Source organism: Actinokineospora sp. NPDC004072, from assembly GCF_053604195.1.
Map to the genome: position 1 here is coordinate 115,041 of NZ_JBSGHB010000009.1, position 43,986 is coordinate 159,026.

34 protein-coding genes (1 of these 34 cut by a window edge) are annotated in these 43,986 nt (G+C 73.1%); 16 read left to right on the plus strand and 18 right to left on the minus strand.

The features are described 5' to 3' along the window. From ACWEPX_RS15885 to ACWEPX_RS15900, 4 genes are all read left to right on the plus strand, one after another. Positions 1–272, plus strand: the 3' portion of a protein-coding gene (locus ACWEPX_RS15885) for a hypothetical protein (protein WP_451897897.1). It extends 163 nt beyond the left edge of the window; 272 of the gene's 435 nt are visible here — the last part of the coding sequence; its start codon lies beyond the left edge, outside the window; the stop codon is at positions 270–272. Further along, complete coding sequence (locus tag ACWEPX_RS15890) at positions 269–1,414, plus strand: ATP-binding protein (RefSeq protein ID WP_451897898.1); 1,146 nt, start codon at positions 269–271, stop codon at positions 1,412–1,414. The genes ACWEPX_RS15885 and ACWEPX_RS15890 overlap by 4 nt, the downstream gene beginning before the upstream one ends. After that, on the plus strand, positions 1,411–2,700 hold the full coding sequence (locus ACWEPX_RS15895; protein WP_451897899.1) for a tetratricopeptide repeat protein: 1,290 nt from the start codon (positions 1,411–1,413) through the stop codon (positions 2,698–2,700). Before ACWEPX_RS15890 ends, ACWEPX_RS15895 begins: the two co-directional genes overlap by 4 nt. Positions 2,701–2,933: 233 nt before the next feature. Then, complete coding sequence (locus ACWEPX_RS15900; protein WP_451897900.1) at positions 2,934–3,932, plus strand: GNAT family N-acetyltransferase; 999 nt, start codon at positions 2,934–2,936, stop codon at positions 3,930–3,932. On the opposite strand, the gene ACWEPX_RS15905 is transcribed toward ACWEPX_RS15900, so the two are convergent. Both ACWEPX_RS15905 and ACWEPX_RS15910 read right to left on the minus strand, forming a co-directional pair. Further along, positions 3,929–4,789: a sterol desaturase family protein gene (locus ACWEPX_RS15905; protein ID WP_451897901.1), complete on the minus strand. Its 861-nt coding sequence runs from the start codon at positions 4,787–4,789 to the stop codon at positions 3,929–3,931. The two genes, ACWEPX_RS15900 and ACWEPX_RS15905, sit on opposite strands and share 4 nt — an antisense overlap. 27 nt (positions 4,790–4,816) lie before the next feature. Then, on the minus strand, positions 4,817–5,536 hold the full coding sequence (locus ACWEPX_RS15910) for a helix-turn-helix domain-containing protein (protein ID WP_451897902.1): 720 nt from the start codon (positions 5,534–5,536) through the stop codon (positions 4,817–4,819). Positions 5,537–5,667: 131 nt separating this feature from the next. Here ACWEPX_RS15910 and ACWEPX_RS15915 point away from each other — a divergent pair, with 131 nt between their 5' ends. The 3 genes from ACWEPX_RS15915 (at position 5,668) to ACWEPX_RS15925 (ending at position 7,780) form a co-directional block, all read left to right on the plus strand. Then, positions 5,668–6,228 carry a Chromate resistance protein ChrB gene (locus ACWEPX_RS15915; protein WP_451897903.1) on the plus strand — a complete coding sequence of 187 codons (561 nt, stop codon included), beginning with the start codon at positions 5,668–5,670 and terminating at the stop codon, positions 6,226–6,228. A 5-nt stretch (positions 6,229–6,233) separates the two neighbouring features. Further along, on the plus strand, positions 6,234–7,382 hold the full coding sequence (locus ACWEPX_RS15920) for an MFS transporter (RefSeq protein WP_451898053.1): 1,149 nt from the start codon (positions 6,234–6,236) through the stop codon (positions 7,380–7,382). Between the two features lie 140 nt (positions 7,383–7,522). Continuing rightward, positions 7,523–7,780 carry a hypothetical protein gene (locus ACWEPX_RS15925; protein ID WP_451897904.1) on the plus strand — a complete coding sequence of 86 codons (258 nt, stop codon included), beginning with the start codon at positions 7,523–7,525 and terminating at the stop codon, positions 7,778–7,780. Positions 7,781–7,833: 53 nt separating this feature from the next. Here ACWEPX_RS15925 and ACWEPX_RS15930 read toward each other — a convergent pair whose 3' ends face one another. The 3 genes from ACWEPX_RS15930 to ACWEPX_RS15940 all read right to left on the minus strand — a co-directional run bounded on the left by ACWEPX_RS15930 (position 7,834) and on the right by ACWEPX_RS15940 (position 10,003). Then, entirely contained in the window at positions 7,834–8,361 is a 528-nt protein-coding gene (locus ACWEPX_RS15930; RefSeq protein WP_451897905.1) for a hypothetical protein, read from the minus strand. A gap of 122 nt (positions 8,362–8,483) precedes the next feature. Beyond that, positions 8,484–8,948, minus strand: coding sequence for a RidA family protein (locus tag ACWEPX_RS15935; protein WP_451897906.1), 465 nt, complete (start codon positions 8,946–8,948; stop codon positions 8,484–8,486). Next, entirely contained in the window at positions 8,945–10,003 is a 1,059-nt protein-coding gene (locus ACWEPX_RS15940; RefSeq protein WP_451897907.1) for a pyridoxal phosphate-dependent aminotransferase, read from the minus strand. Before ACWEPX_RS15940 ends, ACWEPX_RS15935 begins: the two co-directional genes overlap by 4 nt. A 172-nt stretch (positions 10,004–10,175) precedes the next feature. On the opposite strand from ACWEPX_RS15940, the gene ACWEPX_RS15945 reads away from it, so the two are divergent. Both ACWEPX_RS15945 and ACWEPX_RS15950 read left to right on the plus strand, forming a co-directional pair. Next, the gene (locus tag ACWEPX_RS15945; protein ID WP_451897908.1) at positions 10,176–11,420 is read left to right on the plus strand and encodes an Nramp family divalent metal transporter; all 1,245 of its coding nucleotides are present in this window, start codon (positions 10,176–10,178) and stop codon (positions 11,418–11,420) included. Further along, complete coding sequence (locus tag ACWEPX_RS15950) at positions 11,417–13,069, plus strand: amidohydrolase (RefSeq protein WP_451897909.1); 1,653 nt, start codon at positions 11,417–11,419, stop codon at positions 13,067–13,069. Before ACWEPX_RS15945 ends, ACWEPX_RS15950 begins: the two co-directional genes overlap by 4 nt. Here ACWEPX_RS15950 and ACWEPX_RS15955 read toward each other — a convergent pair whose 3' ends face one another. Continuing rightward, positions 13,070–13,882 carry an IclR family transcriptional regulator gene (locus ACWEPX_RS15955; RefSeq protein ID WP_451897910.1) on the minus strand — a complete coding sequence of 271 codons (813 nt, stop codon included), beginning with the start codon at positions 13,880–13,882 and terminating at the stop codon, positions 13,070–13,072. It lies immediately after the preceding gene. Positions 13,883–13,989: 107 nt separating this feature from the next. On the opposite strand from ACWEPX_RS15955, the gene ACWEPX_RS15960 reads away from it, so the two are divergent. The 4 genes from ACWEPX_RS15960 (at position 13,990) to ACWEPX_RS15975 (ending at position 22,820) form a co-directional block, all read left to right on the plus strand. Continuing rightward, a complete protein-coding gene (locus ACWEPX_RS15960; protein ID WP_451897911.1) occupies positions 13,990–15,771 on the plus strand; it encodes a gamma-glutamyltransferase family protein in 1,782 nt (593 codons plus the stop codon). 330 nt (positions 15,772–16,101) lie between these two features. After that, positions 16,102–20,598 carry a CshA/CshB family fibrillar adhesin-related protein gene (locus tag ACWEPX_RS15965; protein ID WP_451898054.1) on the plus strand — a complete coding sequence of 1,499 codons (4,497 nt, stop codon included), beginning with the start codon at positions 16,102–16,104 and terminating at the stop codon, positions 20,596–20,598. A 27-nt stretch (positions 20,599–20,625) separates the two neighbouring features. Next, positions 20,626–21,666, plus strand: a complete 1,041-nt coding sequence (locus ACWEPX_RS15970; RefSeq protein ID WP_451897912.1) for a hypothetical protein — start codon at positions 20,626–20,628, stop codon at positions 21,664–21,666. Positions 21,667–21,803: 137 nt separating this feature from the next. Continuing rightward, the gene (locus ACWEPX_RS15975) at positions 21,804–22,820 is read left to right on the plus strand and encodes a hypothetical protein (RefSeq protein ID WP_451897913.1); all 1,017 of its coding nucleotides are present in this window, start codon (positions 21,804–21,806) and stop codon (positions 22,818–22,820) included. Between the two features lie 58 nt (positions 22,821–22,878). Here the strand turns inward: ACWEPX_RS15975 and ACWEPX_RS15980 are convergent, their stop codons facing one another. Then, complete coding sequence (locus ACWEPX_RS15980) at positions 22,879–23,286, minus strand: hypothetical protein (RefSeq protein WP_451897914.1); 408 nt, start codon at positions 23,284–23,286, stop codon at positions 22,879–22,881. Positions 23,287–23,489: 203 nt separating this feature from the next. Here ACWEPX_RS15980 and ACWEPX_RS15985 point away from each other — a divergent pair, with 203 nt between their 5' ends. The 3 genes from ACWEPX_RS15985 to ACWEPX_RS15995 all read left to right on the plus strand — a co-directional run bounded on the left by ACWEPX_RS15985 (position 23,490) and on the right by ACWEPX_RS15995 (position 25,834). Continuing rightward, on the plus strand, positions 23,490–23,930 hold the full coding sequence (locus ACWEPX_RS15985) for a hypothetical protein (RefSeq protein ID WP_451897915.1): 441 nt from the start codon (positions 23,490–23,492) through the stop codon (positions 23,928–23,930). A gap of 181 nt (positions 23,931–24,111) precedes the next feature. Further along, entirely contained in the window at positions 24,112–24,813 is a 702-nt protein-coding gene (locus ACWEPX_RS15990; RefSeq protein ID WP_451897916.1) for an SDR family NAD(P)-dependent oxidoreductase, read from the plus strand. A 160-nt stretch (positions 24,814–24,973) separates the two neighbouring features. After that, the gene (locus ACWEPX_RS15995) at positions 24,974–25,834 is read left to right on the plus strand and encodes a universal stress protein (protein WP_451897917.1); all 861 of its coding nucleotides are present in this window, start codon (positions 24,974–24,976) and stop codon (positions 25,832–25,834) included. 185 nt (positions 25,835–26,019) lie between these two features. On the opposite strand, the gene ACWEPX_RS16000 is transcribed toward ACWEPX_RS15995, so the two are convergent. The 11 genes from ACWEPX_RS16000 to ACWEPX_RS16050 form a co-directional block, all read right to left on the minus strand. Beyond that, the gene (locus tag ACWEPX_RS16000; protein ID WP_451897918.1) at positions 26,020–26,694 is read right to left on the minus strand and encodes a response regulator; all 675 of its coding nucleotides are present in this window, start codon (positions 26,692–26,694) and stop codon (positions 26,020–26,022) included. Further along, the gene (locus ACWEPX_RS16005) at positions 26,691–27,836 is read right to left on the minus strand and encodes a sensor histidine kinase (protein WP_451898055.1); all 1,146 of its coding nucleotides are present in this window, start codon (positions 27,834–27,836) and stop codon (positions 26,691–26,693) included. Before ACWEPX_RS16005 ends, ACWEPX_RS16000 begins: the two co-directional genes overlap by 4 nt. A gap of 14 nt (positions 27,837–27,850) precedes the next feature. Continuing rightward, positions 27,851–28,297, minus strand: a complete 447-nt coding sequence (locus ACWEPX_RS16010; protein ID WP_451897919.1) for a hypothetical protein — start codon at positions 28,295–28,297, stop codon at positions 27,851–27,853. Continuing rightward, positions 28,294–28,806 (minus strand): DUF1772 domain-containing protein, encoded by a 513-nt coding sequence (locus tag ACWEPX_RS16015; protein ID WP_451897920.1) that lies wholly within the window; start codon positions 28,804–28,806, stop codon positions 28,294–28,296. The genes ACWEPX_RS16010 and ACWEPX_RS16015 overlap by 4 nt, the downstream gene beginning before the upstream one ends. 108 nt (positions 28,807–28,914) lie before the next feature. Then, a complete protein-coding gene (locus tag ACWEPX_RS16020; RefSeq protein ID WP_451897921.1) occupies positions 28,915–29,931 on the minus strand; it encodes an acetamidase/formamidase family protein in 1,017 nt (338 codons plus the stop codon). Continuing rightward, entirely contained in the window at positions 29,928–31,328 is a 1,401-nt protein-coding gene (locus ACWEPX_RS16025) for an APC family permease (protein ID WP_451897922.1), read from the minus strand. Before ACWEPX_RS16025 ends, ACWEPX_RS16020 begins: the two co-directional genes overlap by 4 nt. Before the next feature lie 174 nt (positions 31,329–31,502). Beyond that, positions 31,503–33,029 (minus strand): MFS transporter, encoded by a 1,527-nt coding sequence (locus tag ACWEPX_RS16030; RefSeq protein ID WP_451897923.1) that lies wholly within the window; start codon positions 33,027–33,029, stop codon positions 31,503–31,505. Between the two features lie 64 nt (positions 33,030–33,093). Further along, complete coding sequence (locus tag ACWEPX_RS16035) at positions 33,094–34,815, minus strand: ADP-ribosylglycohydrolase family protein (RefSeq protein ID WP_451897924.1); 1,722 nt, start codon at positions 34,813–34,815, stop codon at positions 33,094–33,096. 2 nt (positions 34,816–34,817) lie between these two features. Continuing rightward, positions 34,818–36,986 (minus strand): ADP-ribosylglycohydrolase family protein, encoded by a 2,169-nt coding sequence (locus ACWEPX_RS16040; RefSeq protein WP_451897925.1) that lies wholly within the window; start codon positions 36,984–36,986, stop codon positions 34,818–34,820. Next, a complete protein-coding gene (locus tag ACWEPX_RS16045; protein ID WP_451897926.1) occupies positions 36,973–37,437 on the minus strand; it encodes a hypothetical protein in 465 nt (154 codons plus the stop codon). The genes ACWEPX_RS16040 and ACWEPX_RS16045 overlap by 14 nt, the downstream gene beginning before the upstream one ends. A 61-nt stretch (positions 37,438–37,498) precedes the next feature. Next, positions 37,499–43,708 (minus strand): toxin glutamine deamidase domain-containing protein, encoded by a 6,210-nt coding sequence (locus ACWEPX_RS16050; RefSeq protein ID WP_451897927.1) that lies wholly within the window; start codon positions 43,706–43,708, stop codon positions 37,499–37,501. Positions 43,709–43,986: the final 278 nt, after the last annotated feature.

The following is a 43,986-nucleotide window of genomic DNA, read 5'->3' on the forward strand; positions in this document are numbered from 1 at the left end:
CGCGTCCCTACGGCGTGGCCGCCCCGCAGGGGCCGATGATCTGCCTCTACAGCAGCGCTGAACGCGCGCGGGACGCAGCCCGGGGGCTGGGGCTGGTCGACTCCGAGGACGGCTCGGTGCCGTTGTTGGCCGTGCCGATGCCCGCTGCGATCGACTACCTCGCCTCCTTCGGCCCGTCCGGCGTCGCAGGCGTCGTGCTGGACCACCCGCGGCTCGGGCACTGGATCCCGCTGGCGAACCTCGGCTTGCTCAAGGGGTGGATGGCGCAGTGAGCGACAGCTTCGTCGAGGTGATCGCGCGCGACGTGGCCGCGGACCCGGGCAATCTCGCGTTGCGTGAGGACTTCATCACGCTGCTGCTGGAGCAGGACCCGGACCGCGCCGCCGCCCAGCTGGCCGAGTTGGAAGCCCTCGGCGGCGACGCGGGGCGCATCCGGCTGCTGCGGGCCCGGCTGATGGCGGCGCGGTTGCGCGTGTCGAACCAACCGGTCCCGGCCCCGGCCGACGACGACCCCGAGGACGAGGGCGCGGCGCTGTGGGACGCCGAACGCCCGGCGGTGACGCTGGCCGACGTGGCGGGTCTCGCCGAGGTCAAGCGGCACCTGCACACCGCGTTCCTGGCCCCGCTGCGCAACCCCGAGCTGGCGGCGGCCTTCGGGCAGAAGCCGGGCGGGTCGCTGCTGATGTACGGCCCGCCGGGGTGCGGCAAGACGTTCATCGCCAGGGCGATCGCGGGCGACCTCGGCGCGTCCTTCCTCCACGTGACCCTCGCCGACCTGCTCAGCAAGTGGATCGGCGAGAGCGAGAAGGCCATCCGGAGCGTCTTCCGCAACGCCCGCGCCGCGGCGCCGTGCGTGATCTTCTTCGACGAGTTCGACGCCCTCGGCGGGCGGCGCACCTCCGGCGGCGGCGGGTCGCAGGCGATGCGGATGATGGTCACCCAGCTGCTGGAGGAGCTCGACGGCGTGGCCAGCGCGAACGACGGGGTCTACTTCCTGGCCGCGACGAACCGGCCGTGGGACATCGACTCCGCCCTGCGGCGGCCGGGCCGGATCGACAAGACGGTGCTGGTGCTGCCGCCGGACGCGGTCGCCAGGGCGGCGATCATCCAGCGCGGCCTGGAGGGCAAGCCCGCCGAGGTCGACGTCGCCGCCGTCGCCGCGGCGACCGAGGGGTTCTCCGGCGCCGACCTGGCCCACCTGACGACCAGCGTGCTCCAGCAGGCGATGGTCGAGTCGATGGACCGGGGCGAGCTGGTGCCGGTCACCACCGAGGCGGTGCTGGCCGCGGTCGGCGGCATCATCCCGTCCACGACGTCCTGGTTCGACCAGGTGGCGCCCGTGCTGGAGTACGGCGTCGACGACGGCACCTTCGACCAGCTCCGGGCGTACCGGGTGAAGCGGGGCATGCGATGAGCGGACGCACCACCTCCGGCGTGGAGCGCGATCTGGACCTGGCCTGGGAGCTCTTCGCGGCCCAGCCGACGCACCCGCGGGTCGCCGAGCTGGCCCTGCGGGTGCTCGCCGACCAGCCCGAGCGCAGCAGCGCGGCGCTGCTGCTGGGCAACCACCGGGAGATCTGCGGCGAGACCGACGAGGCGCGGCGCATCTACCTGCAGGTGGCCGGCCGACGCGACAGCCAGTTCATCAACGCGGCGCGCGCCCTGCGGCACCTGGCGGCAGGCGAGCACGACGACGCCGAGGCGCTGCGGTGGGCGCACATCGTCTTGGGCGAGGACCACGAGGACTGGGACGACTGGATGGAGCTGGGCTCCGCCCAGGCGCTCTGCGGGGAGTTCGAGGACGGGTGGCGCCACCTCGACGAGGCGGTGGCGATGTGCGCGCGCACGTCGCCGGACGAGCTGCCGAAGGCGCTCGGGATGCGCGCGGCGTACCTGCTGGGGAGCTTCGCCCCGGTCGACCGGTTCGTCACCGCGGCCGAGGAGGCCATCCAGGCCGACGCGGCGAACTCCTCGATCGCCCTGCTGCTGGGCTGGGCCTACCTGGTGCAGTACCGGTTCGCCGACGCCGAGCAGCTCGGCCTGCGGCTGCTGCGCGCGAACCCGACCGACGACATGCTGCACAACCTGGTCGGCACGGCGCGGACCATGCTCCAGATCGTCGAGAACGCCAGCGCGCAGGACATCACGATGGAGGACATCCGCCGCAGCGGGGTGATCGAGCTGGGCTGGAAGCAGCTCCGCGACCGGATGCTCGGCGTCGACCTGGCCTCGGCGTTGGCCGGGTTGGACGAGGTGATGCCCGCGGACCTGCGCGCCACGCTGCGGCCCGGGGCGTCGCTCGCCGAGGTGCCGGACGCCGACAAGCTCGGCTCCATCGCCGCGGAGGACCTGGTCGCCTGGCACGACGGCCAACCCCCCGGCACCGGCGCGACCTGGGGCCTGCCCGAGCCGTTCCGCCTGATGTCGGCCGCCGAGATCATCAGCATGAGCGCCGAGATCGAAGCCGACCCGGCAGCGCACCCGGCCTGGCCGGAGAACGACGCCTGGGAACAGGTGATGACCGACGACGCAGGCTCCTACCTGGTCATCATCGCCTTCGGCGCCCTGGTCAAGCGCCACCCAGGCTACCCGGACGAACCCGTCGCCCCGTCAATGGCCGACTGGATCTGGGACCGGGTAGCCGCCTTCGGCGGCGTGGACCCGCGGCCAACGTCGCGGAAGTCCGAGCCCGTGGCATGATCGAGTCTGGTGCTACACCGCCGACGCGGTGGTGGGGCTGCGCTCCGACCGTTATGCGGAGGCCGACATCTCCGATCAGGCTGAGCGACCTCACCGTGCCGAATCGGTACCAGCACGCGATGCGGAACTGCGTAGGCGAGCGGTCGTGATGGTTGGTTGGCTCGCGCAGGAGATAGGCGTGGGAAGGCGAAAGCGCCTGGTCTGACTGGGGCGGTTGGTGCCAGCCTAGGGGTATGACGCAGGTGACCACGAGCTTGTTCGATGCCGCGACCGCTGAGGAGGGTGATCTGCGGGCGTGTTATGCGGTGATCGCCGCCAGCGCCGTTGAGGATGGGAGGGAGAGGCCCTCGTATGAGGGGGCGATGCGGCGGTTGGCGGAGCCTGCGCCCGGGGTGGCGCAGTCGGTCACGCTGTTAGGGCGGGTCGATGGGGTCGTGGTCGGGTTGGGCTCGGCGTTGTTGCCCGGGGAGGAGAACGCGCATCTCGCTCCTGCGTGGATCACCGTGCACCCCGAGTACCGCCGCCGCGGGGTGGGCACGGTGTTGCTGAAGGCCCTGCTGCCCGAACTCGTCGCGCAGCAGCGCGTCGATGTGGAGGCGTGGGGGGTTGCGAAGGACGGGGTGGGGGAGGAGTGGGCGCGCGGCCGGGGGTTCGAGCGGATTCTGGAGACCGTGTTCCAGCAACTCGACCTGACGACCGTGGACCGGGCCTTGTGGGACGTCGATACGCCCACGGGGTTCTCGGTGACCAGGTGGGTCGGCAGTGCGCCGGAAGACCTGCTGCCGTCGTACGCCCACGCCCGGACCGCGATGGCTGACGCTTCGTTCGGCGATTCCAGCCACGTGGCCCCCGAATCGACCCCGGAGCGGATCAGGGCGGCTGAGGTGGGCAAGCGGCGCGACGGGGTGGAGCACCGGGTGGTGGTGGCCTTGGACGCGGCGAGCGGGGAGGTCGTCGGGTTCACCGAAGTGGACCTTCGCCCTGGTCAGGAGGTCGTCGCGCACCAGGGCGACACCGCTGTCCTCCGCGGTTTCCGCGGGCATGGGCTGGGCAGGCTGATGAAGTCGCGGATGGCCTCCTGGATCGCGGCGGAGTGCCCGGAGCTCACGACGGTGGAGACGAGCACGGCGTCGACCAACGCGCACATGATCGCGGTCAACGAGGCGATCGGCTATGCGACCACCCGCAGGCGCGTCGTGCTGAGGGCGAAGGTGGAGGCCCTGATCGCCTAGTGGTCCTTGCACGCGCCGCTGGGGCGGAAGGGCTCGGCGAGTTGGGCGAGGTAGGTGGCGGGGTAGTCGGGCTTGGCGGCCATGCCCAGGTCGGCGCTGGTGAAGGCGCGGCGGGGGTCGTAGGAGTAGGTGCCCAGGAGGTGGTCCCAGAGGAGGGTGAACAGGCCGAAGTTGACGTCGCCGATGCCTGCCCACTTGAGGTGGTGGAAGCGGTGGGCCTGGTTGAGGGCGAGCACCGCGCGCAGCGGTCCGACGCGGTAGTCCACATTGGAGTGTTGCAGGAGCAGTTGCACGGCAACGCACAGGGCGAGCGCGTAGGCGACTTCGACGGGCATGCCGAGCACGACCAGGGGTGCGACGCCCGCGGCGGTCTCCAGGGTTTGGTGGACGGGGTGCTTCATCAAGCCGTTGAAGCCGTAGGAGCGCTTGATGCTGTGGTGGACCGCGTGCAGGCGCCACAGCGCGGGCAGCTTGTGGCTGGCCAGGTGGACCAGGGTGATGCCCAGGTCGGCGACGAGCACGGCGGCGAGGACCTGCAGGACGAACGGCCACTCCCGGGGCCAGGCGCCCTCGATCGAGGCGATGGCGGTGATCAGGGGGAGGGCGGCGACGCCTGCCAGGGTGAGGGTCTCGTTGACCAGGGCGTGGGCCACGTCGCGGCGGTCGTCGTCGTGCGGGGTGTTCCAGTCGGCGTGGTAGGGCAGGAGGCGTTCGGCGGTGAAGGAGAGGGCGATGGCGAGCAGCAGGAGGCCGATCAGCCAGAGCTTGGACCCACCGCCCGCGACGACGGCGATCCCGGCGCCGTTGATGCCCAGGAGCATGAGCGGCACGTAGCCGTACCGGATGAGAGAGCGCATGCGGTGACGATGCTGCCTCGGCTGCCGTCAGGGCTTGAACGAACTCGCTGAGATCGTCACCCCGCGCGCGAGGTGGGAGGGGGCGAGGCCGAGCATCTCGTGGCAGGCGCGGGTGAGGTGGGCGCCGTCGGCGAACCCGGCGGCATGGGCGGCGTCGGTGATCGTCCCGCCGCGTCGGAAGTGGTCGATCGCCCGGTGCAGGCGGATCCAGCGGACGTAGGCGCGGAAGGGCAGCCCCAGTTCCTCGGTGAAGAGGTGGCCGAGCCGGGACGCCGAGATCCCGACGGCGGCGGCGAGGTGGTGGAGCCGGACGGGGCCGTCGAGCAGGCTGGGCAGGAGGTCGATCGCGGCGCGGAGCGCGGGGTTCGGCGGGTCGGGCGCGGTTGCCTGGAGCAGCGCTCCTACCGAGGCCGCGTCGCCTGCGGCTTGCGCCCATGCCGCGGCGGAGGTGGTGGGCAGGCCGGTGTCCCGGACGCGGCGGGTCAGGGCGCGGCCGAGGTGGTCGTCGGCGTCGACCCAGGCGAGCACTCCCTCGGCCGCGCCCAGCAGCTCGTGCTCGACGCCGGACGGGATGATCGCGGCCCTGACCTGCACGGCGACGCCTGATCCGTCGCGCACGGCCAGGGGCTCACCGCGGCTGACCACGATCTGGACGGCCGCGTGCCGGTGCGGGCGGGCGGCGCCGACCTGGCCCGTGTAGGTGAAGCGGCCGGGGCGCAGGGCTGCGGTGCCGTGCCAGGCCGTCACCGCGGGGTACGCCTGAAGGTCGCTGCCACGGTTGTCTCCCTTCCAGGTGGTGGGTCGATCCCCGGCGTGCAGTATGCACCGTTGTGGGTGTTGCGGCGGCCACCGCTGAGCGAGTAACGGGTGTTACATTGATGAGCGTGACCGACGTTCGGTGGCTGATTCTGGTGATCAAGGTGCCCGCGGAGCCGTCGCGGCACCGGGTGGCGGTGTGGCGGGAGCTGCGCAAGGTCGGGGCGCTGTCGCTGGGGCAGGGCAGCTGGGCGGTGCCGGAGGTGCCCGTCTTCGCCGAGGGGGTGCGGCGCGCGCTCGAACTCGTCGAGGCCGCGGGTGGCCAGGGCTTGGTGTTCCAGGCCTCCGGGCGGTCGGAGCGGGACGCGGCGGGGGTGCGGGAGCTGTTCACCGCCGCGCGTTCGGCTGACTGGGCCGAGTTCCTCTCCGAGTGCGACAAGTTCGAGCAGGAGATCGCCAAGGAGGTCCGGACGGCCAAGTACACCTTGGCCGAGCTGGAGGAAGAGGAGCAGAGCCTCGAACGGCTCCGCCGCTGGCACCGGGACCTGACCGCCCGCGACGTCTTCGGCGCTCCCGAGGCGGTCGAGGCGGGCGAGCGGCTCAAGCGGTGCGTCGAGGTGTGCGAGGACTATGCCTCCCGGGTCTTCGCCGCGCTGCACTCGACCGAGGTGTGGGGGAAGTGACCGTCATGTGGCCCCTGTACGCGGCGGGGTTCACCACCGCGTTCGGGGCGCACGGCATCGCGGCGAACCTGGGCGGGTTCTCCGCGGACGCGGTCACCTCGCTGCTCGTGCTCGGCGGGCTGCTCGCGCTCTACGACGGCGCCGAGGTCCTGCTCAAGCCGGTCTTCGGCAGCCTCGCCGACCGCATCGGCGCCAAGCCCGTGCTCCTGGGCGGCCTCGTGGCCTTCGCCGCCGCCTCCGCGCTGTACGCCGTCGCCGACACCCCCGGCTGGCTGTGGGCGGCCCGCCTCGGCCAAGGCGCGGCGGCGTCGGCGTTCTCGCCCTCGGCCTCGGCGCTGGTGGCCCGCCTCAACCCGGCCGCCAGACGCGGGCGCGCGTTCGGCGGGTATGGCTTCTACAAGTCCATCGGCTACACGCTCGGGCCGCTGCTCGGGGGCGTCTTGGTGTGGGCGGGCGGGCTGCGCCTGCTGTTCGCGGTGATGGCGTTGTGCGCGGCGGTTGTCGCCGTGTGGTCGGCGGTGGCGGTGCCCCGGGTGCCGCCGCTGCCGCGTCAGCGCCAGACGGTGGTCGACTTGGCGCGCAGGCTGTCCCAGCGGTCCTTCCTCGTCCCGACCGCCGCGCTCGCTGCGGCTACGGCGGCGTTGTCGGTGGGGGTGGGGTTCCTGCCGGTGTCGGGGGCGGCGGCTGGGCTGGGCACGGTCGCCACGGGCGCGGCGGTGTCCGTTCTGGCTGCCGCGGCGGCTGTCGTGCAGCCGATGGCGGGCCGCGCGTTCGACGCGAACCGCCTGACCACGCGCGTTGGGTTGATCACCGGTCTGCTCGTCACCGCCGTCGGGTTCGCCGCTGCGATGCTGCCCGGGCTGGTCGGGGTGCTGGCGGCTGCCGCGTTGATCGGCGTGGGCACGGGCCTGGTCACCCCACTCGGCTTCGCCGCGCTGGCCGCGTCGACTCCGGAGGAGCGCATGGGGCAGACGATGGGCTCAGCCGAGCTGGGACGCGAACTCGGCGACGCGGGCGGCCCCCTGCTCGTCGCCGGAGTCGCCACGGCCACCACCCTCACCGCCGGCTACGCCGTCCTCGCCGTCTTGCTGGCCATCGGCCCATTGCTCGCGTTGCGACCACGGCCGGGGCAAGTGCGTGCTCAGCAGCAGTAGTGTGCGCCGGAGTTCGAGACAGTGGAGTGTGCCGTCAAGTGAAGTTCTTTAGGCGTCGTCGTAGGGATGAGTGCAACGCAGGCTTGTCGAGCAGCGATGGGTCGGTGCGGATCAGCGTCACCGCCAGGTGGGACTTCCACGTGGCAGATCCGGATGAGGCCGTGCGGGCGATCCGCAGGCGTCTCGCGGAGCGGACCGGTCGGCACGAGAGCGAGATCGCCGCGCACACGCGGGACATCGGCATGGCGCTGCTGGCGCTCTTCGAGGAGGAGGGCTGGGATACCTCCGCCTACACGGAGCTGGGGCTCGAAGACGGCGGGTCGGGGGCGAACTCGAATGCCGTCGACAAGACGCTGTACGAGATGGACGACGACGAGCGCATGGAGTCCGGCTTCTAGGCGGTGACGGCGTGCGCCGGCCCGGCCAGATCGCAGGCCGGACCGGCGGGGCGTTACGCCTTGCCGACGTAGATTGCCTTGTCGGCGTTGAAGGTGGGCTGGAGGACGAGTTGGAGTTCGCCGGGGTTCTTGCCGACGGAGAACGCCATCTCGGTTCGGAAGGTCTTGCCGGGCAGGACGGTGCCGCCCATGTCGAGGCCGGGGCCGCAGCCGCCGCCGGAGTCGAAGACGTCCTCGGCGGCGGCGCCGTCGAACTGGGCCTCGGTGCCGATGGACAGGGCTCCGGCGTTGAACTCCTCCTCGGTGCCGTTGATGACGGTCACCGTGACCTTCACCGCCCGCTTGATGCCCTGGGGCATGGCCATCTCGCCCGGCTTGCACGCGACCGGCTCGGACACCTCGACGGCCAGGCCGTCGGGCCAGGTGTAGCGCTCGCCCCAGGTGGCGGTGCCGTCGTCGGCCTGCTCCTCAGCGGGCGCGGCTGCCGAGCCCGGGCTGACCCTCCCTTCCTCCTGGGCGGGCGCGGCGCAGCCCACGAGGGCGGCGGCCAGAGCGGCAACGGCAACAGCAGTACTACGCACGATCAATCCCTTTCGGCAGCTCCCCCGAGTTCGCCAGGACCATCGGCGGCGGCCGCCTGCCGCTACCCCGATTCACCCGAATGGCGGAGGCCGCTCGGCGAGCACGCCGATGCCCATGCAGATCAGGATGTCTCGACCGCGGCGATGACGTCCAGTTCGACGGGGGCTCCCTGGGGGAGGGAGGCGACGCCGAGGGCGGAGCGGGCGCTCTTGCCCGGGGGGCCGAAGGCGGTTTTGAAGACGGCGGTGGCGGCGTCAGCGACCTGGGGGTGGTCGGTGAAGGTCGGGGTGGAGCGGACGTAGACCGTGAGGCGGGCGATGGCGCGGATGCGGTCCAGGCCGACGGTCATGTGGATGGCCAGCAGGGCGTTCAGGGCGGCCAGTTCGGCGCTGCGGCGGGCGTCCTCGATGGACAGGTCGTCGCCGCAGCGGCCGGTCCAGACGGGATGGCCGTCGCGGGTGCCGGTTTGGCCGGAGACGAACAGCAGCTCGCCGACCTGGACCGCCGGGCGGTAGGCGCCGAGGCGGGTGGGGGTGGGCGGCAGGACGAGACCGGCGGCGGCCAGGCGGGATTCGGGGGTGGTCATCGGGCCGTCCAGGTGCGTAGGGCTGGTTCGAGGCGGGTCATGCCGTCGGCGGAGGGGATGGTGAGGCGGACGGCGTCGGGGATGCCGAGGTCGCGGCCGGGGCGGGCGGCGATTCCGGCGTCGGCGAGGTGCTTGACCAGCAGGTCGCTCGCCGGGGTCAGGACGAGGATGAAGTTGCCCTGGGACTCGACCGGCTCCAGGCCCGCGGCGCGCAGCAGGGCGGTCAGCTCCTCGCGGCGCTCGACGATCTCGCGGACCCGGGCGGCGGTCTCCTCGGTGTGCGCGAGGGCGAGCACGCCGAGGTGCTGGGCGAGGGCGCTCACCGAGAACGGCAGCCGCAGCCGTTCGACCTGGGCGGCGATGTCGCGGTGCGCGATCAGGTAGCCGAGGCGGACCCCGGCCAGCGCGTGCGCCTTGGAGAACGTCCGCACGACGACCACCCGGGGTTCGCGGACCGCGCGGGTGGCGGTGTCCAGCCGGGGGCCGGTGGTGAAGTCGATGTACGCCTCGTCCACCACCACCGCGCGTGACTGGCTGGTTTCGATGAACTCCGCGAGCGCGTCGGGGGACACCACCGTGCCGGTGGGGTTGTGCGGGTTGGCGATGAAGGCGAGGTCGGCGGGCACCGCGGCCATCGCCGCCAGGTCGTGCCGCCAGTCGACCAGGGGCACCTCGGTCACCGCGGCGCCGAGGCGGCGGGCGCACATGCCGTAGAGCGCGTAGCCCGGCGCGGCGGTGACGATGCCGCCGGTGTACGCCGCGTACGCCTGGATCAGCAGGTGGATCAGCTCGTCGGAGCCGTTGCCGACCACGACCTCGTCGGGGTCGACGCCGTTGGCCGCGGCGACGGCCGCGCGCAGCCGGTCCGCGCCCGCGTCCGGGTAGCGGTGGACGTCGAGGTCGGCCAGGTGGGCGGCCGCCCGGCCCAGCCAGGCGGGGGCCGACGGCGACTCGTTGGACGCGAGCCTGCCCGCGGGCGGGGCGGCGGTCGAGCCGGAGCGGTAGCGGGGGCTCGCGGCGAGCCACGGGCGCGGTTCGGGAGCGGCGAGGGGCATGGCGACCATGCTGGCAGCGCGGACCCGCAACCGTGACCACGGCTAAGCCGCCTGGTGTGCCACATCTGGCACAGGTATGGGTCCACTGCGGATGACGCAGCTCACCTCCTGGTGCGAGTCTTCCGGCATTCTTCCGCAGCGCACCGCGCCGCCCCGTCCGCAGGAGGGTTCTGTGAACGTCTCGTCCACCTCGGGGGATCGTCGGCAGTCCCGCCGGCCCAAACCAGCGTTCGTCCGCAAGCTGCAGTACATCGGGCCGGCGTTCATCGTCGGCGCGCTCACCTTCGGGCCGGGCAACGCCGTGTCGTCGGCGACCCTGGGCGCGGAGTCCGGGTACGACGTGCTGTGGCTGCTGGTCATCTCCAGCCTGCTCATGATCGTGTTCACCGACATGGCCGCGCGCATCGCCATCAGCTACCCGGTTTCGATCATCCAGGCCATCAAGGACCACATCGCCAAGCCCGCGGGCGTGGTCGCGGGCGCGTGCTTCTTCGTCCTCGCCGTGACCTTCGGCGCGGCGAGCATGATCGGCGCGTCGCTGGGCCTGCAGGTCATCACCGGCGTGGACATCAAGCCGCTGGCCGCGATCTGCGCGGTGGCCGCGGTGCTGCTGCTGTGGAGCGGCGGCGCGTACAAGCGCATCGAGCAGGTCATGATCGTCTCCATGGCGATCATGGCGATCGCCTTCATCGCCACCGCGGTCAAGGTCGGCCCCGACCTGGGCGACATGGCCGCGGGCCTGATCCCGTCCGAGGTCCCGGGTGGACTCGTCGCGGCCTTCGCGCTGCTGGGCACCAACCTCTCGCTGTACTCCGCCTTCTACATGGCGTACACGTTGCGCGACAAGGGCACCACGCGCGCGGACTACGGCACGACCACCCGGTACGACACCATCCCGGGCGCGCTGCTGCCCGGCATCCTCACGATCGCGATCATCGCGTCGGCGGCCACGGTCATCCCCGGGGCCACCATCGAGTCCGGCCACGACATGGTCGACATCCTGCGCCCGGCGCTGGGCTCGGCCGCGGTCGTGGTGTTCGCCCTCGGGCTGTTCAGCGCGGGCTTCTCCTCGGTGATGACCGGCGTCCCCGGCGGCCACGTGCTGGCCGACGCGGTGGGCTTCGGCGACCGGCTCGACCAGCGCAAGGTGCGGATCATGGCCACGGTGGCGATCGCCGGGTCGCTGGTCCTGGTGATGATCTTCGGCGGCGCGCCCATCCAGCTGATCCTGGTGGCCAACGCCGCGACGCTGATCCTGTTCCCGCTGCTCGCGGCGTCGATCCTGTTCCTGGCCACCCGGCGCGGCGTGATGCGCGACCTCACCAACCGCTGGTGGCAGACGGCGCTGGCGGTCATCGGCCTGGCCGTGGTGCTGTGGGGCGCCTACCGGGTGGCCGTGGAGCTGATCAGCCGATGACTGCGGAGGTGCAGCGGCCCGTCGACCTGGCGATCCTCGACGCCGACGTGCTGACCCTGGACGAGCGGGTCCCGCGGGCCCGGGCGATCGGGGTCCGCGGCGGCCGGGTGGCCGCCGTCGGCGACGAGGGCGACGTGCTGGCCCTGGCGGACGACGCCACCCGGATCGTCCGGGCGGGCCGGGCGACGGTGGTGCCGGGGTTGGTCGACGGGCACGCGCACCTCGACCGGGAGGGCCTGCGCGAGGTGTTCCCCACCTTGGCGGGCCTGCGGTCGCTCGATGCGGTGCTGGCCAGGATTGGCCGGCTCGCGGCAGATCGCCCGGCGGGTGAATGGCTGGTCACGATGCCCTTGGGCGACCCGCCGTACTACGAGGACCCGCCGGGCGTCCCGGACCGCTGGCAGCTCGACGCGGTCGCGGGCGGCACCCCGGTGTTCATCCGCCCGATCTGGGGCTACTGGCGGCACCGGCTGCCGATCACCTCGGTGTTCAACTCCGCGGCGCTGCGGATCCTCGGGCCGGGCTTCCTGCGCCGGTGCGAGGAGTTCGCCGACGTGGAGCGGGACGCGGGCGGCGAGCCGACCGGGCGGGTGCACGAGCGGGTCTTCGAGCCCACGCTGGAGCTGATGCTGCCCGACGGCATCGGCCGCTTCGACCAGCGCACGCGCCGGGCCGCGCTGGCCTCCTCGATGCGCCGCTACGCGGCGGTCGGCACGACCGGCGTGTATGAGGGGCACGGGGTGGTGCAGGAGGTGGAGACGGCCTACCGCGAGCTCGCGGACACCGGTGCCCCGATGCTCCGGGCCCGGCTCCCGCTGAGCCTGCCGTGGCTGTCGAGCACCGCGGCGGAGCGGGCCGCGCTGCGGTCGGGGCCGGTGCGGCGGGTCGCGGGCCGCGGGGACGGCGACGACCGGCTCCGGTTCGTCGGGCTCAGCCTGGGCTCGGCGCACGGCGGGGCGGGCCGCGACCTCCGCGCCGCGGCCCGCCCGTACACCGGGTGGGCGGGCTTCGACTACGAGTCCGGGCTCACCGGCGCCGACCTGCTCCACGAGCTGGTCGAGTGCGCCCGGGCGAAGGTGCAGGTCGCGGCGATGACCCCGGACATGCTCGACGTGTACGAGCAGGTCGACCAAGTCGTCCCGCTGCGCGGCCTGCGGTGGGTGCTCGGGCACATCAACGTCCTGTCGCCGCGCGACATCGCCCGGATCAAGCGGCTCGGCCTGGTCGTGACCACCCACACCAACCGCTACCTCTACAAGGAGGGCTCGATCGGGGAGCGCGCCGAGGGCGGCAGGCCGGTGCCGCTGCGCTCGCTCATCGAGGCGGGCGTCCCGGTCAGCCTGGGCACCGACAACGTGCCGATTTCGCTGTTCAGCCCGGTGTGGCACGCGACGGCCCGGTGCACGCGCGACGGCGTGGTCGTCACCCCGGAGGAGCGGATCAGCAGGCTGGCCGCGCTGAGGTGCGCGACCGCGGGTGGCGCGGCGCTCACGTTCGAGGAGGGCTGGCGCGGCCGGCTGGTCCCGGGTTACGCCGCCGACCTGGCCGTGCTGAGCGACGACCCGCTCTCGGTCGAGGAGTCGCGGCTGCCCGCGCTGCGCTCGGTGCTGACCGTCGTGGGCGGCCGGATCGTCCACGACGAGACCTGATCAGGCGCGCCGGTGGACCGGACTCCCGCTGAGCCTGGTGGTCAGCCCGTCGGCCGCCTCCCGCACGGCCCCGGCGACCCGCACGACCTCGGCGGCGGAGAGGTTGTCGTAGTAGCTGACCCCGACCGCGGCGATGGGCAGGCCCTCGTGGTCGAAGACCGCCGCGGCCACGCACGAGACCTCCTCGGTCGTGGAGCTGCTCTCGACGCTGTAGCCGCGGGCGCGGTCGGACCGCAGGATCTCCCGCAGCTCGGACAGGTGCCGGGGGCCGCGGCCGGTGCGGGTCACCAGCTCGCCCGGGCGCCAGAGGATCGCCCGCACCTGCTGCGGGGTGTGCTGGGCCAGCATCGCCCGGCCCATCGCGGTCAGGTGGGCGGGCAGCCGCACGCCGACCGCGGTGACGAACGGGCGCGCGGGCTCGTCGGTCGTCTGCTTGAGCAGGTACAGCACGTCGCTGCCGTGCAGGACGCCCAGGTGCGAGACCATCCCGGTGCGCCGGGTCAGGCGCACCAGCAGCGGGCGGGCCGAGCGCTCCAGCACGCCCGAGCGCAGGTAGCCCGAGCCGATCTCGAACGCGCCGATGCCGATGCCCCACAGCTCATCCTCGGGCAGGTGCACCACGAAGTACATCCGCTGCATGACCCGCAGGATCCGGTAGAGCGAGGAGCGGGGGATGTCGCAGTCCCGCGCGATCGTGCCCGCCGAGACGGGCTTGGCCCGCTTGGACAGGTAGGTGAGCACCCGCAGGGTGCGCAGCGTGCCGATCTCCCCGGGCGAATCGCCGCCCGGTGCGCGTCCCGTGGTGTCGTCCATGCCGGGGGATTGTGGCAAACAACGCGCTCACCTGCGATAACGCCAGCGTGACGGCGGGGTCGCGCGCGGTGGCCAGGAATTGGGAACGAGACAGAGGAGTACCGCAGGTGTTCACCACCCGACCCACCCTGCAGGGCACGTTCGGCATGGTCGCCTCCACGCACTGGCTGGCGTCGGCCGCCGCGATGGCGGTGCTGGAGGACGGCGGCAACGCCTTCGACGCCGCGGTCGCCGCCGGGTTCGTGCTGCACGTCGTGGAGCCGCACCTGAACGGCCCCGCGGGCGAGGTGCCGATGGTGCTGGCCCCGGCAGGCGGGCGGCCGGTGGTCCTGTGCGGGCAGGGCCCGGCGCCAGCGGGGGCGACCATCGAGCACTACCGCTCGCTGGGCCTGGACCTCGTGCCCGGGACCGGCCCGCTGGCCTCGGCCGTGCCCGGCGCGTTCGACGCCTGGATGCTGCTGCTGCGCGACCACGGCACGCGGCGGCTGGCCGACGTGCTCTCCTACGCCATCGGGTACGCCGAGCACGGGCACCCGGCCGTGGAGCGGATCGGCGGCACGGTCGAGACGGTGCGCGAGCTGTTCGAAACCGAGTGGACCGCCTCGGCCGAGCTGTACCTGCCCGGTGGCCGCTCGCCCGAGCCGGGCGCGCTGCTGCGGAACCGGGCGCTCGCCGGGACCTGGCGGCGGCTGATCCGGGAGGCCGAGGCCGCGGGCGCCGACCGGGACACCCAGATCGAGGCGGCGCGGCGGGTGTGGCGGGAGGGCTTCATCGGCGAGGAGCTGGCCGCCGCGGCCGGGCGGGCGGTGCTGGACACCTCGGGCAGGCGGCACGCAGGCACGCTGACCGGGGACGACCTGGCGGCGTTCTCGGCCTCCTACGAGGAGCCGCTCGGCTACGACTGGAACGGCTGGACGGTGTGCAAGGCCGGACCGTGGACCCAGGGGCCCGCGTTCCTCCAGCAACTCGCCCTGCTGCCGGACGACCTGGGTGAGGCCGGGGGCGCGGAGTACGTCCACACCGTGGTCGAGGGCGCCAAGCTCGCGATGGCCGACCGGGAGGCCTGGTACGGCGATGCCGCCGAGGTGCCGATGGCGGAGCTGCTGGGCGTGGGCTACAACGCCGTCCGGCGTCAGCTCGTCGGGCAGGCGGCGTCGCTGGAGCTGCGGCCGGGCCGCCCGGGCGGGCGGGAGCCGCGGTTGAGCGGCCACGCCCACGGCGACGCCGCCGATCGGCCCGCCGCGGCCGGGACGGGGGAGCCGACCGTGCTCGCCACCGGGGCCACCCGCGGCGACACCTGCCACCTGGCCGTGGTCGACCGGCACGGCAACCTGGTCTCGGCGACGCCCAGCGGCGGCTGGCTCCAGTCCAACCCGGTGATCCCCGCGCTCGGCTTCCCCCTGGGCACGCGCCTGCAGATGACCTGGCTGGAGCCGGGCCTGCCCAACTCGCTCACCCCCGGCAGGCGCCCGCGCACCACGCTGTCCCCGTCGCTGGCGCTGCGCGACGGCGAGCCGGTGATGGCGTTCGGCACGCCGGGCGGGGACCAGCAGGACCAGTGGAGCTTCAACTTCTTCCTGGCCGTGGCCCGCCGTGCGCGGGTGCGGGGCCAACTCGACCTCCAGGGCGCGATCGACGCGCCGAACTGGCACACCGACAGCTTCACCAGCTCGTTCTACCCGCGCGCGATGCTGCCGGGCAGCCTCACCGTGGAGAGCCGGATCGGCGAGGAGACGATCGCCGGACTGCGCAGGCGCGGGCACGCGGTGACGGTCGGCGGAGCGTGGTCGGAGGGCAGGCTGAGCGCAGTCGCCCGCGATCCGCGAACCGGCGTGCTCTCGGCAGGCACCAACGCCCGCGGCATGCAGGGCTACGCCGCGGGTCGCTGAGACAGGAGGAGGGTGGCCAGGGCTGGGCCGAATGGGATATCCGATGTGGACTGCTGCCCAGGCCACCCGCGGCCTGGGCGGCTCGACCGGGGTCGCGGATCACGGGCGGTGTTCGGGTCTTCCTCCGCAGCTAAAGGAGGCCGCAAACACCAAAATGGTGATCACGCAAGGGTTTCCGCTCGGCGGAGGCACCGCAGTCGACACGTGCGGGTGAGAAGCGGGTCTTCGGGTGGCAGGGCGGTCCGGGAGCCGATGCACTGACCAATTGTGGCGCGTGCGACGGGGATAGCTGGGCGGGTTGCTCTCGTTGTGGCAGTTCTGCTTGGCGTGGTGGGGGTTCCGGCGGCGCGGGGGGAGTTCGCGACGGGGGGTGCTGGGCGGTTCATCCAGGCGATCGACTGGTTCTCGTGGGGCGCGCACGGGGAGGTGATGCCCGCTGGGGGGTTCTCCCGGACGCAGACGCGGACCGTGGGGCGCAACACGATCGCGGTGACCTGCACGGTGTCGGATGTCGTCAGCAACTCGGCGAGCGGGCCGAATCTGGTCGCCTACCGGCCCGGCACCTACCACGGCGACGGGTTCGACGACATGTACAACATCGGGGGCACCGGGACCGCCAACCAGCTGGTGGTCGGGCTGTCCACGAGCCTGCGCACGGTCAGCTTCGACTTCGACTGCTCGGCGACGCTCGACGGGGCGCCCTTCCCGCTGGCCGGGCTGGTGCTGGCCGACGCCGAGCAGATGAACAGCCTGAACCTGGAGTCGATCCAGGCCACCATCGCGCCGTCGGCCACCTGGCGGATCATCGACCGCTACCGCTCGCCGGGCTGCACCGGGCAGACCGAGCTGACCCGCTCGGCGGACAACGCGCTGCGGATCGGCAGGTCGACCGTCGAATGCACGGCCGGGCCCACGGTGGTGGCGTTCATGGACGGCGCGTCGTCGGCTGCGGTCCAGTTCACCGGCTCCGGGACGACGGCCATCGCGCTGGGCGTCGTGCTGTCCCTGGACCACGGGGACGCGCCCGCCAGCTACGGCGGGGCCGAGCACCTGGAGCAGTACGGGTTCGCGGGCGGCACGGTGCCGACCGGGGCGATGGTGCCCTCGTACAGCCCGGACCTCACCCTGGCCACCTCCGCCCAGCCGCCGGTCCGGCTGGGCGCGACCGTCGACCCGGAGGACACCTCCCACACCAGCGCCGACGCGACCGGGGACGACACCAGCGGCAACGGCGTCTTCGGCCCGCCCGACGACGAGGACGCCATCGCCGCCCCGGGCACGGTCCAGGTCGTCCCCGGCGGCGCGTACGCGCTCACCGGCGTCGCCTGCTCCGGCACGGCGACCGTGGCCGGGTGGATCGACTGGAACCACGACGGGGACTTCGACGCGGGGGAGGGGTCGGCCCCCGTCCCGTGCGACGGGTCGGTCGACCTGTCCTGGACCGTGCCCGCCGACGTCCAGCCCGCGCTGGCCGAGCCCACGTTCCTGCGGCTGCGCATCGCCGCCGACGCCGCCGAGGTCCGCGCGCCGACCGGCGTGGCGCGCTCCGGCGAGGTGGAGGACTACGCGCTGCGGGTCGCGGTGCCGACCATCACGGTCGTCAAGTCGCTGCCCGGCCGCGTCGACGGCGACGACCAGTTCACCGTGGCGGTGACCAGGGACGGCAGCCCGGTGGCCAGCGCGACCACGACCGGCGAGCAGACCTCGGCGACGGCGGGCCCGGTGGCCGTGCAGCCGGGCGGCGGCTACCGGATCACCGACACCGCGGGCCCGGGCACGAACCCGGCCGACTACGTGCCGTCCATCGCCTGCGTCGAGACCCTGACCGGGCGCGCGGTGACGCCCTCCGGCGCGTACCCGGAGTGGGTCCTGCCCGCGGTCGACGCCGACGACCAGGTCCGGTGCACCGTGGTGAACACCCTGGCCCGGCCCTCGATCCTGCTGGTCAAGGACGCCGGTCCGCTCACCGACGTGGACGGCGACGGCCCCGACGCGGGCGACACCGTCGAGTTCACCTTCACCGTGACGAACTCGGGCAACGTGCCGCTCGACCCGGTGGCCGTCGTCGACTCGAAGGTCGGCCCGGTGCCCTGCCCCGACGGCCCGCTCGCGCCGCGCGAGTCGATCGTCTGCGGCCCGGTGGCCTACCCGACCACGCAGGCCGACGTCGACGCGGGCACCGTCGCCAACACCGCGACCGCGACCGGGACCGCGCCCTCGGGCGCGGAGGTGACCAGCACCGACTCGACCACCACGCCGATCCCGGTCCGGCGCGCGATCCTGCTGGACAAGGCGGTCGGCGCGGTCTCCGACGCCGACGGCAACGGCCCGGACGCGGGCGACACCCTGACCTTCACCTACGCGGTCACCAACACCGGCAACGTCTCGCTCGACCCGGTGGTCGTGGACGACCCGGTCGTCGGCCCGGTGACCTGCCCGGCAGGCCCCCTGGCCCCCGGGGTGACGATCGCGTGCGACCCGGTGACCCGGCCCCTCACGCAGGCCGAGGTCGACGCGGGCGTGCTGGCGAACACCGCGACCGCCACCGGCACCGCCCCCGACGGCGGCACCGCGACCAGCACCGACCACACCACGACCTCGATCGCGGCGGTCCCCGCGCTGTCGCTGGCCAAGGCGGCGTCCGCGGTGTCCGACGGGGACGGCAACGGCCCGGACCCGGGCGACACCATCGCCTACACGTTCACCGTCACCAACACCGGCAACGTGACCCTTGATCCGGTGGTGGTGGATGACCCGACCGTCGGCCCGGTGACCTGCCCGAGTGGTCCGCTGGCCCCCGGTGACTCGGTGGTGTGCACCGCGACGCCCTTCTCGCTGGATCAGGCGGACGTGGACGCGGGCGAGGTGGTGAACACCGCGCAGGCGCGGGGGACCGCGCCGTCCGGGCAGGAGGTGACGGACGAGGACACTGTGCGGGTGCCGGTGGCGGCCGAACCGTCCATCGGGATCGTGAAGGTCGGCTCGGCGGTCAGCGACGGCGACGGCAACGGCCACGACGTGGGCGACACCATCGCCTACACGTTCACCGTGACCAACACCGGCAACGTGACCCTCGACCCGGTGGCGGTGGACGACCCGACCGTCGGCCCGGTGACCTGCCCGGGCGGCGCGCTGGCCCCCGGGGCGTCGATCGAGTGCATGGCCGCGCCGTACCCGCTGACGCAGGCCGACGTGGACGCGGGCGAGGTCGTCAACACGGCCACCGCGACCGGGCAGCCGCCCTCGGGCGGCCCGGTGACCGCGACGGACACGGCGACGGTGGCCATCGTCCGCGCACCGCTGATCGGGCTGACCAAGGCCGTGAGCGCGATCAGCGACCTCGACGGCAACGGGCTCGACGCGGGCGATGCGGTCACCTACTCGTTCACGGTGACCAACACCGGCAACGTGACCCTCAATCCGGTGACGGTGGACGACCCGACCGTCGGCCCGGTGACCTGCCCGGCAGGCCCGCTCGCGCCCGGCGCGTCGATCGGCTGCACGGCCGCGCTGCACCCGCTGACGCAGGCCGACGTGGACGCGGGCCAGGTCGCCAACACCGCGACCGCCAGCGGCACCGATCCGACCGGGGCCGTCGTCACCGCCGAGGACAGCGCGACCGTGCCCATCCCGGTGGTCCGCGACATCCTGCTGGACAAGACGGCCAGCGCGGTGCGCGACCTGGACGGCAACGGCCCCGACACCGGCGACACCATCACCTTCGGCTTCGCGGTGACCAACACCGGCAACGTGACCCTGAATCCGGTGACGGTGGACGATCCGACCGTCGGTCCGGTGACCTGCCCGGGCGGCCCGCTCGCGCCCGGCGCGTCGATCGAGTGCACGGCCGCGCCGTACTCGCTGACGCAGGCCGATGTGGACGCCGGGGCGGTGACCAACACCGCGACCGCGACCGGGATCGACCCGTCCGGCGCGCCGGTGTCGTCCTCCGACACCACCCGGACGCTCATCGACTCCGCGGGTGCGATCCACCTGGTGAAGACCGTGGGCGCGGTCGCCGACACCGATGGCAACGGCGCTGACGCAGGCGACACGGTGTCCTACACCCTGGTCGTCACCAACACCGGGCCGGTCGTCCTGCACGCCATCACCGTCGTGGACCCGATGCTGGGCGAGGTCACCTGCCCGGCCGGGCCGCTCGCGCCCGGGGCCTCGGTCACCTGCACCGCACGGCCGTACACCGTGACGCAGGCCGATGTGGACGCCAGGAAGATCGAGAACACCGCCGTCGCCACCGGGATGACCCCGGGCGGGCAGGTCGTCACCGACACCGACAGCGCGATCGTGCCGCTGCCCGCGATTGCGGTGCTGCGGTTGCACAAGGCCGCAGCCCTGGACGACGCCAACGGCGACGGCCTGGCCAACCCCGGTGAGACGATCGCCTACACGTTCACCGTGACCAACATCGGCGCGGTCACGGTCACCCGGGTCGAGATCGTGGACCTGAAGCTCGACCAGCCAGCGCGCTGCCCCGCCACCCCGCTGGCCCCCGGGGCGAGCCTGGTCTGCACGGGCACCAACACGGTGACCCTGTTCGACGTCATCGACGGCCGGGTGACCAACCTCGCCGTGGCGAAGGGGCGCACGCCCGACGGCATCCCGGTCCTCTCGCCACCGGCCACCACGACCGTGCCCGCCAAGGGGCCCGGGCTGCCGATCCCGCCGCCGCTGCCGGGCCTGCCGGAACCGCCGGTGCACCTGCCGCCGACCGGCTCGGCCGTCGGCACGGCCCTCCTGCTCGGCCTGCTGTTCCTCGCCTTGGGCGCCGGGAGCGTGTTGGCCACCCGCAAGCGGCGGGAGCCGTAGCCCGCGCATTCACTACAGTGGGTGGGGGTGCGTTCGGAGGGGCGGGTCGAGATGTCGTATGGGGCGCGTGTGGCTGCTCATGGCGCTGTTTCCGCAGCCCTGGCCAGCCGCAGCGAGGACGAGTTGGCCGACCTCGTGGAGCGGGCCGCGCCCCTGGGGGCGGGGATCGGCGGGACGTCGGCGCTGCTGGAGGTCGACGGGGTGCCGGTCTTCGTCAAGCGGGTGCCGCTGACGGACCTGGAGCGGCGGCCGGAGCACGTCGGGTCCACGGCGAACGTGTTCGGGCTGCCGTCGTCCTGCCACTACGGGGTCGGGCTCATCGGCGCGCCGGGCTTCGGGGCCTGGCGGGAGCTGGCCGTGCACACGATGACGACGGAGTGGGTGCTGGCAGGCGAGCACGAGGGCTTCCCGCTCATGCACCACTGGCGGGTGCTGCCCCACCCCGGGCAAGCGCTGCCGGAGGAACTGGCCGATGTGGCGGCGGCGGTCGCGTACTGGGGCGGCGGCCCGCAGGTGCGCGCCCGGATCGAGGGCCTGCGGGACGCCTCGGCGAGCATCGCGCTGTTCCTTGAGCACCTCCCGCACAACCTGCACGACTGGCTGGCCGACCGGATCAAGGCGGGCGAGGACGACTCGGCGGCGGTCGAGCGGGAGCTGCTGGCAGGCACCGCGTTCATGAACTCCCGCGGCCTCCTGCACTTCGACGTCCACTTCCAGAACATCCTGACCGACGGCCAGCGCCTGTACTTCGCCGACTACGGCCTGGCGATCTCCTCGCGGTTCGACCTGTCCGATGAGGAAGCCGCCTTCTTCGCCGAGCACCAGGCCTACGACCGCTGCTACAGCGTCACGCACCTGGTGATCTGGCTCGTCACCGAGCTGTTCGGGTACCGGGGCGAGGAGCGCAGGGCGTTCGTGCGCGCCTGCGCCCAAGGGGAGCGGCCAACCGGAATTGCGCCCGACGCCGCAGCCGTCATCGCCCGCCACGCTCCGGTTGCGACGGCGATGACGGACTTCTACCACAGGTTCCAAGTGGACAGCCGAGAAGCGCGGTTCCCCATCCCGTAATCGGTGGCGGTCTGTGTCGCAGCCACCTGATCGGTGGACCGCCGTCGGGAGACTTACGCGCGAAGTTTGCGATCTGCAACCGTCATGGCTGTCGATGCACCATCGACTCCATCCCTTCCCGAGTAGGGAGTTTCGCCATGAGTCGCAGACACGTCCTGCCCGCAGTCGGCGCAGTGCTGCTCGCCCTCACCGCCGTGCCAACCGCTTCTGCCGGTGTCGAGGCCGCGTGCACGGTCAACGGCGTCGAGCAGGAGGGTCCGGTCATCACCGGGACGACGGGTGACGACCGCATCGAGTGCACCACCACCTACACCGTCAGCGGCGTCAACGGCCTGGAGGGCAACGACACGATCATCACCAGCGTCAACAACGTGACCATCGACGGCGGCCCCGGGAACGACGCGATCCAGGCCGGGACGAACACCGGAACGATCGTCGGCGGCCCGGGCAAGGACGCCATCCGCGTCCAGAAGCAGGGCAAGACCGTCCTCGGCGGTGATGACGACGACGAGATCACCATCACCGAGACCGTCTACACCAGCGGTCCGGTCACCCACGGCGAGGCGGGCAACGACACCATCAAGGTGGGCCTGATCCGGGTGACCGCGCGGGTGACCGGCGACGGAGGCGACGACATCATCGAGGTCGGCACCAACGAGTACGACTCCGAATACGACAAGGGCATGGTCTACGGCGGCGTCGGAGCCGACCGCATCACCGTGACCACCAACAAGGGCGAGGTCTACGGCGAGGACGGCAACGACGTCCTGACCGTGCCCACCGGCGGCTACAACGTCGGGCTCATCGATGGCGGTGCGGGTGCCGACACCTTCACCATCGCGGAGAACCGCTACGAGAACAACCGGTTCGGCACGATCGCGGGCGGTCCTGGCGCCGACAAGATGGACGTCGCCAACAACGTAAGCGCCGTGATCAAGGGCGGCCCGGAGGACGACGTCATCTACGTCGACAGCAACCGCCAGACCACCGGCCTGCAACGCCCGACCATCTACGGCGAGGACGGCAACGACACCATCACCGTCAACCGCAACGAACTCGGCAGCACCACGATCAACGGCGGCGCGGGCACCAACACCTGCCAGCTGAACTCCCCCTACAGCCCGGTGACGACCGAGCTCACGAACTGCTCGTAGCGCGCGAAGCGCCCGCGGCGGCAAGGGCCGACCCCCTTGCCGCCGCGGGCTTCCCGGCTCAGCTGACGGTGAACGTCGTCTTGACCGGCCAGCCGTTGCAGTCGTAGGCGGCGGTGTAGGCGCCCGGGGTGGCGGTGGCGTGGCCGCTGCCTTCGAGGGCGGTGCCGATGCCGGTGCCGCCGTCGCCGACGTGCCGCAGCTCCACCGGGCTGGCGAAGCCTGCCGAGCGGGCCTGCGGGTCCCAGGGGATGTTCTGGCCCAGGCAGTAGATGCTCACCGTGAGGGGCTGGCCGGGGGCCAGCGCCGAGGGGCTGACCTTGATCTCCGGTGGCCGCGTGTCGGCCTGGGCCGTTCCCGCCGTGCACAGCACGACGCCCGCTATCGCGGCTGCCACGACCGGCTTGGTGGACACAAAGGACTTGTTGCGCTTCATCTGCTCGACCCCCAATGGCAGAGTGGTGCTCACCCGTTCCAGCACACCACCGAGTCGACCGGGGCAGGGCGACAACCATACGGGTGAGTGAAGGCTGTCACCCGAACGGCGCAGGGTGATGCGGAGCGATGGCCGGTATGCGCGGCTGGCGGCCGTTCGGTCGATTTCCGCGGGGGCTGCGGACCGCGAAGCTGAGCACAGCACGCCGGACGTCCACCCACTGAAGGGAACCGCTCGTGCGAAGACTGCCTCGCGCGCTCTTAGGCGCCCTCGGAGTCCTGTCCCTCATCACCGTGGCCCCGCCCACTGCGGCGGTCGCCGCGACCACCGCCATCGGCGGCGGCTTGCAGTGCACCATCTACCCGTACCGGACCTACCCGCCCGTCTACAGCACCAACTGCCTCTCACCGCGGCCGTCGTACAGCTCCACCATCCACTTCAAGGTCCTGGCCCCGTCGCCCGCCTACACCTACTCGTGGTCGCTGAGCGGGGCGCCGCTGCCGTCGACCTGCAACTCCACCGCATCGACGTGCACCGTCGCGGTGAACACCACCCGCGTCGACCGCTTCGTCACGGCGGTCGTCACCGTCTCCGGCAACGGCGAGTCCAGCCAGTTCACCTCGGAGGGCTGGGCCTTCGCCGCCTGCCCCGGCCCGACCGGCGTCGAGTTCTGCTGATCGGCGCGTCCTGCCGCGCCTGCGGCCGGGGTGGCGGCGATGGCCCTGGCCTCGCCGCCCCTCGGCGCCGCCCGGGGTGCGCCGACGTCGGACGTCCCGTTCGATGGGGACGTTCGACCCTCTTCAGCCGCGAGGAGCGGCGCGAGGCTGGGGTGTGCCACCGGACGCCGAGGAGACCACCATGCCCGACCTGGACGGGACGACCGCGCTCGTGACCGGGGGTGCGCGGGGCATCGGGCGCGCCGTGGTCGACGCGCTGGTCGGCGCGGGCGCGACCGTGCTGGTCGGCGACGTGCTGCCCGAGCCTGCCGACCTGCCGCCGGGGGCGGGCTACACCCGCCTGGACGTCACCTCCGAGGATGACTGGCGCAGGGCCGTCGCCGCCGCGCCCGGACCGGTGGCGCTGCTGGTCAACAACGCGGGCATCGTGGCCTTCGGCGGGATCGCCGAGCAGGGCCTGGAGACGTTCCAGCGGGTCATCGACGTGAACCTGACCGGGGCGTGGCTGGGGATGAAGGCGGTGTTCCCGGTGATGCGGGCCGCGGGCGGCGGGGTGATCGTCAACATCTCCTCGACCGCTGGGCTGGTCGGGTCGGCGAACCTGGGGGCGTACACCGCGAGCAAGTGGGGGCTGCGCGGGCTGACCAAGACCGCGGCGCTGGAGTTCGCCGACGCAGGCGTCCGGGTCTGCTCGGTCCACCCCGGACCGATCCGCACCCCGATGACCGAGGGGTACGGCGACGCGATGACCGCGGGCCAACCCATCGCCCGGCTGGGCGAGCCTGCCGAGGTCGCTAGGATGGTGCTCTTCATCGCCACCGAAGCCACCTACAGCACCGGCTCGGAGTTCGTCGTCGACGGCGGCGCGGCCCTGCGCCGATGACCACCGGACGCCACCGGCCCCGCTTCGCCGTGCCATCCGCTGGGGTCCTTCCTCTGCGCGTGCGGCGCGTCGAGGCCGTCGCGTTGCCCGGTCCTGCGGGTCGGTGCACCTGCCCACCAGCACTCCCTGCGCTGTTGCGCACGACTGGAAAGGACCAGTGATGAACGAGATCCTTGCCGCTGTCGATGGTTCGGACGCTGCGCTCGATGCGGTGCGGTGGGCGGCACGTGATGCCGCGTCCCGCGAGCTGCCGTTGCGGCTGCTGCACGCCTACCCGCCGCCCCCGCCCCGGCTGCCCGCCGCCGCGGACCCCGACGACCGGTGGGTCTCGGCGATGACCGAGCACGCCGACCACGTGCTCGCCGAGGCGGCGACGACCGCGCGGGCTGCGGCCCCGGGGGTCGTGCCGATCCTGGACAAGCGGATGGGGCAGCCGTCGCAGGTGGTTGTGGAGGCCACCCGGGGCGCGCGGGCCGTCGTGCTGGGCAGTCGGGGGCTCGGCGGCTTCCGGGGGCTGCTGGCCGGCTCGCTGGCGATGACATTGGCAACGCACGCCCGGTGCCCGGTCGTCGTGGTTCGGGGCAGGCGTGACCGGGGGCCGGTGGTCGTCGGGGTGGATGGGTCCGAGGCGGGGGAGGCGGCGCTGGCGTTCGCCTTCGAGGAGGCCGCCCACCGCGGTGTCGACCTGCGGGCCGTGCGGACCTGGCTCGACACCGCCTACACCGGCGGGTGGTACCCGCTGCCCGTGCTGATGGACTGGGAGGCCGTCGCCGAGGACGAGCGCAAGTTCCTCGCCGACCGCCTGACGAACTGGACCGAGAAGTATCCCCAAGTCCACGTCGAACAGCGCGTCATCCGCGACCGCCCAGCCCGCGCCCTGCTCGACCACGCCGAAGACGCCCAACTGCTGGTCGTCGGCAGCCGAGGCCACAGCCCCCTCGCAGGCGTCCTCCTCGGCAGCACAACCCAGGCCGTCCTCCACCACGCCGAGTGCCCGATAGCCGTCGTCTCCCCGCACTGACCACACACCCTCACCGCCTGGCACCGGCCCTGGTGGATCTGCGGCCGGTGGCCCGGTATGTGGTGGAGGGCGCCGGAGCGACCGGAAGCATTCTCCCCGGACACGCCGTTGTCGCCCCTTCACGTCGTTCGCCGTCTGGACGCGACAGCCCGGTCATTCCTACCTGGCCGTTCCTGGGATAGGCGTCAGGCCCGGGGGTCGGGGGTGGTGCCGGGGGTGATGAGGCCGGATTCGTAGGCGAGGGCGACGAGTTGGGCGCGGTCGCGGGCGGCCAGTTTGGTGAGGAGGCGGCCTACGTGGGTGCGGGCGGTGGCGGGGCTCATGTGCAGGGTGCGGCCGATCTCGGCGTTGGACTGGCCCGCGGCGACCTGGGTGAGGACTTCCCGTTCCCGGGCGGTGAGGGTGGCTAGGGCGGGGATGGGGCGCGGGGTGGGGCTCTGGGCGGCGGCCTGCATGACGCGGCGGGTGATGGTGGGGGAGAGGAGGGCGTCGCCGCGGGAGACGATGCGGATGGCGGTGCGGAGGTCGTCGGGGGTTGTGTCCTTGAGGAGGAAGCCCGCGGCTCCCGCGCGGATCGCGTCGAGGATGTTCTGGTCGGTGTCGAAGGTCGTGAGGACGATGACCTGGACGTGGCGCAGGTCGGGGGTGGCGACGATGCGGCGGGTGGCGTCGATGCCGCTGCCGTCGGGCATCCGGATGTCCATCAGGACCACGTCCGGGCGCTCCCGCGCGACCAGTTCGACGGCGGGCGCAGCGGCCGCAGCCTCGCCGACGACGGTGATGTCGTCGGCGCGTTCCAGCAGGGCCCGCAGGCCCTCGCGCACCAGGTGCTGGTCGTCGACGACCACGACCCGGATCACGGCCGCGCCCCCGTCGGGATCCGGGCCGCCACGACGAACCCCTCCCCGGGCCGCGACCGGGTCGACAGGTCGCCGCCGAGCAGGGCCAGGCGTTCCCGCATGCCGACGAGCCCCCAGCTCGCCGCCTGGTCGCCCGGTTCCGCGCCGCGGCCGTCGTCCGTGATCCTGATGAGCACCGTGTCCTCGCCGTAGTCCAGCTCCACCCGCACGGTAGTGGCCTCGGCGTGCCGCAGCACGTTGCTCAGCGCCTCCTGGACGACCCGGTACGCGGTCGCGTCCGACACCGCGGGCAGGGGGACCGGCCTGCCGGTGGTGCGGACCCGCGCGTCGAGCCCCGCCGCGGTGGCGGTGGCGAGCAGGTCGCCGAGCCGGTCGAGACCGGGAGGCGGCACGGGGTCATCCGCCTCGCGCAGGGCGTGCAGGGTGGCGCGCAGTTCGCGGCCGATGTCGCCGCAGGCCGCGCGGGCGGCGGTCAGGGAGCGCTCCGCGGTGTCGGGGTCGTCGCGCAAGGACTCGCGGGCCACGTCGGTGTGCAGGGAGATCACCGACACCGTGTGGGCGAGCAGGTCGTGCAGGTCGCGTGCGATGCGCAGCCGCTCCTGCTCGACGCGCCGCGCCGCCTCGCGCTCCCGCTCCAGGTCGGCGGCGCGGGCCTGCTTGGCCAGCTCGGCGCGCCAGCCGCGGCGGGACCGCAGCCCGTCGCCGAGGGCGATGACCGCGGCCATGAGCGCGGCCGAGGTGGGGATCTCCAGGCCGAGCAGGAAGGCCGGGTCGTCGCCCTGGCCGATCCGCACCCCGGTCGAGATCGCCAGCAGGGCCGCCGCGGTGCCGACCGCCCAGCGCAGCCGCCCGTGCTCGGCCGCGGAGAACAACGCGGCGGCCACCGGCACGGCCAGGCCGATCGGCGGGTAGGACAGCGCGTAGTAGCCCAGCAGGGCGACCGCGGTGATGACCAGCGTGGGCACCGGCCAGCGGCGGCGCACCAGCATCAGCGCGCCGAACACGGCGCCGAAGGCGTAGGCGGGCAGCGCGGGGGCCGCGGGCGGCCCGCCGATGTTCGCGGTGATGGCCGTGCCGACGGCCACCAGGACGATCATGGCGAGACCGAGGTCGACCGCGAGCTGCTTCCGGTCGTCGGCGATGGCGCACCTCCTGGCTACTGCGGACCGAGCCCCGGCACGGCCCGGGCCAGCACCCAGCTCACCGCGCCTGCTCCCGCCCCCGTCATGGCTCCGGTGACCAGACTGCTGCCCACCGAGAAGACCCGCAGCACCAGCCCCTCGGCAGCGGGCGCCAGCGAGCCTGCGAGGGCGCCGCCCAACCGCGGCCGGTCGCCCGCGAACGCCTCGGCCCAGAGGATCTGGTGGGTGGCGGCGAGCAGCACGCCGTACGCGACGCCCACGGCGAGCAGCGCCAGGAACGGGTTCGGCACCCGCCGCCACAGCACGTACCCGACCCACACCGCGAGCGGGGCGAACACCAGCAGGCCGTTGACCAGCGGGCCGACCAGCGCCAGGTCGTGGGCGACCGCCCTGGGCACGCCGAGCGCGGCGAGGCCGAGCACGGCCAGCGGCGGGAGGCCGATGGAGCGGCGCGCGGTCACGCCGCCCGCCCGGTCAGCGCGTGGACGCGGTGATAGCGCAGGAGCCCGGTGAAGGCCAATGCGGCGGTGACGGCGCTCATCCCGAGGCGGAACCAGTGCCCGGTCTGGAATTCGTCCGCCGTCCGCTGCAAGAACTCCGCCGCGTGCACGGCGATGCCTTCCTCGAACATGATGTCGTTGCGCGGCCAGAAGAACACCATCGAGAACAGCCATTCGCCGACCACGAGCGTCCCCAAGCTCGCCGCGATCCACCACCGCGCCTGCTCGACCCGCCGCAGCAGCACGGCGGTCGCCACGCCGGCGACCGCCGTGACCAAGCCGATCACCGGGAAGAAGTCCGCCGGGCCAGTGATGGTGAAGAACTCGACCGACTCAGCGAGCGACGCGGGCGCGTCGTGGAACACGTTGGGGTAGATGACGATGGTCTCGACCGCGATGCCGCCGAAGGCCACCAGGGCGATCCAGGCATACGCGACCGACACCGCGAGGCGAGCCGAGGGCAGGCGCACGAGATCTCCGTCCGGAAGGGAATGGGACTGAGATCGAGGCTAGGGCGTCGTTTCGCGGAGTGCGTACGTCAGGAAGCGCCTTCTGACTACGTAATCTGACGTACGGCGCTACCGCTCTGCCAGGTATCGCGCTCCGATCTCCCGCAAGCGGGAGTGGATTCCGTCGTAGGCGGTGACCTTGCCCAGGATGCTCTTGGGGAACTTGGCCAGCATCGTGTACGTGGTGTCCACGACGTTGCCCGCGGGGGCCAGGCCCGCCTGGCTGACCAGCTGGTAGGCGTCGAGGGCGTCGAGGCCCAGCAAGGCCGCCGTCCAGCCGACCATGTCGTGCTGGCTGATGCGGAAGGCGTCCTCCAGCGGGCGGGCCGAGCCGGTGGACATCAGGTGCGCGTCGGTTTCCAGGCGGGGCCAGGCCGGGACGGCTTCCTTGATCAGGTCGACGACGACCACGGTCGCCATCGCCGCTTCCACGCCCGTGCCGCAGACCTCGCCCTCGCCCTGGCGGCAGTGGCCGTCGCCGATCGAGATGAGCGCGCCGGGGACGTTGACCGGGAAGTACGCCGTCGTGCCCGCACGCAGCTCCGGGGTGTCCATGTTGCCGCCGTGCGGGCCGGGGCTGATGCTCATCAGCACCTCGTTGGCCGCGGGCGCGACGCCGACCGTGCCGTGCATCGGGTCCAGCGGCAGCTCCACCTCGAAGTCGGCGCTGCGCGCGTGGAACCGGCAGACGCCCTTGGCCGCGTCCACGTCGTAGATCCACACCCGCTCGGGGAGGGCGTCGTGCAGCATCGCGGTGGTGTGGGTGGCGGTCAGCGCGCCGAAGTGCGGGAAGGTGGTGGAGACGGCCCAGTCGCGGGCCGGGCGGATGTCGATGAAGTGCACCGCCACGGCGTCGCCCGGCTCGGCGCCCTCGACCGCGATCGGGCCGGTCACCGGGTTGAGGTACGGGAAGGTGCAGACCTGGCTGGGCAGGTCGCCCACGGTGCGCACGGCCCCGCCGAAGCAGTCCTCAGTGGTCAGCTCGACCACCGTGCCCGGCCGCACGGTCAGCAGCGGTTCCCGGCCGCCGAAGGTGTAGGCCAGGTCCCCCCGCTCCGGGGCCAGGCGCACGACCTCGATGCTCACTTCTTCTCCTCCTCCGTCCCGCCGATGCCGGGCAGCCGCAGACCGCGGCCCGCCACGAGCAGGGCGACCATCAGCAGTATCCCCGCCCCGAGCCACACCAGCCCGCTGGTCTGCGCGGCCAGCTTGGCGTTGACGACCACGTAGGCCAGGATCGCGAACCCGATGACCGGGGCGATGAGGTGCTTCCACCAGTTGCGGCTGCGCTGGCGGACCACGTAGTGCACCACCACGGCCACGTGCAGCACCAGGAACGCGGTCATCGCCCCGAAGTTGACCAGCGAGCTGAGCAGGGTGATGCCGTCGTCGCGCGACTGCATGTAGAGCCCGAGCGCCAGCGAGATCGCGGCGACCAGCAGGGTGGCGTTGACCGGCACGCGCCGCTTCGGGTGCACCTTGGACAGGAACTTGGGCAGGCTGCGGTCGCGCGACATGGCGAACAGCAGCCGCGAGGTCGCCGCCTGCGCCACGAGCGAGTTGGCGAAGCCCCAGGCCACCGCCGTCGCCGCGGCCGTCAGGATCGCCAGCCACTCGCCGCCCGCCACGCGCGCCGCGTCGTAGAACGCCGTGCCGCCCGGGTCGCCGTCGGCCAGCAGGGAATCGGCGTCGGGCACCAGCATGGCCGCCACCCACGTCTGCACGATGAACAGCACGCCGACCAGCAGCAGCGCCGCCACCATCGACCGGCCGATCGCGCGCGCCGACTCGCGGTTCTCCTCGGCCAGCGTGGAGATCCCGTCGAAGCCGAGGAAGCTGAGCACCGCGATCGACACCGCGCCGAAGACCAGCGGCCAGGAGAAGGTCCCGGCGTCGAAGAAGGCGTCGAAGCTGAACCCGCGCCCCTTGCCCTGGGCCACCGCGACCACGCCGATGCCGATGAAGACCGCCAGCACCACCAGCTCGGCCACCAGCATGATCCGGTTGACCCGGGCGGTCATCTCGATGCCCAGGTAGTTGACCGCGGTGTTGAGCAGCACGAACGCCACCAGCCACAGCCACAGCGGCACGGCGGGCACCAGCGAGTTCATCGCCACGCTGGCGATCAGGTAGAGCAGGCCGGGCACCAGGACGTAGTCCAGCAGGATCATCCACCCGGCCAGGAAGCCGACCGGCGCGCCGATGCCCCGGCCCGCGTAGGTGTAGACCGACCCGGCCAGCGGGAACGCCTTGGCCATCTGGGCGTAGGAGTTGGCGGTGAACAGCATCGCCAGCATGCCGATGGCGTAGGTCAGGGCGACCATGCCGCCGGAGCCCTGGAACACCCCGCCGAAGATGCCGAACGGGGCGATCGGCACCATGAAGATCAACCCGTAGATGAGCAGGTCGCGGAAGCCCAACGACCGCCGCAACTCCTGGGTGTAGCCGTAGCGTCGCAGCTCGCTGTCCTGGCTCTGGTTCATGGCCGTCCTCCTCGCCGGTGACCCCGGGGGGAACATACTCCTTCGGATTGAAAAGTTTTATTACGGAAAGAACTCGGCCGCCGCGACCATCGAGCTATCCCCCGGGGGAGGAGCAGGGCGAAGCGCGCCGGGCGGCCCTCCGCGGAGGACCGCCCGGCGCGCGTGGGAACCCCGTTAGTGCTCGGCCTTCTGGGGCGCCAGGCCGCGGAGGCCGACCACCGCGATGGCGGTCATCGCGGCCAGCAGCCCCGCGGCGGCGTAGGCCGTGATCGACGTGCCGTCGACGAACGCCCGCTGCGCGGCCTCGGTGACCTGGGCGCCGAGGTGCGCTGGCAGGTCGCCTGCCGTCGTGAGCGCGCCGCCGATGGAGTCGCGGGCGGCGTCCTCGGTGTCGGTGGGGAGCTCGGCCGGGAGGGACAGCGAGGAGCGGTAGACGGCGGTGCCGATGGTGCCGAGGACCGCCAGGCCGAGGGCCCCGCCGAGCTCGTTGCTGGTCTCGGAGATCGCCGAGGCCGCCCCCGCCCGCTCCGGCGGCGCAGCGGAGAGGACGACGGTGGTGGCCAGGACGGAGGGGGCCGCCAGGCCTGCCGCGCCGATGACGGTCGCCGTGATGAACCAGGGGAAGGACGTGCCGACGGTGAGTGCCATCAGGACGAACCCCGCGGCGGCCACGGCCATCCCGCCCGCCAGGATGACGACCGGGCGCACCCGGGTTGCGATCGCGGACGTCACGGCCAGGCCGACCACCATGCCGCCGGTCTGCGGCAGGAGCCACAGGCCCGCGGCCAGCGTGCTGTAGCCCTCGACGAGCTGCAGGTACTGGGCGGTGAACAGGTTGAACCCGAGCATCACCGCGGCGCCGACGGTCATCGTGGCGATGCCGATGCCGAACACCGGGCGGCGGAACAGGGCCAGGTCGAGGAACGGGTCGTCGAGCCGGGTCTGGCGGCGCAGGAAGGCCAGCAGCAGCGCCAGGCCGAGCACCAGGCCCAGGGCGAACCGCAGGCCGAAGCCGTGCTGCACGGCCTCCTTGAGCGCGTACACCAGCGCCAGGATCCCGGCGGTCGAGACCACGGCGCTGAGCAGATCGATGCGCCCCGGCGCCGGGTCGCTGGACTCGGGGAGGAGGAATGGTCCGACCACCAGCAGCAGGACCATCACCGGCACCGCGAGCAGGAAGACCGCGCCCCACCAGGCGAAGGACAGGATCGCGCCGCCCACCAGCGGGCCGAGCAGGCCGCCGACCATGAACCCGCCCATCCACAGGCTGATCGCGGTCGCGCGCTGCCGCTCGTCGGCGAACATCGTGCGGATCAAGGCCATTGTGGACGGCATCAGCGTCGCGCCTGCCACGCCGAGCAGGGCGCGCGCGGCGACCAGCAGCTCCGCGTTCGGCGCGTAGGCCGCCAAGATGGAGGCGACGGTGAACGCCGCCGCGCCGACCAGCAGCAGCTTGCGCCGCCCGATCCGGTCGCCGAGGTTGCCCATGACCAGCAGGAAGCCAGCCACCAGGAAGCCGTAGACATCGGTGATCCACAGCAGTTCCGCCGACGAGGGCGCCAGATCGGCGCTGATGTCGGGGATCGCCAGGTGCAGGACGGTCAGGTCCATCGTCAGCACCATCGTGGGCAGCAGCAGAACCGCCAGCCCCAGCCATTCCCTCGCCGTGGCGCGCGGGGGATCGGCAACGGTATTCGTCATGGGGCCGAACCCTAGGAGGTCGACCTAGCTGGAGATCAACCGATTAATGAGGACACTTCAGCCGCTAGCGCTCGACGGGCGGCGCGTCCGGCCAGTAGCGCTTGCGCCAGTTCTCCCGGTCGGACTGGCTTTCCCGCCAGATCCCGTGCAGGGCGAAGTTGGCGAATGTGTCCTCGGCCACGTTCTCCACCACGCCGAGCCGGTCGAGGGCGGCGACCCAGGCCGCGGGCAGGCCCGCGGTGCCGTGGCGGGCGCCGAGCAGGGCCCCGGTGATGGCGGCGGTCAGCGGCAGGTCGCCGCGGTGGCTCACCGCCAGCAGCAGGGCCGTCGTCGGGTCGTAGTCGCGCTTGGCCGCGGCGAGCAGGGCGCGGGCCAGCACCGAGCCGGGGGAGCGGCCGTCGCCGAGGCCGTCGAGCTGGTCCTCGTCGTCGGCGCCGCGGTCGTCGCGCAGGTCGAGCAGGGCTTGCGCCGAGGCGTAGAGGCCGTCGCGGGCCAGTTCGCGCAGCGGGACGCAGGTCGGCCAGCGGAACTCGCGGTCGAGCATCTTGTGCAGCACCCGGACCAGGGTCCCGATGCTGCTGCGCGTCTGCTGGTCCGCGTCCGGCCCCCACAGCGCGCTTGCCACATCGATGCCGAAGGAGGTCGTGTCGCCGACCCGGCCGCCGCAGGCCGCCGCGGCGGGCAGCGCGGTGGTGAGCAGGGCGGCGGGACCGGCCAGCGGCGGCAGCTCGGCGCCCAGCACGGCGGTCAGCCAGCTGGGCTCCCCGACGGGCAGCGACGGCGGGACCGCGCGGTCCTCGTCGGCGAAGGCGCGGATCACCGCGACCGACTGGGCCAGCAGGTGGCGGGTCAGCGGGCCCCAGCGCAGCGGCGCGCCGTCCGGGTGCTGCCCGGACTCTGCCAGCAGGCCCACCGCCTCGCCGAGCGCGAAGCCGACGTAGGCCCCCGACAGCGCGAAGGCGGAGAAGGCGCTGTAGGGCGCCTCGGCCCCGAACTTCCCGAAGTTCCACGGCCGCGGCCGCAGCGCACCGTCCGCGTCGTACCGCTCGACCAACCCCGCGGCGCGCAGGTCCTCCGGCCAGCTCTCCGGCTGACCGGCGCGGCGGCGCTCCAGGTTGTCCTGCCAGATCCGGGCCGCGGCGCCGTAGCTGCGGGCCTCGGCGGTGGAGAACCCCCGGCCGCCCTCGCGGGCCGCGCTGCCCGCCCGGCTCAGGTCCGCGCAGGCCACGCCCGGCTCCAGCTCGGGCAGCACCAGCTCGGCCTGCTCGATCTCCGGGGTGTCCAGCTCGGGGGTGTCGAACAGCTCGGCGGCGCTGATGGCCACGTTGAAGAGGGGCACGCCGACCTTGACCGACGCCGAGAGCCGCGGGTCGGCGGTGCGCCGCCACACCTTGAGCTGGGTGCGCACCACCTTGGGGTAGAGCGCGGGCACCTTCTCCAGCGAGCCCGCCACCGGGACCGCGGTCATCCGCGCCGGGATCTCCGCGGGCAGGTACACCGGGCAGTCGAGCACGTGCCGCAGGAAGGTCTCCCGGGAGATCCACCGCCGGTAGAGGTATCCCGCGAGCAGGTCGAGCCGGCTGGTCGGGGGCGCTCCGCCGATCCAGCGGTAGCCGTCGACGTAGTCGGGGTTGGGCCGGGCGGGGCCGTTGGGCAGCCACCGGGCGTCCAGCGGCACCTGCTCCCAGCGCAGGACCGCGCGGTCCGGGGCGGGCACGCCCGGCAGCGCCGAGCCGTCCCACTCGCTGTCGACGACCGGGACTTCCTCGTACACGATGTCGGACACGGTCACTCCAGGTCACCCACGGGGTAGCGGCGCAGCCAGTCCGCCGAGCGGGTGACCGGCGGCGGCGTGCGGTCGAAGTGGAGCACGGCGTCGGTGGCGACGCCCTCGATCAGCGCCCGCAGCTCCAGCGGCTCCCGCAGCTCGGCGGGCAGGCCGGGCAGCCCGGTGCGCGCGCCGAGGAAGGCGCCGACCAGCGCCCCGGTCAGCGCGCTGCGCCCGGAGTGGTTCACCGCCCGCCGCAGCGCGGCCGCAGGCCGGTTCTCGAAGCCGGTGACCGCCGCGAACGCCCGCCCGAGCGCGGACACCGCGGACCGGCCGTCGCCGATGAGCTCGGGGTCGCGGTGGTCCGCCTCCCCGACCCGGAAGTCCGGCATGGACTCGGCCACCACCGCGGCGATCTCGTCGGTGGGGGCGGGCACGTCCCGGCCCGCCACCCAGACCGGCGCGCTGAACATGTCCTTGGTCAGCAACTGCTGGAACAGCTCGGCCAGGTAGGCCACCGCGGCCAGGTCCGACTCGTCGCGGTAGAGCACGCCTGCGGCCAGCCGGGCCGCCCGGGCCGCGGAACCGGTCTCGGAACCCGCCAGCGTCAGCGCGGCGGGCAGCGCGGCCACGAGCACCCCGGCGCCGCTGATCCGCGGCTGCGGGGTGCCCAGCACCAGCGCCCTGGCCGCGGCGAACTCGGCGGGATCGGGGTTCCGATCGGCGCGCAGGTCGACGACGTTGGTCAGCAGGCCGTCGGCCTTGGGCCAGGGGATGCCCTGGGTGTTCACCCAGCGGCACCAGGCATGGCGGATCGCCCGGCGCAGGGCCAGCTCCCCGCTCGGCGCGCCGCGGTACGGGCTGCGGATCACGCCTTCGGTGAGGAACAGCAGCTGCTGGGTCAGCGGACCGATCTGGCCGGGCCGGGTGTAGGGCTTGCCGTAGCCGCCGAGCCCGCCCGGCCCGTGCTCGGCGCGGATGCGCTCCAGCGGCACACCGTCCACAGCGGAGCCCAGCGCCTCGCCGATGGCGAAGCCCACGTACGCCCCGACCACGCGGTGCCAGCCGTACCGCACCTCCTCGACCGGTTCAAGGAGGTACTTGCCGAACGTGTCGACCACCGGGTACGTGCTGCCGTCGGCGCGGTACCGCTTGGTGCGCGCGATCTGCCGCACGGGCGCGTTCTCCGGCTTCTTGAGCCAGTTGACGGCCCGGACCGTGTCGCAGCACTCCTGGAAGGTCAGCTCGTAGCCGCGCTGCCGGGCGGCGGGCCCGGCCTGCTGCGGCATCCGCTCGGGCGCGGCGAGCCCGGCCTCGGCGGCGGTGCGCGCGGCGAGGTCGTCCAGCTCCGGGGTCAGCTCGTCCACCATGCCGGTCTCGTGCACCCGCGGCGCGCGGCGCGGGAGCGCGGCCAAGCTCTGCGCCAGCTCCGCGCGGGTCACCGGGACGTCGGTCCAGCCGATGTTGAGCAGGTACGTCGTCGCGGGGTCCGGGGTGTGCTCGATCAGGGTGGCCAGGTCGTAGCGCAGCAGCGCCCGCGCGTCCGGCGGGAGGTGGCGGGTCGCGGTGAACACGCGCAGCCGCTTGTTCTCGTGGTCGAACTGCCGCAGGTCGAGCTGGTGGGGGGCGCTGGCCTCGACGAAGACCTCGGACTCGGTGAGCCCGGCGAGGAACCGGGCGCGGTCGACCCAGCCCTGCTGGGCGAACAGCACGAGCGCGTCGAGCGGGTTCTCCGGCGCGGGGAAGCCGCGTTGCAGCGGGCCGACCCGGTAGTCGGGGTTGGGGCGGTAGCCGACCTGCCTGCCCTCGGCGTCCACCTGCCGCCAGCCGCGCACCACCGCGCGCGGCACGCCCAGGTGCCCCAGGCCGGACTCGGCGTAGTCCGGGTCCACGTCCTCGTGCTCGGCGGGCTGCCCCGGCAGGCTGACCGGGGTGCTGATGCCGCCCGCGTGCGGGTGCGCGAAGCGCAGCTCGCCGTCGGGCTCGCCGACGATGAGCGCGGGCGGCGGGAAGATCTGCCGACCGGCCTGCCCGTGGTCCAGGAAGGCGATCGCGTTGTAGGGCACGTACCAGCCCTCGGGGCCGCGCACCACCGAGCCGGGGTCCACGCGCACGGGATTGCCCGGCGCGGCCCGGTTCAGCTCGTCGAGCCACGCGGTGGCCCTGGCGATCGCCTCAGCCGCGTCCACCGGGGAATTCTTCTTCCTCGTCGATGGTCGGCTCCGGCCCGGACTGGCCGAGCCAATTGTCGAACTCGGCGACGCCCTGCATTTCCGCGGCGCGGTCCTCCCGCGTCGGCCGGTACCACTGCAATCCGGTGCGAATGGTGAGCAGGTCGGCGATGTAGGCGCTGATGTCCACGTCGTCGTATTCGACGTCGTCGCTGCCGTCGGGGGCGAAGAGGAAGCCCTTCTCGGCGACCGAGCTGACCAGCTTCGCCACTTTCTTGCCGCCGATCCCGCGCACCGGCACCAGCGAGAGCTTGAGGCCGAGCACCAGGGCGACCTGGGCGTACCAGCGCTGGTATTCGCCTTCGGCGAAGGCGCAGCCGAGCGCCTGCCCGACCCGCTGGGCCACCTGCTCGATTTCCTCGTCGGTGTCCGCGCGCACGTTGAGGAAGATCTCCTGGCGTCTGATCACTCGGCACTCCTTTCACGTGGCCGGAACGTCCGGGGCTGCGCTCCCCGGCATCCTAGTCGGGTCACCAGGGCTGCACTGCGCGGATGGCGATCACCGATTCCTCGATTCCCTTGACGTGCGGGAAGGCCTCCTTGAGCGCCGCGCCGATCTGCGCGCCGAGGCGGGCGATATCGCGCGGCCGGGTGCCGTCGGGCATGATTTTGTCGGCGTCGGCGTCCAGCATCGGGTTGTTGGTGACGATTTCGTCGAATGTCGCCTGGTCGACCACGACGTAGAGGTCGACGTCGAAGTCGTTGGGGTCGAACCGGGTCTTGCCCTTGTGCGCGCCGCGCCAGCCGGTCTGCATGCTGCCGATGTAGCCGATGGGGTTGCCGCGGTAGTTGAACTCCGACAGCACCTTGTCGATCTTGGCCTGGACCTCGCGGAAGCCCGCCTCCCACGCCTCGGTGCCCTCGCGGTCGATGGTGCCCTCCGCCCGGCCCTCGGCCAGGTCGGGGTCGCCGGTGCTGTTGGCGAAGGAGGCCAGGTCGTCCAGCAGCCCGCGGGCCTCGTCGGTGAAGCCCTGGATCAGGCGCTCGGCCCGGGCCGCGCCGTCGGGGGAGAGCGCGTACTCGTTGGACTTGCTGGGGAACAGGTCCTTCCACAGCGACTTGAACGCCGCGGTCTGGCGGGCCTGCAGGTCGGCGATGCGCCCGGCCAGCTCGGCCTCGAACCGGGCCCGGGTCTGCGGGTCGGCGGTGCGCTCCATGTAGCTGCGGAAGTTGTCGATCGCCACCCAGGACCGGCGGAACTCCGGCGTGCCCGGCAGCTCGCCGGCGAAGCCGTTGGCGACCTCGTTGGAGGTCGTGCTGTCCAGGCCAAGCGCGTCCTGCAGGGCGGCGGCCGCCGCGCCGATGTCGGGCTCGCGGCGGGGCTCGGGCCGGTTCTCGAAGCGCTCGACCGCGCGGGCCAGGCGGTGCATCGCCGCGCGGGCGTCGAACATCGCGCGCACGTGCGGCGGCGTGGCCGGGCCGCCGTTGCGCTGGTAGGTCTCGGCGAAGGCCGTGCGCAGCTGGTTGATCTCGCTGCGGGTCAGGCCGAACTCGTGGCCGAAGTGGCCGATGCGCTGGTCGAACAGCGCCACGTCGCGGGCGGGGGAGCCGGTCGGGGCGCCGGTGGAGTCCATCGACTGGTGCATGGTGGGGGCGTCGATGATGCTGGTGCCCGCGTCCGGGTCCCACAGGAAGTTGCCCAGGTGCGCGTCGCCGTGGGCCAGGCTCGCCGGGCCGGGGTCGGCGGCGGCCGCGTCGAGGGTCCGGTCGACCGCGGCGCGGATCTCGTCGAGGTCGATGCCGCGCTCGTCCAGGATCGCCCGCCGGGCCTCCAAGCGCTCCAGGTGCTCGCGGATCGCGTCGGCGTGCGGGGCGAGGTAGTCCGGCGTCGCCCGCTGGTCGCTGCCGCGGTGCAGCTCGGCCATGCCGCGCGCGACCCCGGTCACCGCGTCGTGCAGATCCCGCATCGCGCCGTCGCGGTCCCAGGACAGCGGCACCCGCCGCAGCATCGCGTCGACGGAGGTCCCCGGCGCCAACGAGGAGAACAGCACCCCGCGCCGATCGCCGTCCGGCCCCGGCACCGAGGCGACCGCGAGGACGTCGGGCACGGTGAAGTTGTTCAGCTGCGCGTTGTGCAACTGATCCGCCGCCGACATCTCCGACGCGAACTCATCCGCGTCAGGAACGACCTTGACGACCCCGACCGGCTCGCCATCCACCAGCACCCGGTAGACGGGCCGCTCGGTGCGCACCCGCCCATCGCGCCCGCCGATCGGCTCCAGCGTCACCTCACCGTCGAACACCGTGCTGGCGAGCTGGCGAATCGACTCCTCGGAGGCGTCGGGGAGGGTGGGCAGGCTGTTGATCAGCTCGGCGGCGGCGTCGGGGTCGACGGCGCCGGTGTCGGTGCGGGTCTGGGCAGCGGCTTGGCGAGCGGCGTCGACGGCTTGGGCCGGGGTGGGGCGGGTGCCGTCGGACTCCGGGGCGGAGCCGTAGCTGACGGGCTGCTGCTGCTCGGGGCTCGCCGGGGGGCGCTCGGCCGCGCGATCACTGGAGTCGGACGCCCGCGTGGCATCGGCCTCCGACGTGGGGCGCTCGGATGGCTTGGTGGTGTCCGGAGTGCGGGCAGTGGTGTGTTCGGGCCGGCCGGTGGGGTCGGAGGTGCGGCTGGTGTCGGCTTCCGGCGCGGGGCGCTCGGTGGGCCTTGGGGTGTCCGGGGCGCGGTTGGCGTCCGAGGTGCTGTGCTCGGGTCGGCTCGTGGTGTCGGAGGAGCGCGTGGCGTCGGTTTCCGGCGTGGAGCGCTCGGTGGGCTTCGGGGTGGTGCTTTCGGGTCGACCCGTGGTGTCGGAGGTGCGGCTGGGGTCGGCTTCCGGCGTGGAGCGTTCGGCGGGCCTTGTGGTGTCCGGAGTGCGGGTGGTGTCGCTGTCCGCTGCGGTGCGGTCGAGTCCGCCCGTGGTGTCGGTGGTCCTGGTGTCCGAAGTGGTGTACTCGGCTCGGCCCGTGTCGGGTGCGGGGCTGGTGTCCGCCGCGGTGCGGTCGGTGTCGGGAGAGCGGGTGGCGTCGGCGTCCGCCGGGGTGCGTGCGGGCTCGCTCGTGGCGTCGGGGGCCGGCGCGATCCGGTCGGGCTCGCTCGTGGTGGGGGTGCGGGTGGCGTCGGACTGCTGTGGGGAGCCCGTGGGATCTGTGTCCGGCGTGGTGCGATCGGGCTGGCCCGGGGTGCCGCTGGTTTCCGAAGCCGGGCGCTCTTGCGTGTTCGGGCTATCGGTTCCCGGTGCGCGGTCGGTGGGCTGCGGGGTGCCGGGGGTGCCGTCGCTGTCCGCTGCGGTGTGGTCGGACTCGCTCGTCGGAGCGTCGGTGTCCGATGTGGTGGGTCCGGGCTGGTGCGCGGGGGTGCGGGTGTCGGCGCCCGTCTCGGCGCGTTCGGGCTGACCTGGGGTGTCGGGGCGCTCGGGGTCCGAGGGGCGGGTGTCGCTTGCGGGTTCGCCGGTCGGGGGCTGGGTGTCGGCGGCGGGGGTGCGCGCGTCCGTGCCGCCTGTGGTGCGGTTGGCGACCTGGTTGAGGTCGACGGGGAGGAGGTCGAGGCGGTGCGGGGGGTGGGGGAGGTTCATCAGGCCGCCGGTTTGCGGGTCGATGAACGCGACGCCGTGGGGGGTGTTGGTGACGACGGCGACGTGGCCGCGCAGCTGGCCCGACGAGTCCGCGTACTGCACCGCGACGACGGCGTGGCTGCCCGGTGGGGCGTCGCGCATCGTGCGGATCACGCTGTCGTAGTCGCGGTGGGGCTCGAAGGTGCCGCCGAGGGCGTCCTGGACGCGGTCGAGCGTGCCCAGCTCGTGCAGGCGCTCCGGGCGGATCGGGTCGGCGGTGGCGTCCGTCCCGACCATGCGCTGCATGTAGGCGACGACGCCGTTGGTGCAGTTGGTCTGGTAGCCGTTGGCCCAGGCGTCGCGGTCGGTGAAGTGCGGGTTGACCGCGGCCAGCTCCGGGTGGTTCTCCGCGACGTACCTGGCGTCCTGGTCCGGGTTCGCCGTGCCCGCGTGGATCGCGGGCTCGCTCGGCGGGTTCGTCGCCTGGGCGAGGGGCGACCAGTCGTGGTTGCCCGGGGGCGGGCCGTCGAGCCGGGACGAGGTGTCGGGCTGCTGGTCGGGCGAGCCCGAGTAGTCGGGCGCGGTGTCCCCGCCGCCGAGGCGGTCGGCGATCGAGGTGTCCGGGGGCGCCGGGGCGGGCGGGGTGTCGGACTTGGGCGGGCCGTTGAGGGCCTGCTCGATGGCCGACGGGCCGCTCTCCGCCCGCGCGGCGTGGCTGTCGGGGTGCACCGGGCCGTCGCCGGTGTGGTAAGGCAGCGACTGGACCGACGAGGTGCTGTCCGGCACGGTCGCCAGGCGGTTGCCTGCCGGGTCGACCAGCGCGACGCCGTGCTCGGTGCTCAGCGCCAGCAGCACCGAGTGCTTCTGGGTCGGCGGCGGGCCGGGATCGGTGTGCTCGACCGACAGCGCGGTGCGCGAGCCAATCGGGAGGTCCCGGGCGCTGTCGACCGCGTCGGCGAGGGAGTTGTGGTTGGTCCACTCGCCGCCGAGCTGGGAGCGCAGGGCGTCGCGCTGGGCGGCCGGGTCGCTGCCCTCCGGGCTGGGGTCGGCGACGGCCTGGGAGTCGTGCGCCATCCGGTGCTCGTAGGCGAGCACGGACTCGGCGCCGTTGTTCTGGTAGGCCGGGTCGGACTCGTAGAACTTGCGGTTGACGCCTTCGAGTCGTGGGGCGATCTCGTCCAGCAGGCGGCGCTGCCGCTGCGGGGTGCCGTCGGACTCCTCGCTGGCGACGGTGTCGTGGTGCAGGGCCGGGGTCGGCAGCGACGGCGAGGGCCGGTCGAGCGAGCCCCACCCGTCCGCGGGCTCGTACATCTCCGGCCGCCGGTCCTCGGCGATCTCGGTCGGCTCGGTCTCCTTGCCCTGGTGCAGGCCGAGCGGGTCGAGCGCGTCGGCGAAGTGGTTGGCCCGCACGTCGTCGGCCCCGCGCGTCCGGGCGCGCTGCTCCTCGATGCGCTGGTCGACCTCCTCCGGCGACATCCACTTCGGGTGGTCCGGGGTGATCTCCTCGGCGTGGATGACCCACTTGGTGGTGCTGGGACCGACCGTGCCGTCGAAGTTGACCTTGCCGGGGACGGTGACGAGTTCCTTGCGGGTCACCAGGAGCTGCGTGCGCGGCTTGGACAGCACCTCGCGCTCATGCGGCTTCGACGACAGCCCCTCGATGTCGCGCCCGGTCTTGGACATGATCCGCAGCTCGACTGGCGCGGAGTCGGTCAACGCCTTCCGGTGGGTGTCGGTCACCTTCGACGAACTCATGAACCCCGGCTCGACGTAGACCTCCCCCTCGGGGAACTGGTCGGCCAGCAGCCGGGCCCCGGCCTTGCCCTCGCCGACCCCCATGAACCGCACGGTGGGGCCGACGTGCGGGCGGAGCTCGTTGAGGCCGGAGACGAGGGTCCGGGCGTAGTCGAGGTGCTTGTCGAGGTCCTCACCGGTGCGCAGGGCGCGGTTGACCTCCTGGAAGCCCTCGTTGTGCGTGTAGGTCCGGACGGCGACGGCACCGAGGTCGGACATGTGCGCGTAGTCCGGATTCCGATCCCGGGCGTTGAGCGCCTCGCGGTGGATCTGGTCATGCCGAAGCTCACCGTTGTCCCGCACGACGCTGTTGATGAGCGTCTCCCGCATGCGGCGGTAGTGGGCGGGGTCGTCGGTGCGGTAGTTGGGGTCCTTGAGGAAGGACTCGTCGGGCCGCTGGTCGGCGTCGGGGGAATCGTCTGGGGTGGAGTCGACGTCGTCCTCGGCCGGACGATCCTGGGCCGGATCGTCCTGGGCCGGGTCGTCCTGGGCCGGGTCGTCCTGGGCCGGGTCGTCCTGAGTTGGGTCGTCTTGGGTGCGGCGGTCTTGGGTGGCGTCGTCCTGGGTGGGGCGATCTTGGGTGCGGCGGTCCTGGCTGGCGTCGTCCTCGGCGGGGGCGTCCTGGTTGGGGCGCTCCTGAGCCGGGTCGTCTTGGGTTGGGCGCTCCCGGGTTGGGTCGTCCGAGTCGGTGTGGTCCCGGGTTGGGCCGTCCGAGGAAGGGCCGTCCTGGGTGGGGTCGTCCTGCCGGGGGTCGTCCTGGGTCGGGTGGTCGTCGGACGGGTCGCTCTGCGCGGGGTCGTCCTGGGTGGGGCGATCCCGGGTTGAGGCGTCTTGCGGAGCGTCGCCTCGGGTGGGGTCGTCCTGGGGCGGGGTGTCCCGGGTCGGGTCCTGGTCCGATGTGGACTCCGGCTCGGTGGGATCCGACTTTGCTGGGGTGGGGTCGGAGGCCGGCTCGGAGGTGTCTGCGTCGCGCGTGGAGTCGGGCTTGTTCGACGCCGTGTCGTCGGTGCGTTCGGGGGTGTGGTCCTGCTTGGGGGTGGGGTCGCTGTCGCGGGTGGGGCCGGTGGTGGGCGCGGAGCTGGTGTCCGAGGTGGAGGTGGCTTCCGGGGTGGAAGCGGTGTCGCGGGCGGTGGACGTGGCGTCCGGGGTGACCGCAGGGTCGCTCGGCTTGCCCGTGGTGTCTGGCCGGCCGGAGGCGGGGGTGCCTGGGAGGGCGGGCTCCGGCTGCGGGCGCGGGTCGGCTCGGTTCGGGTCGGCTGGGGGGACCGTCGCCTGCTGGGGTTGCGCGGGCGGGCGGGTGCCCGGGTGGGCCGGGGTCGGCTGGGGGTGCGGGGGCTGGCCCTGGGGGTAGCCCTGCATGCCCGGTGCAGGCTGCTGCGGAACCGGCGCGCGGCCGGTCGCGGGAGGCTGCGGGTAGCCCGTACCGCGAGGCGGCGGGATCGGCTGTCCACTGTGGAACGGAGGCTGGGCGTACCCAGGCGGCACCGGTCGACCCGGCTGCGGCGGGTTCCCTTGCGCAGTGGGCCAAACGCCGCGCTGACCTGCCTGCGGCTGGCTGGGGTGCCCAGCGGCCATCGGCGGTTGCTGGTTGGGGTGCCCGGTGCCGGGCCGCTGCTGGTGCCCAGGGGCAGGCGGCT

Bases quoted from the DNA above. Each gene is read 5' to 3' on its own strand.
- ACWEPX_RS15895 (WP_451897899.1), top strand. From the start codon at position 1,411: ATGAGCGGACGCACCACCTCCGGCGTGGAGCGCGATCTGGACCTGGCC.
- ACWEPX_RS15900 (WP_451897900.1), top strand. From the start codon at position 2,934: ATGACGCAGGTGACCACGAGCTTGTTCGATGCCGCGACCGCTGAGGAG.
- ACWEPX_RS15905 (WP_451897901.1), bottom strand. From the start codon at position 4,789: ATGCGCTCTCTCATCCGGTACGGCTACGTGCCGCTCATGCTCCTGGGC.
- ACWEPX_RS15915 (WP_451897903.1), top strand. From the start codon at position 5,668: ATGAGCGTGACCGACGTTCGGTGGCTGATTCTGGTGATCAAGGTGCCC.
- ACWEPX_RS15920 (WP_451898053.1), top strand. From the start codon at position 6,234: ATGTGGCCCCTGTACGCGGCGGGGTTCACCACCGCGTTCGGGGCGCAC.
- ACWEPX_RS15935 (WP_451897906.1), bottom strand. From the start codon at position 8,948: ATGACCACCCCCGAATCCCGCCTGGCCGCCGCCGGTCTCGTCCTGCCG.
- ACWEPX_RS15940 (WP_451897907.1), bottom strand. From the start codon at position 10,003: ATGCCCCTCGCCGCTCCCGAACCGCGCCCGTGGCTCGCCGCGAGCCCC.
- ACWEPX_RS15950 (WP_451897909.1), top strand. From the start codon at position 11,417: ATGACTGCGGAGGTGCAGCGGCCCGTCGACCTGGCGATCCTCGACGCC.
- ACWEPX_RS15955 (WP_451897910.1), bottom strand. From the start codon at position 13,882: ATGGACGACACCACGGGACGCGCACCGGGCGGCGATTCGCCCGGGGAG.
- ACWEPX_RS15975 (WP_451897913.1), top strand. From the start codon at position 21,804: ATGAGTCGCAGACACGTCCTGCCCGCAGTCGGCGCAGTGCTGCTCGCC.
- ACWEPX_RS15990 (WP_451897916.1), top strand. From the start codon at position 24,112: ATGCCCGACCTGGACGGGACGACCGCGCTCGTGACCGGGGGTGCGCGG.
- ACWEPX_RS15995 (WP_451897917.1), top strand. From the start codon at position 24,974: ATGAACGAGATCCTTGCCGCTGTCGATGGTTCGGACGCTGCGCTCGAT.
- ACWEPX_RS16025 (WP_451897922.1), bottom strand. From the start codon at position 31,328: ATGAACCAGAGCCAGGACAGCGAGCTGCGACGCTACGGCTACACCCAG.
- ACWEPX_RS16030 (WP_451897923.1), bottom strand. From the start codon at position 33,029: ATGACGAATACCGTTGCCGATCCCCCGCGCGCCACGGCGAGGGAATGG.
- ACWEPX_RS16050 (WP_451897927.1), bottom strand. From the start codon at position 43,708: ATGCAGGGCTACCCCCAGGGCCAGCCCCCGCACCCCCAGCCGACCCCG.